The sequence below is a fragment of the Burkholderia sp. MR1-5-21 genome, from assembly GCF_053427715.1.
This window is the reverse complement of sequence record NZ_JBSAXD010000003.1, coordinates 229870-287540: the sequence shown is the minus strand read 5'-3', so window position 1 is coordinate 287540 and position 57671 is coordinate 229870. Positions and strand designations below refer to the sequence as shown.

Genomic DNA, 57671 nt, shown 5'->3' with positions numbered 1-57671 from the left:
GAGGCGATGAAGCCCTACAAGGACGCCTTCGAGAAGGCGAACCCCGACATCGAGATCCGCTGGGTGCGCGACTCGACCGGCTCGGTCACCGCGAAGCTGATCGCCGAGAAGAACAACCCGCGCGCGGACGTCGTGCTCGGCCTCGCCGCGTCGAGCCTCACGCTGCTCGACCTGCAGGGGATGCTGATGCCGTATCAGCCGAAGGGCTTCGACCAGCTCACGCGCAAGTACAGCGACGCGAACACGCCGCCGCACTGGGTCGGCATGGACGTGTGGGGCGCGACGATCTGCTACAACCGCGTCGCCGCGCAGGCGAAGAACATTCCGAAGCCGACGTCGTGGGAGGACCTGACGAAGCCGATCTACAAGGGTGCGATCGTAATGCCGAGCCCCGTGTCGTCCGGCACCGGCTACCTCGACGTGACCGCGTGGCTGCAGACCTTCGGCGACGACCGTGGCTGGAAGTTCATGGACGCGCTCGACAAGAACGTCGCGCAATACGTGCACTCGGGCTCGAAGCCGTGCACGCTCGCCGGCACCGGCGAATTCCCGATCGGCATCTCGTTCGAGTTCCGCGGCCACGAGCTGCAGGCGCAGGGCGCGCCGATCGACCTGATCTTCCCGAAGGAAGGGCTCGGTTGGGACATGGAAGCGACCGGGATCATGAAGACGACGAAGCAGCCCGACGCCGCGAAGAAGCTCGCCGACTTCATGGCGAGCAAGGACGCGAACGCGATCACCGCGCAATGGTGGGCGATCGTCGCGTATCCGGGTGTTGCGAAGAAGCTGTCCGGCATTCCGGACAACTACGCGGACCTGCTCGTGAAGAACGACTTCACGTGGTCCGCGAAAAACCGGCAGTCGATCCTCGATACCTGGCAGAAGCGCTACGGGGCGAAGGCGCAGCAGTAAGGCCACGAACGGCGGCGGGGCGGCCATGGATGCCGCCTCGCGCCACCTTGCAACCGTCGAATCCGGCCCTCGGGCCGCCCGCAGCGTGGAGGCGCGCATGGCACCTTATCTGAGCGTAGAACGCATCGAGAAGCGGTACAACGACACGCAGGTGCTCAGGGACATCAACCTGAGCGTGATGAAGGGCGAAATGATCTGCTTCCTGGGGCCGTCCGGCTGCGGGAAAACCACCTTGCTGCGCATCATCGCCGGGCTCGAATCGCAGAGCGCCGGCCACATCATGCAGGACGGCCGCGACATCTCGCGGCTGCCGCCGCAGCTGCGCGACTACGGGATCGTGTTCCAGTCGTACGCGCTGTTTCCGAACCTCACCGTCTACGACAACGTCGCGTACGGTCTCGTCAACCGCAAGATGAAGCGCGACGCGATCCACGAGCGCGTGCATACGCTGCTCGCGCTGGTCGGGTTGCCCGACAGCCATCGCAAGCATCCGAGCCAGCTGTCCGGCGGCCAGCAGCAGCGCATCGCGCTCGCGCGCGCGCTCGCGACGTCGCCGGGCCTGCTGCTGCTCGACGAGCCGCTGTCCGCGCTCGATGCGCGCGTGCGCGTGCGGCTGCGCCAGGAGATCCGCACGTTGCAGCAGCAGCTCGGCGTGACGACGATCATGGTCACGCACGACCAGGAAGAGGCGCTGTCGATGGCCGACCGCATCGTCGTGATGAACCACGGCGTGATCGAGCAGATCGGCACGCCGCTCGAAATCTACCGGCAGCCGGCGTCGCCGTTCGTCGCGGACTTCATCGGCAAGGTCAACACGATTCCGGCCGAGGTGATGCACGACGGGTCGCTGCGCGCGGGCGGCATCGGGCTCGATTACCGCCGCGGCAACGCGCGTCCTGCGCAGGGTTCGACGGTGTCGGTCTACGTGCGGCCGGAGGACCTCCGCATTCGCGTGCCGGGCGATGCGCCGGACAACCTGTTGAGTGGCCGCGTCGAGAAGCTCGAGTTCCTCGGCGCGTTCTGCCGCGTCAGCTTCCGCATCGACGGGCTCGACGGCCAGGAGGTGGTCGCCGACCTGTCGTTCCATGAAGTCGACCGTACCGGCCTGTGCGAAGGCGCGCGTTTCGATCTCGCGCTCGACCGCGAGCATGTCTGCGTGTTCTCGTCCGCCAAGGAGCGACTGCAATGAGCGCCGTGCTTTCCGAGCGCCGCCGCGGCGCAACCGCCCCTGCCGACGTGCGGCAGATCACTCACTGGCACGACCGCGTCGCGCAGCTCGCGCTGCTGGCGATGGCCGCGCTGCTGTCGCTGTTCCTGCTGCTGCCGCTCGCGCTCGTCGTACAGAAATGCTTCGTCGACGCGGACGGGCATTTCGTCGGCCTGCACAACTTCGTCACGTATCTCGAGGACAGCGGCGTGCTGCGCTCGATGCTCCATTCGCTGACGGTCGGCACGCTCGTCACGTCGATCGTCGTGCCGATGGCGTTCACGTTCGCGTATGCGCTGACGCGCTCGTGCATGCCGCTGAAGAACGCGGCGCGTACGATCGCGCTGTTGCCGCTGCTCGCGCCGACGCTGCTGTCCGCCGTGTCGTTCATCTACTGGTTCGGCAACGCGGGGCTGCTGAAGCCGCTGCTGCACGGCCATTCGATCTACGGGCTGCCGGGCATCGTCGCGAGCATGGTCTACGCATCGTTCCCGCACGTGCTGATGATCCTCGTCACCGCGCTGTCGCTTGCGGACGGCCGGCTCTACGAGGCCGCCGAAGCGATGGGCACGAGCCGCACGCGCAAGTTCTTCACGATCACGCTGCCCGGCGCGAAGTACGGGCTCATCAGCGCGACGATGGTGGCGTTCACGATGTGCATCAACGACTTCGGCGTGCCCGTCGTGATCGGCGGTTCGTACAACGTGCTGTCGACCGACATCTACAAGCTGATCATCGGCCTGCAGGACTTCAACCGCAGCGCGGTCGTGAGTCTGATGCTGCTGTTCCCCGCGCTGATCGCGTTCGGCATCGACTTCTTCATCCGCCGCCGCCAGCAGTCGCAGCTCGGCGCGCGCTCGACGCCGTACCAGCCGAAGCCGTCGCGCGGCTTCGATCTCGCGATGCTCGCGTACTGCGCCGTCGTCTGCGCGTTCTTCGTCGCGGTGGTCGGCATCTCGGTGTTCGCGTCGTTCGTGAAGTTCTGGCCGTACCAGATGAGCCTCGGACTGCAGCACTACCAGATGGGGCTGATCGCGGCCGGCATCTTCGACGCGTACAAGAACAGCCTGCGGATGGCGGCAACGGTCGCGATCGGCGGCACGATCGTCGTGTTCGGCGGCGCCTACCTGATCGAGAAGACCCGCGGCGCGCGCTGGCTGCGCGGCTTCATCAGCCTGTGCGCGATCCTGCCGATGGGCGTGCCCGGGCTCGTGCTCGGCATCAGCTACATCTTCCTGTTCAACGCACCCGGCAATCCGCTGAACGGGCTGTACGGGTCGCTCGCGCTGCTCGCGATCGTCACGGTGGTCCACTACTACTCGTCGAGCCACCTGACCGCGGTCACCGCGCTGCGCCAGATCGACAGCGAGTTCGAGGCCGTGTCGGCATCGCTGAAGGTGCCGTTCTACAAGACCTTCATGCGCGTGACCGTGCCCGTGTGCCTGCCCGCGATCCTGCTGATCGCGCGCTACCTGTTCGTGAACGGGATGACGACCGTGTCGGCGGTCGCGTTCCTGTATTCGCCGGACACGCAGCCCGCGTCGGTCGCGATCCTGAACCTCGACGACGCCGGCCAGATCGGCCCGGCCGCCGCGATGGCGACGCTCGTGCTCGCAACGTCGTCGTGCGCATGCCTGCTGTTCGCGTGCGTGTCGCACGGCCTGCTGCGTCGCACGCAGGCGTGGCGCAACCCGCATCGCCGCTGATCCCCACTGAATTCACGTGACGTCCCGACTTCATCAAGGAGACACCATGACGCTCGCTGCTCAACCCATCCTGCTCACCCCCGGCCCGTTGACGACTTCCGACCGCACGCGCGAAGCGATGCTGCGCGACTGGGGGTCGTGGGACAGCGACTTCAACGCGATCACCGCACGCCTGCGCGAACGCATCCTGCAGATCGTGCACGGCGAAGGCACGCACGAATGCGTGCCGCTGCAAGGCAGCGGCACGTTCTCGGTCGAAGCGGCGATCGGCACGCTCGTACGGCGCGACGGCCACGTGCTCGTGCCGAACAACGGCGCGTACTGCCAGCGCATCGCGAAGATCTGCCGCGTGCTCGGCCGCAAGCTGACGACGATCGACTACACGGAGGAGCAGCGCGTCGATCCGGCCGACGTCGACCGCGCGCTGGCCGCCGATCCCGGCATCACGCATGTCGCGCTCGTGCATTGCGAGACGGGCACCGGCGTGCTGAATCCGCTCGACGACATCGCGAAGGTCGTCGCGAAGCATGGGCGAGGCCTGATCGTCGACGCGATGAGCTCGTTCGGCGCGATCGACATCGACGCGCGCACGACGCCGTTCGACGCGGTGATCGCCGCGTCCGGCAAGTGCCTCGAAGGCGTGCCGGGAATGGGCTTCGTGATCGTGAAGCGCAGCACGCTCGAACGCTGCGAAGGCAACAGCCATTCGCTCAGCATGGACCTGTACGACCAGTGGACGTACATGCAGCGTACGACGCAATGGCGCTTCACGCCGCCGACGCATGTCGTCGCGGCGCTCGATGCTGCGCTCACGCAGTACCTCGACGAAGGCGGGCTCGCCGCGCGCGGCGGCCGCTACGTGCGCAACTATCGCGCGCTGATCGACGGGATGACGGCGCTCGGCTTCCGCCCGTTCCTCGATGCGTCGGTGCAGGCGCCGATCATCGTCACGTTCCACGCGCCGGACGATCCGAACTACGACTTCAAGACGTTTTATCAGGAGGTCAAAAAGCGCGGCTACATTCTGTATCCGGGCAAGCTGACGCAGGTCGAGACGTTCCGCATCGGCTGCATCGGGCATTTCGGCGAGGCGGGCATTCCGGGCGCCGTCGCCGCGATCGCCGACACGCTGCGGGCGATGGGCGTGCGGCGGGTGTCCGCCGAAGCCGCGGCGTGATCCGCCGGGCCGTGCATCACGACCGATGCGCGGCCCTGCCCCCGATTGACTCGGCCGTGCGCGACACGGCCACCTTTCCTTTCATGCGAAACACGTGATGCGTCCCTTCTGGATCGAACAAGCGCTCTTCAACGACGGCGATCTCGCCCCCGCGCTGCAACGCGCGGCGAAAGCCGACGTCTGCATCGTCGGCGGCGGTTTCACGGGGCTCTGGACCGCGATCCAGGCCAAGCAGCAGAACCCCGCGCTCGACATCGTGATACTCGAAGGCGACCTGTGCGGCGCAGGCGCGAGCGGCCGCAACGGCGGCTGCCTGCTCACGTGGTCCGCGAAATTCCTGACGCTGCGGCGCCTGTTCGGCGAGGCCGAGGCGGTGCGGCTCGTCAAGGCGTCCGAAGCGGCGGTGCAGCACATCGCCGACTTCTGCGGCGAACACGGCATCGACGCGGAACTGCGGCTCGACGGCACGCTGTACACGGCGACGTCGCGCGCGCAGGTCGGTACGCTCGCGCCCGTGCTCGACGCGCTCGCCGCGTGCGGCATCCACAGCTACGAACCGCTGCCGCCGGCGGAAGTCGCGCGCCGCTCGGGGTCGGCGCGCAATCTCGATGGCGTGTATTCGCCGATCGCCGCCACCGTCCATCCGGGCAAGCTCGTGCGCGGGCTGCGCCGTGTCGCGCTCGCGATGGGGATCCGCATCCACGAACGCACGCCGATGCTCGACTTCACGCCGGGGCCGCAGGTCGTCGTGCGCACGCCGGCCGGCAGCGTCACCGCGGGCAAGCTCGTGTTCGCGATCAACGCGTGGATGGCGAGCCGGTTCCCGCAGTTCGCGCGCACGATCGCGGTGGTGTCGAGCGACATGATCATCACCGAGAAGTGCCCGGACCTGCTCGCGAAGACGGGGCTCGTCGACGGCGTGTCGGTGCTCGATTCGCGGATCTTCGTGTACTACTACCGCAGCACGCCCGACGGCCGGCTGATGCTCGGCAAGGGCGGCAACACGTTCTCGTGGCGCGGGCGCATCGCGCCGGTGTTCGACCAGCGCTCGCCGTACGAGGCGCAGCTCACGCAGAGCCTGCGCGAATTCTTCCCGTCGCTCGCCGACGTGCCGATCACCGCAAGCTGGAACGGCCCGTCGGACCGCTCGGTGACGGGCTTTCCGTTCTTCGGCCGCCTCGACGGTGCACCGAACGTGTTCTACGGATTCGGCTATTCGGGCAACGGCGTAGGACCGACCTACATGGGCGGGCAGATCCTGTCGTCGCTCGTGCTCGATCTCGACAACGCGTGGACGCGCAGCCCGCTCACGCAGGGGCCGCTCGGCCATTTCCCGCCGGAGCCGCTCCGTTATGTCGGCTCGCATGTCGTGCGCAACGCGATCCGCCGCAAGGAGCGCGCGGAGGACGCGAACCGGCAGCCGTCGATCGTCGATACGTGGCTGTCGAAGCTCGCGAGCGCGGCAGGGAAAGCGGACAAGGCGTAAGCGCACGGGCCGCGCATGTGACACGGCGTTGCGCCGGGTCGCGTCGATGAAAGCGGGCCGGTGCGGCGATCGCGTACTCACCCTGCCCCCTGCCGCACCGCGCTGAACGCAAAAAAGGGCGCTTTGCAGCGCCCTTTCTCATGTTCCCGGCATGCGTGCAGCAGCCGGAAGAACCGCATCCTTCACGCGCGATTCACACCCGCTCCGCCTTCTGCTTCGCGGCCTTGCCGGCCGCCGGCAAGCCCTGCTCGTGCGTGCGGCGCATCCGCGCGAGACCGTGCGCGACGTGCTCGCGCACGAGCGCGACCGCCTTCTCGTCGTCGCCGCTCGCGAGCGCCTGAACGATCTTCTCATGCTCGGACGCCGACACCGACAGCGCATCCTGCTCGGCCTCGATCGCGGCCTGCCGCAGCAACCCGAGCTGCCGCACGAGGCGGCGATACGTATCGGTCAGGTGCGTGTTGCCGACGCCGACGACCATCGCGTCGTGGAACTGCACGTTGAGCTCGGTGTAGCGCGTGACATCGTGCGTCTTCGCAGCTTCCTTCATCGACTGGATGATGCCCTTCAGCACCTTCAGCGTGTCGGGCGAGATGCGCTTCGCGAGCGCGCGTGCGACCGACTCGTCGAGCATCGCGCGCACTTCGTAGATTTCCTCGGCTTCGCGCAGCGGCACGACGCGCACCGTCACGCCGCGGTTCTTCTCGTTGCGCAACAGGCCCGCCTGCTCGAGCGCACGGAACGCCTCGCGCACCGGGCCGCGCGACACGTTCAGCTTCGTCGCGATATCGACTTCGTTGAGCTTCTCGCCGGGCGCATATTCGCCGGACACGATCGCGCGTTCGAGCATGTCCTGGACGATCATCGCAAGTGACTGGCTCTGCAGGAGTTCGATGGCGTTGAGCGCGTTCGGGGCAGTCATGGTCGGGCAGGCAGCTGGGCTGCGGTGGAAAACGAGGGCGCCATATCGGCGAATGATCCTTGTATACCCTCGGCCCGACACATTGTCAACAGTTTTCAGTTTCCAAACACCAATCCAACGAGGCGATGCCGGCATGATCCTGCCACCGGCATCGCGGTGCCCGCCCGTCCGGCTATCAGCCCTTCAACGGCCCCGGGTCGCTCTGGCTCGGCCGGCCCGTCTCGACGTGCCCGGCGAAGCGGCGCACGACCTTGTCGCTCGCGCCGCCCGTCGTCGTCGCGACGATGGTCAGGTCGTACCAGCCGTGGCTCGAGCTGAGCTCGAAGTGATCCTCGACGCGCTCGCCCGGCGCGAGCGTGTAGCTCCGCGCGTGCGCATGGCTGTACGCATTGTCGACGACCACACGGCACGCCGCGCTGCCGCTGTTGCGCAGCTGCAGGTACACGTGGCGGTTGCGCACGTCGTAGCCGACCTTCGCTTCCGGGTTCGCGTGATGGCCGTCCATCGCGAGCGTCGTGTTGCCCTGGAACTCGCACAGATAGCCGTTCGGGCCGTACACCGCGAGGTGATAGTCGCCCTGCGCGACCGACGTGGTCCAGCAGTCGGCGATCTTGTCGCCGGCGGACACCGCATAGCGGCGCGGCTGGCTCGACGGATTGCGGCGGTCGTACACGTAGAACGCCGCGCCCGCGTCGCCCGTGTTCGCGAAATCGAGCCACACGTTGCCGTCATGGCTGTTCACGCGGCCGTGCACGAACACTTCGTACGGCAACGCGCGCGCCGGCCGCGTGCCGGCCTCCTGCGCCGGCATCGCCTGCTGCGCAGGCACCTGGTACGCCTGCCCGGCCGTCGTGATGTGCTGCGGCACCGTGAAGCTCACCGTGCGCGTGTCGGGCTTGCCGGAGAAATCGAACGCGGACGTCAGGTCGCCGCAGATCGAGCGGCGCCATGCGCTGATGTTCGGCTCCTTCACGCCGAAGCGCGCTTCGAGGAAGCGCAGCACCGACGTGTGGTCGAACGTCTCCGAGCACACCCAGCCGCCCTTCGTCCACGGCGAGATGATGATCAGCGGCACGCGCGGCCCGAGGCCGATCGGCTGGATCCCGCCCGGGTCCGCGCGCGGCACCAGCGGGCTCATCTCGTGCGGATACTTGTTCAGGTCGAGCAGTTCGTCGCCGAGATTCGACAGCAGGTTCGACGACACGACGCCCTGGCCGTTCACGCCGCTCGTGACGGGCGGCACCGGCGGCACGACGTGGTCGAACAGCCCGTCGTTCTCGTCGTAGTTCAGGATGAACACGGTCTTCGCCCACACGTCCGGGTTCGACGTCAGCGCCTCGAGCACCATGTTGATGTAGAACGCGCCGTCGGTCGGCGATGCCTGCGGGTGCTCGCTGTACTTGTACGGCGCGACGACCCACGACACCTGCGGCAGCCGGTTCGCCTGCACGTCGGCCTTCAGCTCCGCGAGCGTGTGGTCCGACGCGCCCTTGTCGACGAGCGGGCCGCTCGCGCCTTCCTTCACCTGGAAGCGCTTGAAGAACATCAGCGAGTTGTCGGTGTAGTTGTCGGTCGGGTCGCCCGGGATGCCCGTGCCGCCCTGGTACACCTTCCAGCTGATGTTCGCGTTCTCGAGGCGCTCCGCATAGGTCGTCCACGTGTAGCCGTTGACGTCGTCGCGCTCGCCGATGCCGGGGCCGTTCGGCGGCGTCCCGTAGATGTTGCGCGGGTCGATCGTGCCGGTCCACAGGTAGATGCGGTTCGGCGCGGTGTCCGCATGCGCGGAGCAGAAGTACGCGTCGCAGATCGTGAACGCGTCGGCGAGCGCGTAGTGATACGTGAGGTCCTGGCGCTTCAGGTAGCCCATCGTCAGCACGTCCTGCTTCTGGTTCACCCACTGGTTCCACTGGCCGTTGTTCCACGCGAGGTGGCCGCTGCTCCAGCCGTGGTTGGTGCCCGGCTGGAATTCGGTCGTCTGCTTCGGGTCGAGGTAGAACGGCAGCACGTACGGCGCGGACGGGTCGAGGCCGCGCGAATGATAGTTCTTCGTGAACACCGACGCGGGCGGCTGCTGCCACACCGGCGCGCCGTTCGGCAGCAGGTGCGGGCGCGGGTCGTTGAAGCCGCGCACGCCGCGCAGCCCGCCGAAGTAATGGTCGAACGAGCGGTTTTCCTGCATGAAGATCACGACGTGCTCGACGTCCTGGATCGTGCCGGTGCGCGACGCGGCCGGCATCGCCAGCGCCTTGCGGATCGCGGGCGGGAAGCCCGCGTAGGCGGCCATCGCGCCCGCCGACTGGGCGGCGAGGCGCAGGAAATCGCGTCTGTTGGTCGAAGACATGGGGAGGAGATCCTTGTTGTGTCGGTATTGAAACAGGAAGCCGGCGGAGCGGGCCGGCGGCTCGGTGCGTTGCCGTTATTAGTCCGCACCGGCGTGTCCCGGACGTGACCGGTTCCAGCAGGTTTCTTGCGGTCATCCCCAGCTTTTTTTCGAAGCGGCGCACGACGCGCGTTTCATCGGGCCGACACAGGCACGCGCTACGCTGACGCGCATGAAGAGGAAAGCAGCGACGGAAGAGGCGGAGCCGTGTTCGATCAGCTGAAGGCGTTCCACGCGACCGTCCGGCAGGGCAGCATCACGCGCGCGGCGCGGCATCTGGGCGTGAGCCAGCCGACCATCGCCGCGCAAATCAAGCAGGTCGAGCAGGTGTACGGTGTCGAGCTGTTCTATCGCAGCGGCCGCCGGCTCGAAGTCACCGAGACCGGCATCGAGCTGCTGCCGCTGATCGAGAAGATGATCGCACTCGAAGCGCAGGCCGACATCATGCTGCGCAACGTCGGCGGCCTGTTCGAAGGCCAGCTGCGCATTGGCGCGACGGGGCCGTACTACATCATGGACGCCGTCGGGCGCTTCTCGAACGCGCATCCGTCGATCGCGCTCACGTGCCGGATCGGCAATTCCGAGGAAATGCTGCAGGCGCTGCACGAATTCCGCATCGATCTCGCGGTCTCGTCGCAGCGCAACGACGCGGACGGGATCGAGCGGCAGGTGATCTCGACCGATCCGCTCGTGCTCGTCGTGCATCGCAGCCATCCGCTCGCGCGCTTCGACGCGGTCGATGCGCGGCAGCTCGCCGACGTGCGGCTGCTGATTCGCGAGGAAGGCTCGGTCACGCGCCGCTGCACCGAGGAGATCCTCGCGGCGGCCGGCGTCGCGCCGGTATCCGTCGCGGAGATCGGCAGCCGTGAAGCGATCCGCGAGGCGATCCTGCACGGCGTGGGCGGCAGCCTGTTTCCGCGCGGCGAGGCCGAACGTCATCCGGACCTGCGGATCGTCGCGCTGCGCGGCGTCGACACGACGATCGACGAATACGTGTACTACCTGAAGGCGCGCCGCCACAGCCCCGCGATCGCCGCGTTTCTCGCGTGCATCGTGCCGGTGCGCGGCGAGGCCCTCGTCGAACGGAACACGCGCCGCGCGACTGCGCGCTGAATGCGGGTGGCAGTCAACCGTATGGCGCGGCGAGGACTGCGACTGCTCGCTGAGCGCGGGTGACGGTCAACCGCACGGCGTAACAAGGACGCACGCCCTCGCACGCTCTCCCAGATTCACTTCGGCAGCGCCGGAATCATCCACGTGAACACGTGCTGCTGCAGGAACACGAGCACGCCGAGCAGCAGCGTGAGGATCACGCTGTGCCAGAACGTGCGCGCGAACACGACACCCTCCTGCCCCTTCAGGTCGGTCGTCGACACGCCGGTCGCGATGTTCTGCGGCGAGATCATCTTGCCCATCACGCCGCCCGACGAGTTGGTCGCGGCCATCAGCACCGGATCGAGGCCGAGCTGCCGCGCGGCAACCACCTGCAGGTTGCCGAACAGCGCGTTGCCCGACGTGTCGCTGCCGGACAGGAACACGGCGACCCAGCCGAGCGACGCCGACACGAGCGGGAACAGCGCGCCCGTCGACGCGACGCCCGTGCCGAGCGTGTAGCTGATTCCCGAGTAGTTCAGCAGGTAGCCGAGGCCGACGATCATCATCACCGTCACGATCGCGATGCGCGTCTGCCGCCACGTCTTTGCGACGCAGCCGAAAAAGTCGCCGGGCCCGGTGCGCGTCCATGCGGCGGTGATGATCGCCGACAGCAGGATCGCGGTGCCCGTGCCGAGCGGCTGGAAGTCCCAGATCGCCGCATACGGCTTGTGGTACAGCGTGACGAACACCGCGTTGTGCAGGCCCGGCCACGGGATCTTCACGTCGCCGATCGCCGCGATGTTCGCGCGCACCCAGACGATCACGATCACCGACACGACGAGCCACGGCAGCCAGCCGCCGTAGCCGATGCGAGCGCCGCCATTGTTCGCAGGCGTTGCGCGCGCAACCGCGAACTGCGGATCGGGCTGCGGCTTCCACACGTGCAGGAAGCCGATCGTGACGATCAGCGAGGTCAGCGACGACAGCACGTCGGTGAGCTGATAGCCGAGGAAGTTCGACGTGACGAACTGCGCGAGCGCGAAGCTGCCGCCCGACACGAGCAGCGCGGGCCACAGGCGCGCGATCGATCGCACGCCGCCGTATGCGCCGACTACGTAGAACGGCAGCAGCAGCGCGAAGAACGGCAACTGGCGGCCGACCATCGCGCCGAGCGTCGCGGGCGGCAGCGACGTGACCGCGCCGAGCACGGTGATCGGCACGCCGAGCGCGCCGAACGCGACCGGCGCGGTGTTGAACAGCAGCGTGTACGTGAGCGCCTCGATCGCCGGGAACCCGAGCGCGATCAGCAGTGCGCTCGTGATCGCGACCGGCGTGCCGAATCCGGAGATCCCCTCGAGCAGACAGCCGAACGAGAACGCGACGACGAGCAGCACGAGGCGACGGTCGTCAGGCAGATGGTCGAGCATCCATTGCCGGAAGTCTTCGAAGCGGCCCGACTTCACCGCGATGTTGTACAGCAGCAAGGCGTTGAAGACGATCCACATCACGGGGATCAGCGCGAGCGCCATGCCGGCGGCGACCGCGTCGAGCGCGAGACCGACCGGCATCCCCCACGCGCCGACCGCGACCGCGATCCCGGCGATCAGCCCCGCGAGCGATGCCTGCCACGCGGGGCGGCGCAGCACGCCGAGCGCGATCAGCGCGACCGCGATCGGGATCGCCGCGACGAGGAACGACAGCAACAGTGAATGGCCGACCGGCGTCAGCGGCTGCGAGAAGACGATGCCGGCGGGTAGAGCGGCGGTGGGATTCATCGTGTCTCCTGAGTGTGCCGGGCGCTTGCGCACGCAACGACGTCGCCGCACCAATGGATCGGTCACTTAAAAAGGTTAGGAGGCGCGTGGCGCTTCTACAAGGAGGGACAAGCCCGAGGCGCGCGGCCCCGCACCAGCGCGCATCGCGCTGCCGCATCCGGCCATGCACCGCTGCAATCTTGCACGGCGGACAAAGGTGCCTCTCCGGCAGCGGGATGTTTCGTTCGGCGACCGAAGCCTAGACTGGCCGCATTGGTTCCGTTCGCGCCGACGACGGCGCGACACCGGAACGCCTACGGAGAGTACGAAATGAAGACGATGATTCGTGCGGCCTGGGCCTGTGTCCTGATCGGCACGGCCGTCGCAGCCCATGCGCAACCGGCGTCACAACCGCTGACGCGCGCCGAAGTCCGCCAGGAACTGGCCGACATGCAGGCCGCCGGCTACCGGCCGAGCATGGTCAGCAGCCCAGACTATCCGCAGAACATGCAGGCGATGGTGAAGCAGGTCGCGCAGGCGCGCGCCGATGCCGCCGGTTACGGCAGCGACGGCAACGCCGTCGTCGAGTCCGGGAAGCCGGGCCACGTGCCGGCGATCGATCGCGATAGTCGCAATGGTCTCAACAGCCGCAATACGTACGCGCATCACTGACGCGGGCATGCGATGAACCACATCGGCAACATGACGGCCGCGGTGCCGCCGGGCGATGCCGTCGGCTTCCACGCGCGCCGGCCGCCGCACACGCAGCGCCTGTTGCGCGCCGCCTGCAGCCGCCGTCCGCATCGGACATCGACGGTCCGCACGCCGATGCGTGCGGCCGCCTGTTCCGTCGTCAGACGCTGAAGCGGTTCAACGTGTAAGCGCGATAGGCCGCGACGAACGCGTCGAACGAGCCGGCCTCCTTCGCTTCCAGTTCGGCCTGCTCGGCGAGCGAGCGCTCGGCGAGCGCCGCCGCCGCGCGCGTGTCGGCTTCGCCGAGCGGCCGCGCGCGGAAATGCGCGGCATGCGCGTCGCTTTGCGCGCGCGCGAACGCGAGGAACGACTGCTGGTTGTCGCGCATCGTGCGCAGTACGCGCGCGGATGGCGTGCGTTCCGGATCGGCGAGCTTCTCGCGCTGCGCGGCGATCGCGCGCGCATGCTCGTCGCCGCCGCGAATCTCGTCGAGGCGGCGGCCGACGGCTTCGATCTTCGCCATCAGCTCGTCCGCCCACGCGTGCATCGCGACCGGGCTGCCGTCGCGCGACAGCATCAGGCCCGGCTTGCGCCCTTCCATCGTCACGCTGCCGAAGTTCGCGTTCGCTTCCCGGTACCCGTCGCCATCGAGCGGCGCGCTCGCATCGAGCGCGCACACGAGCAGATACGCGTCGATAAAACGCGCGGTCTCGAGCGCGATGCCGGTCGGCGCGAACGGATCGATGTCGAGGCAGCGCACTTCGATGTACTGCACGCCGCGCGACGCGAGCGCATGCAGCGGCCGCTCGCCCGAATACGTGACGCGCTTCGGCCGGATCGTCGAGTAGAACTCGTTCTCGATCTGCAGCACGTTCGTGTTGATCTGGATCCACTCGCCGTCGCGATGCGTGCCGATCGCCTCGTACGGCGGGTACGGCTCGCTCACGGCCTTCGACAGCGCGTCGAGATAGCCCTGCAGCGTGTTGTAGTCGGCCTGGAGCGCCGCCTGCGCGGTCGTGTTCGAGTAGCCGAGATCGCTCATCCGCAGGCTCGTCGCATACGGCCGGTACAGCGTGTCGGCATCGAACGTGTCGAGCCCGTGCGGCCGGCCGCGCAGGAATTTCGTGTCGAGCGCGGGCGATGCGCCGAACAGGTACATCAGCAGCCAGCTCGTGCGGCGGAAGTTGCGGATCTGCGCGAGATAGCGCTCGGACTGGTAGTCGACGAGCGTCGCGGTCGAGCCCTCTTCCGCGTGCAGGCGCCGCCACACCTCTTCGTGCAGCGAGTAGTTGTAGTGGATGCCGGCGATGCACTGCATCGTGCGGCCGTAGCGATACGCGAGGCCGCGCCGGTATACCGTCTTCAGCCGGCCGATGTTCGACGTGCCGTAGTCGGCGATCGGAATCTGGTCGTCGGCGGGCAACAGGCCCGGCATCGATTCGTTCCACAGCATCTCGTCGCCGAGCGATGCATACACGTAGCGATGCAGCTCGTCGAGGCGTTCGAGCGTGAGCGCGGCGTCGGGTTCGGCCGGCGTGATCAGTTCGAGCAGCGCTTCCGAATAGTCCGTCGTCATCGACGGATGCGTGAGCGCCGAACCGAGCGCACGCGGATGCGGCGTGAACGCGATCATCCCGTCGCGTGTCACGCGCAGGCTTTCCCTTTCGATGCCGCGCAGGCCGTCGGGCAGATGCTGCCGCGTCGGGCCGGTGCTCAGCGCGTCGAGGCGATCCAGCAACAAATCGGTCTGGCGGATGGTCATGGTGTTCGACATGGATGCGCAAGTGCGGGCACGGCGCGCGCGGAACGCCACGCGCGGCCGGCTGGATTGTTGGTCGCTTCGTTGGTAGCGGGCACTTTAACATCTCGCCGGAACACGCGCTTGAGGTGGCTTCGGGCGGGGGCGCGCGCGCCGCGGCGCCCCGGGCGGGCCCGGTGAAGGCACGGCTGCCGCTGCTGCGGAACGTCCGCGGCAACGTCGCGCGGGGGCCGCGCAGACGCCATGGAACGGGCTAAAACGAGGAATTCAAACGGAGATTCGAAGGGCAATTCGTCTGCTGGATGACGAATCACGCCGGCCGGCGAACGGTGCAACCCGATCCATGCGACGGGCCGCACGATCGGCGCAACACCACCGCACCACCACCCCAGCACCACTGCACCACCACCGCACTGCCACGGCCCTACCCGCCGCGCGCGGCGCCCGCGCGATCGGCCACCTCGTTCCACAGATGAAGCGCCGCATACGCGCGCCACGGACGCCAGCCGTCGGTGCGGCGCTTCTGGCTCGCGAGCCGGTCGAGCGACGGATCGCGCGCGGCGATCGACTGCATCAGCACGAGATCGGACGCGGGCCACGCGTCCGGATCGCGCCACGCGCGCATCGCGATGTATTCGACTGTCCACGGACCGATCCCGGGCAGGTCGAGCCACGCCTGCCGCAGCGTCGCAAGGTCGGCATCCGCGGGATCGACCGGCACGTCGCCCGCCGCGACCGCGCGCGCCACCCCCGTCAGCGCCGCGGCCCGCTTGCCGGGCATCCCGATCCGCGCAAGGTCGCACGCGGCGAGCGCGTCGGGCGTCGGGAATCGCCACGCGGGCGCGCCGTCATCGTCGCCGTCGCCATGCACGACGCGCTCGCCCGCGCGCTCGACGAGCCGCCCGACGATCGTCGTCGCCGCCTTCACGCTGACCTGCTGGCCGACGATCGCGCGCACCGCGAGCTCGAAGCCCGACCACGCGCCCGGCACGCGCAGCCCCGGCGCGGCCGCGACGAGCGGCGCGAACCACGGGTCGCGCGCGAGCCCGCCGCCGATCGCGGCCGGATCCGCGCGCAGGTCGAACATCGACGCGAGCCGCATCGCGAACGCGTCGTCGACGTGGCGCGCCGCCGGGCCGTCGACGGTTGCGACGAGGCAATGCCTGCGCGGATGGCGCTCGACGGTGAGCCGGCCCGCCGCACCATGCAGGTCGACGATCCGGCGATACACGCCGTCCGCGACCTGTTCGACACCGGGAATCGCGCGCCCGCTGAAGAAGCGCAGCACGCGCGCCCAGTCGTAGGGCGCCTTGAAGCGCAGCTCGAGCTGCGCGGTCGTCGGCGCGGCGTTGCCGGCCGACGTTGTCGTTGTGATCGTGACGCTCAAGCTGCGTTGTCCTCCGCAATGGCGACGGCGGTTTCATCGTCGTGCGCATGGTGCGCCTCGGCCGCGAGCAGCGTCGCCTTGCGGCGCACGCCCCAGCGGTAGCCGGCGAGCGCGCCGCCCTTCTGCACGACACGGTGGCACGGGATCGCGAGCGCAACCGGATTCGACGCGCAGGCAGACGCGACCGCCCGCACCGCGCGCGGCGAACCGAGCGCTTCGGCGATGTCGGAATAGCTGCGCGTCTCGCCGTACGGAATGTGGGTCAACGCTTCCCACACGCGCTGCTGGAACGCCGTCGGCGCAATGTCGAGCGGCAGCTCGAACGTGCGACGCGTGCCGTCCAGATACGCGCCGATCTGCTGGACGAACGGCGCGAGCCGTGCCGGCGATTCGACCAGCTCGGCGCGCCCGAACGCGTCCGTCAGCGCGGCGACGAGCGACGCAGGCTCGTCGCCGAACGCGATCCGGCAGATCCCCTGCGCGGTCGCGGCGACGAGCACCGTGCCGAGCGACGTCGGCGCGGTCGCGTAGTCGATCCGCAGCCCGGCGCCCTGGCGGCGGAACGCGGACGGCGCCATCCCCAGTTCGCGCGGCACCGACGCATAGAGCCGTGACGGCGAATTGAAGCCCGCATCGACGGCCGCCTGCGTGACCGGCTGCCCGCTTTGCAGCGCCTCCCGCAGCGCGGCGCCGCGCTGCGCGGCCTGGTACTGGCGCGGCGACACGCCCACCACGCGCTTGAAGAGCCGCTGCAGGTGGAACGGGCTCACATGAACCGCGTCGCTCAACTGCTGCAGCGTGAGCCGCTCGGCGTGCGCGTCGAGCACCGCACACGCGCGATTGACGATGTCGAGTTCGCGCGGCAGCCCCTCGGGCTGGCAGCGCTTGCAGGGCCGGAACCCGGCTGCGCGCGCGGCAGCCGGATCGTCGAAGAACGCGACGTGTTCGCGCCGCGGCAGGCGCGACGCGCAGCTCGGGCGGCAGAACACGCCGGTCGTGCGCACCGCATAGAAGAACGCGCCGTCCGCCTGCGGATCGCGGGCGGTCACGGCATCCCAGCGGACGTCGTCGGTCGGATAGGCGGTTTTCATCGGAACCTCGCACTGTCAGTGTAGATGGTGCCTACTCTAGCGAGCGGCACACACCGTCGCGCCCTGAATCTTGCTCTGTGATTCGCGCCGCCAGGCAGGGACACATCAAAAACCCGTCCGAACGGCCGGGCGATGGCCCGACAGTCATCGTACCGCCACGTTTATGTTGCAGTGCGGGTGCGACAAATCGCCGTCCTGACGATTTTTTACACAAATAATATTGCGTCGCACCATAGCCGTGTGTATAGTTGGAACTGTCTCCTCCATGTCTCCTCCTGATATGGATTAAGCCCGTTCCGCGTGAACGGGCTTTTTTTTCGCCCGTCGATTGTGCCGCGTTTGCGCGGCCGCCGTGGTCTACACTCGATGAACCCTGCCTGCGAAGGAGCGTTCGTCCATGAAACCCACCATCCGCGCGATCGATCACGTCGTGCTGCGCGTGACCGACATGGCCGCGATGACGCGCTTTTACTGCGACGCCGTCGGCTGCCACGTGGAAAAGGAACAACCCGATCTCGGCCTCGTGCAGTTGCGCGCCGGCGATGCGCTGATCGACCTGCTCGCCGTCGGCGGCAAGATCGACCGGCCCGACAGCGGCCCGCCCGGCGCGGGGCGCAATCTCGATCACCTGTGCCTGCGCGTCGAGCCGTTCGATCCGCACGCGCTCGCCGCGCACCTGAGCGCGCACGGCGCACGGCCGGGCGGCGTCGAGGAGCGCTACGGCGCCGACGGCTACGGCCCGTCGATCTACCTGTTCGATCCCGAAGGAAACATGCTGGAATTCAAGGGGCCGCCGGCCGCGGTCGGATGAGCGCGGCCAGTGCGCGCGTCACGCGTCCGCGCGCGCCTTGAGGACGGTCCATTCGACGGCGACCGGATCGTGATCGGCGCTCGAGATCCACGCGGCGCCGTCCTGCACCGTGCACTGCAGGCGCATCGTGCGTTCGGCGAGGCGCCCGAGCGCCGCCGCGACGCCGTCGGCGAGCGACAGCACCTGCACGTTGCGCAGCCGCTCGACCTTGCTGCGCACCCCTTGCCACCAGATATCCGAGGTCCTGCCGCCATACGCGATCACCGTCACCTGCGCGGCGCGGCCCGCCGCCTTCGAGATGCGCCGCTCGTCGGGCTGGCCGACCTCGATCCACACGTCGATCGCGTCGGTCAGGTCCTTCTGCCAGAGATCGGGCTCGTCGGTGTCCGACAGCCCCTTGCAGAACTCGAGCCGCTCGTGCGCGAACAGCGCGAACGCGGCGATCCGCACCATCATCCGCTCGTCGGTTTCCGACGGATGGCGCGCGACCGTCAGCGCGTGGTCGGCGTAGTAATGCCGATCCATGTCGGCGATTTGCAGTTCAGCTTTGTAGATCGTGGATTTGAGCGCCATGCGGAAAGTGCCCGGGCGGGCATCGGTTCAGGTCGGGCCGTGATGATACCGAAAGCCTGGCGTGAACCGCGTGACGCGCACAGCGGAACGGCCCGGCAGGCGGCCGGGCCGTGTTCGGTTCGCGCCGCCGGCTCATGCCGGCACGCGCATGCGCCCGTCCTGCGACGGCGCGTTACTGCTTGACGAAGCGGGAATCGGTCCAGAGGCCTTGCTGGTCGCTGTTGTCGGCGCTGACGAACTGCACGTCGCCCTGCTCGACCGACACCACGCGGAACCGCTGGCCTTCCGGCACCGACAGGCAACGGAAGTCGTCGAAGTACTGCTGCTTCGCCTGCGACTGACCGTCACGCTCGTGATTCAGTACGGAATCCAGATTATCTTTCGACAGACAGCCCCATGCGTTCTTCGTCATCTGGATTTCCTGCTTCGGCTGCACAGCCGAATCGCCGCCGGCCTGGGCGATGGACACCACGGCAAAGGCGCCGACGAGCGCAAGACAAACACCGGTTCGCTTCATCATATTCTGTCTCCATGCTCGCGGGCACCAGGCTGGGGTTAGCTATGTGCTTAAAGGTGATCGTGAACCCGCGTTTTTCAATCTAGGAGACCGACAAGCGATATCAAGCACATTTGTTGTGCGATCGCAATAGCGGCGAATTGTCGCACCCTGCGCACCGCATCTTTCAGCACCCTGTCGCACCTGCTGAAAAAACCCGCGCGTGGCACATCGGCGTGACGCGGCCGTCGCAAAGCCTTGTCCGGCAAGGCTTACACCGAAATGTCACGGTATCGGCTGAACGGTTTGGATAATCCATTTCTTGAGCCGGGTTGTTTTGATGCATCGCACATAAAGTCACCCGTAACGACATCGCATTTACTGCAATGCGGCACGGCATTAAGCGCATACAAGAAAAATGCCAGGTGCCCGAATACCCGGCATTTACCCGTATTTTCCGACGAGTGCCCGACCCCGCCGAATGGCGCGCCGCAACCTGTCAGGCCGAGCGCTGCCGCTCGAAATAATCGCGCTGGAACAGGCACATCCGGTACGCGTTGTGATACGTGCCGTTGCCGAAGAATTCCTCGATCAATTCCGCTTCGTGCTGGAACCCGCATTTTTCATAAATGTGGATCGCCGCCGCATTCGACGTATCGACGATCAGGTACAGCTTGCGCATGTTCAGCACCTTGAACGCGTATTCGACCGCGAGGCGCGTCGCCTGCCCCGCATAGCCGCGGCCCTGGCACTGCGGCGCGATGATGATCTGGAATTCGCCGCGGCGGTGGATGTAGTCGAGCTCGATCAGCTCGACGAGGCCGACCAGCTCGCCTTGCGAATCGGCCGCGACGAAGCGGCGCTCGCGCTGGTCGTGCACGTGACGGTCATACAGCTGCGACAACTCGGCAAAGGTTTCGTAAGGCTCCTCGAACCAGTAGCGCATGATCTTCGCATTGTTGTTCAGCTCGTGGACGAAACGCAGGTCCTGGCGCTCGAGCGGCCGCAGTGCGAGCGTGTTCATATCGTTTTGTAGTTGCATCGTAAGGGTCCTCGCGTCGGGCGCGGCGGGGCGCGGGACGACCCGGTCGGGCGGCGTCCCGATTGCACCCCGCACGCGCAGCAAGAAAATGAACGTGGGCGAAGTTGAGAGCCTAGAATGGGAAGAGGGTTCCTGCCACCGTCATGGAGGCAATCGTGATCGAGCAAGTCATACTCGGTGTGTTTCTGGTGCTGCCGCTCGTGATCGTGGCCGTGCTGTTTTCCGATGAACTTTGGCAGGAACACCGGCGTCAGCATCCGCGCGACGAGAATGCACCGCACATCGACTGGAAGCATCCGTGGCGCCGCGTACGGCGGGAGCATTGAAGCGCTTGCGGCGACGGGATGCGGGATTGCGCACCGGCCGCGGCGCGCAATGACGGCCGGTGCGCGCCACCGTCCACGGCCTTGCCGGGCACGCTCGCCCGACGATGACGCGCGGCCCGTTTCGATCCGCTTCGATCCGATTGAGAGGCGCTGACGTGAACGACACCCATTCCCCCCGGAAGCCGGACATCCCGCACGAAACGATCGACCTGCAGATCGCGGACGTGCTCGCTGCCGTCCGCTATCCCGCGAACAAGGATACGATCGTCGATGCTGCGCGCGATGCGGGTGCAAGCAACGAAGTGCTGACGATGCTCGACGGGCTGCCCGAACAGGACTACGCGGACATCGACGCGGTCACGCGCTGGGTCGCCGGCAACTACGGGCCCGGGCTCGGGATTTGAGCGCGCATCCATAACGCGATAGGATCGGGCCGCACCGGTCGCGCGGCGATCGGGATACGCGTCGCCCGGCATCCCGACCGGGCGCTTTCGGACGAGCGCCTCGGAGACCTCATGGAAGGCATCCTGATCCAGCACACCACACGTCGTCAGCTCTGGTTTGGCGCACTGGCGGCGCTCGTGATCCTGCTGGCGCTCGGCATCGCCGCACCGCAAGCGAATGTTGCACTGCCCGCGGTCGAACCGTTCATGCCGATGTGCGCGCTGACCGTGTTCAGCACCGCCAGCATCGCGGCGTTCTTCCTCGGCGCGCAATTCACCGTCACGCGCCAGCCGGTGCTCGGTGCGCTCGGCGGCGCCTATGCGTTCACCGCGCTCGCCGTCGCGTTGCAGCTGCTGACGTTTCCCGGCGTCTTCGCGCCGCATGGCCTGTTCGGCGCGCTGCCGCAGAGCGCCGCGTGGATGTGGATCTTCTGGCATGGGGGCTTCCCGTGCTTCGTGATGCTCGCCCTCTTTGCGCGCAAGTGCATGGTCGGCTCGCCGATCACGGCGCAGCGCACGCACTGGTGGACGATCGCGTTCGTCGGCGGCCCCGCTGCCGCCGCCGCGCTGCTGTGCGTGCTCGTGCTGAACGTGCACCTGCCGCCTGCGTTCGGTTCGCCCGGCGCGGCGGCGGTGATCCCGGTCAACCCGATCGTGCTCGTCGTCTGGACGCTCAACGCGATCGCGCTTGTTGCCGTTCTCGTCACCGGGCGGCTGCGCACGACGCTCGACCTGTGGCTCGCGATCGCCGTGCTCGCGTGCCTCACCGACACGACGCTGAACCTGCTGAGCACGAACCGCTTCACGGTCGGCTGGTATCTCGCGCGCGTGTTCAGCATGTTCACGCCCGGCGTGCTCGTCTGCGTGCTCGCGTGGGAAGTGACGATGCTGTATCAGCGCCTGTCCGAAGCGCACGCGACGCTGATCCGCTCGTCCGCCCGCGACGGCCTGACGGGCGTCTACAACCGCAGCCACTTCAACGATCACTTCCACCTGCTGTTCCTGCAGGCACGGCGGCAAGGCGAGCCGCTGTCGCTGCTGATGGTCGACGTCGACCACTTCAAGGCGTACAACGACGCGTTCGGCCACGTGAAGGGCGATGCGTGCCTGATCGCGGTCGCGAGCGCGCTGACGGCCGTCGTGCGCAGGCCCGCGGATCTCGTCGCGCGCTACGGCGGCGAGGAGTTCGCGATCGTGCTGCCGAATACGGGCGCGCGCGGCGCGCGGCTCGTCGCGGAAGAAGCGCGCGAGGCGGTGCTGCGGCTCAATCTGCCGACGCATGCGCCGGCCGGGCGCGTGTCCGTCAGCGTCGGCTGTGCAACCGTGTCGCCCGACGAATTGTCGATGCCGGATGCGCTGATCGAAGCGGCCGATGCCGCGCTGTATCGTGCGAAGGATGCGGGACGCAACCGCATCGTGACGGTGTGAAGCGCACGGTCGATCGGGCGTTTTGACCGGAATAATGCGCCGTTACGCAATGCGGTGTAGAGAAACGATTACTTACAGCCGCCGCATGGGGCACTCGATATGCTGGGCTCACCTTGAAAACCTGGGCAGGTGAGCGCCATGAAAACCCTGTTGTTGATTGCCGGTGTGGCCGCGTTGTTGAGCGGCTGTGTCATCGCGCCGTATGACGGCTACTACGGTGGCGGCGGGTATTACCACCATCATCATCACGATTGGGATTGAGCGTGGTGGACACGCTTGGGAATGCCTCAATCAAACACGCTCGATGGCGAGGGCAGTAGACGGGCAGATACAAGAGCCGCTCGCGCGCCGCGGGCGCTCGTCCATCTTTCTTTGGACTTGCCCGATGTCGACAGCACTACAGCTTGATTTGCTCAAACTGTCCGCCTCCATATCGCCAAGGGATGCGAAACGCCGCACCACCTTTGATGCGCCGGCTTTGCTCCATTACGGAGGGCCACCACTTGATCAGATTTTGTGCTTTGTCCCAGTGACGCCGCTCGGACCACTGACGATGCAGCACAAATACGATCAATCCTGACTCACGGAGCGCCTTCCGCTCAAGGTCATTCTTTCGCAGTCCGTCCTGAGAAAGCACAACCCAATGCCCTTCGGATGCAAGAGCGCTAATCCAGTCGTGATCCTTCGCGTTAGCCGCAAACTTGTCGCGGAGATGGATGACCGCATCGACAGAATCTTCGACCTTACACAGCTCCCCGACGGCGTGAGCGAGGTGTAACGAGAGATTGTTGTCGAAGAAATACTTCATGCAACCAGCCGCTCATAGCGGATGGCCGCATCAACAGCAGACATCGGAATGCCGTACAGTGAGGCAGCCATCTTCTTGCTTTTCTCAACCCTGTACGTCTCGACAACGAGATCGGTTCTCACACCATATTCGGCAAGCACCGGCTTCCCGAACGAAATCTCCGGATCCAGAACGACGGCACTGCTTCGTTTCAGAGGGAACCAGCGCTTTGCCTGCCCATCGGCAGTAAACTCGATGCCGGCATAGAGTTCAGGCCGCACGATATGCTCGAACACGAGCTGACGTCTGACGAGATCGGTAAGCTCAGTTTCGCCGTGTTGTTGCAACGCCTCGTAGAAGATGGTCTGCCCATCAGTGAGGAACCGATTCGCGGTGAAAGGATAGGCAGTCCCGAAGATCGCCTTCGCGTTCTCGATTGCGGCACGGATGACCCGGAGCGACACGTTGTGGTTGCGGAAGGCTTTTACAACCCTCAACTCCAGCAGATCGCGAAACCCAATGACCTTCTCATCAAGCTCGGCGAGCTGCGTCGTCCAGAGAGGTGGACTACTTCCATCCTTGAACGTATAGCCGAACAGCCATCGGCTCACTTCACGCGCTTCAGCGCCAGTGAGCCGTTCCGCTTCCTTGAGCGTATAGAGGCCGATTCCGGTAAGGTCCATGTGTCTCATTCTAACGTTGTTGCCAGTCCACGCGTGGCGGTACTCGTGATCACTCTGCGGTGTTGAAACGCCACTTGGCAGCCGCGATCAAGCCTTTGACCTCGATGCACGACTCCCGCAATTGTCAGCGAGCGTGAACATCCTGCTGACCACTTACTTCCCGATACAGAACCTGCTGAAAATCACCCCCAGCAGATCGTCCGACGTGAATTCCCCGGTAATCGAATTGAGCTGCTCCTGCGCGAGCCGCAGCTCTTCCGCGAACAGATCGAGCGACTGCGCGCGCTGTTCCGCGTGATCGGCCGCTTGCGCCAGATGTTCCTGCGCCGCACGCAATGCGATCAGATGCCGCTCGCGCGCCAGATACACGCCTTCCGCACCAGCCTGCCAACCCGCGATCCGCAACAGTTCGCCACGCAGCAGGTCGATCCCATCCCCGCGCTTCGCGGACAGATGAACCTCGGTGAGATCCCCCTCCACCGCCGGATGCTCGACCGATGCCGGCACGCCGGTCAGGTCCGTCTTGTTCAGTACGCGCACGACCGGCACGCCCGCCGGGAACCGCGCGGCGATCGACTCATCGTCAGCCGTCATCCCGCCGCGCGAATCGAGCAGATGCAGCACGACGTCCGCGCGCTCGATCTCGCTCCACGTGCGCGCGATGCCGATCCGCTCGACCTCGTCCTCGGTTTCACGCAAGCCCGCCGTATCGATGATGTGCAGCGGAATCCCTTCGACCTGGATCGTCTGCGCGACCTTGTCGCGCGTCGTGCCGGCGATCGGCGTGACGATCGCGAGCTCCGCGCCCGCGAGCGCGTTCAGCAGCGACGACTTGCCGACGTTCGGCTGCCCCGCGAGCACCACCGACAACCCTTCACGCAGCAGCGCGCCCTGCCGCGCATCGCCGAGCACGTGCGCGAGCTGCTCGCGAATCCGCGCGAGCTTGCCGCGCGCATCCGCCGCCTCGAGAAAGTCGATTTCCTCTTCCGGAAAATCCAGCGTCGCCTCGACCAGCATCCGCAGCGTGATCACGTCGTCGACGAGCACGTGGATCTGCCGCGAAAACGCGCCGTCGAGCGAACGCCCGGCCGAGCGCGCGGCCGCCTCGGTGCTTGCCTCGATCAGGTCGGCCACCGCCTCGGCCTGCGCGAGATCGAGCTTGTCGTTCAGGAACGCGCGCCGCGTGAACTCGCCCGGCTCCGCGAGCCGCAGCCCGAAGCCGCGCCCCGCGTCGAGGCAGCGCTGCAGCAGAAGCTGCATCACGATCGGCCCGCCGTGGCCCTGCAGTTCGAGCACGTGCTCGCCCGTGTACGAATGCGGCGCCGGGAAATACAGCGCGATGCCGCGGTCGAGCGGCGCGCCGTGTTCGTCGAGAAACGGCACGTAACTCGCGTGTCGCGGCGCGAGCCGCTGCCCGCATAGCGCGTCGATCAGCGGCAGCGCCGCCGCCTCGCCGCTGCGCCCGAACGATACGCGGACGACACCGATCCCGCCCCGGCCGGCAGCGGTGGCAATGGCGATGATCGGATCGGAATCGGTAGCAAGCATGGCAATCGGAAGAAATCGGAAGATTCAGGCAGTTGATCGGCAAACACGCGGCAAACACGCGGCAGACCCGCGGCAGACCCGCGGCAGACCGGCCGCGCCCCGCGCAACCACGCGGGCATCGGGACGCCGGCATTGTAGCGTGACGGCGCGCCCGCCACCGCGTGTGCGCCCGGATTCGGACTTGCCCGAATTTATCCCACTCACGATAAGATCAATCCTATATCGGCCCGGGCGCTCGGTATCCGCTTCGGACGAGTATGTCCGTCCGGGCCGACCGACGCGCTGTCCTATCGCTTCGTGATAAACCTGACAATAGCTTGGGATCAATCCAATCGAGATACGTTTATCTCGATTGGTTGTCTGGGACGTGTCGGCTGAACTGCACAATCTCCCCCATGCCGACACCCGAAGAAAAAGCGGCGTTCACCGAACGTCTGAAATTCGCCTTGTTGCGCAGCCCCGAGAAAATCACGGGCGCGACGGAGCTTGCGTTGCATTTCAATCTCCGCCACCGCGGCGAGCATCCGGTGTCGCCTCAGACCGCGCACAAGTGGCTGACGGGGCGCACGATTCCGACGCAGGACAAGCTGCGCACGCTCGCGGACTGGCTTCGCGTCGACCTCCACTGGCTGCACTACGGCCCGCCGCCGAATGCCGCGGCGCGTTCGACGCCGCAACCGCTGCCGCGCGACGAGCGCTATCCGCCGACACCCGAGACGATCGAACTCGCGTCGAAGATCGAGGCGCTGTCGCCGCATCACCGCTACCTCGTTCAGGAACTGATCGAGCAGTTCTACGGCGATTCGTCGAAAAACTGAGCTGCGCATCGCGCCGCGCAGCGGTCAGGACAACCGCGCGCCACTATCCCGCTTCAACAGTAAAAAAGCCGCAGGGCCCGAAGGCCATGCGGCTTTTTTTCATCGTCGCGAAGACCGGCGCCGCGGGCGGACAGCGTCCGCCCCGGCACCGGCCATCGGTCAGGCGGGTTTCTTTTTGGCCCCGCCCAGCTTGCGCGTGATGTAGTACTGCTGCGCGATCGACAGCACGTTGTTCACGACGTAGTACAGCACGAGGCCGGCCGGGAAGAAGAAGAACATCACCGAGAACGCGATCGGCATGAACATCATCATCTTCGCCTGGACCGGATCCGGCGGCGTCGGGTTCAGCTTGGTCTGAACGAACATCGAGACGGCCATCAGCACCGGCAGGATGAAGAACGGATCGCGCTGCGACAGGTCGGTAATCCACAGAATCCACGGCGCGCCGCGCATTTCGACCGACGCGAGCAGCACCCAGTACAGCGAGATGAACACCGGGATCTGGATCACGACCGGCAGGCAGCCGCCGAACGGATTGACCTTCTCGGTCTTGTACAGCTCCATCAGCGCGGCGTTCATCTTCTGCGGATCGCTCTTGAAGCGTTCGCGCAGCGCCTGCATGCGCGGCGTGATCTCCTTCATGCGCGCCATCGACTTGTAGCTCGCAGCCGACAGCGGGAAGAACACGGCCTTGATCAGCAGCGTCAGCAGCACGATCGCCCAGCCCCAGTTGCCGACGACGCCGTGGATCTTCTCGAGCAGCCAGAACAGCGGCTTCGCGATGATCGTCACCCAGCCGTAGTCCTTCACGAGCTCGAGGCCCGGCGCGATGCCTTCCAGCATCCGCTCTTCTTCCGGACCGGCGAACAGGCGCGCCGACACGTCGGCCGACTGGCCCGGCGCGATCGCGCCGACCGGCTGCTGCACGCCCACGCGGTACAGCCCCGGCGCAACCTGCTCTGCGTAGTTCTTGCGCGCGACGCCCTGCTTCGGAATCCACGCCGACGCGAAGTAGTGCTGGACCATCGCGACCCAGCCGTTATCCGCGGATTCGACGAAATCGGCCTTCTTCTTGTCGATGTCGCTGAAGTTGATCTTCTGGAAATGCTTCGCGTCGCTGAACACCGCCGGGCCAAGGAACGTATGCGAGAACATCGGCGTCTCGACCGGCGTGCTGTCGCGCACGAGTTCCATGTAGGCGGTCGGCGACACCGGCGCCGTGCCGACGTTGTCGATCTTCGTATCGACGCCGATCACATAGCTGCCGCGCGTGAACGTGTAGGTCTTCACGACCTTCACGCCGCCCTTGACCGGCGATTCGAACGATAGCTTCAGCGTGTTCTGGTCACCCGTGAGCGACGTCGGGCCCGCGACCTGCGTGAACACGTCGTTATGGTTCGGGTAATCGCCGCCGAACAGGCCGGTGCGCGCCACGTACGTGTGCGAAGCCGACTGGTCGAACAGCGTGACCGCTGCCTCGTTGGCGTTCTTGCCGTCGCCGGCCTTCTTCAGCACGAGCTTCGCGAGCGTGCCGCCGCGCGTGTCGATCTCGCCGTCGTACACATCGGTCGAGAACTTCACGAGCTGCGCTTGCGCGGCCGGGGCCGTCGTCGCGGGCGCCGTGCCGGCTGCGGCGGCGGGCACGCCGCCGGCCGTCGTCGTTCCGGCGCCGGTCGCGCCGGTGCCGGATGCGCCGCCAGCTGCCACGGGAGCCGTCTGCGTGGTGTTCGGGAAGAACATCGACGGGCGTCCGTGGGAGCGCTGCCAGTTGTCATACAGCATGACAGCTGACATGAAGAAGATCACCCATAGGACGGTGCGTTTGATATCCATGCGTTGTCTCAGAGTCGATGGGACTGCGCTTCGGCGTCGCCGCGGGCGCGTGTTTCGGAGTTGGGCGGCGGGACGAGGTCGATGCCGCCCGCGGAAAACGGGTGGCACCGGCACAGACGCCTGGCGGCGAGATACGTGCCGCGCGCGGCGCCATGATACTGGATTGCTTCGCGCGCGTAATCCGAACAGGAAGGATAAAAACGGCAACGGCTGCCGAGCAGCGGGCTCACGGCAACCTTGTAGAAACGCAGCAACGCGATCAATACCGTTTGCATACCAGGGGCGGCGTCAGTTCAGCGCCGCTTCAAAGCCGGCCGCGCAGGCGCGAACGCCGCCGCGGCGGGCGGGTGCGTCACTCGGACGCGGGCTTCGACGCACGACGAACGATCTCCCGCGCTGCCCGGTCGAGCAGCTCGCGGATCTCGGTCGCGCACAACGCCGCGAGCGGGGCCGAAGCCGCGCTCGGCAGCGCCTTCTTGTCGAAGCGCGTGTGCTGGCGCAGCAACAGGTCGTAACCGGCGAATTCGGCCCGGCGCAGGCGAAATGCATCACGTGCGAGCCGCTTCACGAGGTTGCGCGTCACTGCGCGCGGCGCGTACTTCTTGCCGACGACGAGCCCCAGCCGTGCGGGCTGGCCCGTCGGCTTGCCGTAAATCACGAAGTGCGCGGAACGCCGCCACGGGCGCAAACGAAAAACGGATGAAAATTCATCCGTTTTCAGAAGTCGCGCAGCTTTTGGAAAGGCGGCTTTCGTCTGCAACGGATTCGCACCCGGCTCGACGGCACCTTCCGCAGCGCTGCGGACGGCGGACACAGCGCGCAACCCGCGTTAGATCGCGAGGCGCTTGCGGCCCTTCGCGCGGCGAGCGTTGATGACCTTGCGGCCACCTGCCGTCTTCATGCGGACACGGAAGCCATGGGTGCGCTTGCGGCGCGTCACGGACGGTTGGTAAGTACGTTTCATGATGCTCTCACTTGTTCGAGAATGTCGAAATTCAGGGGACCGCGTGCCCTTACCAGGACGCCTTCGGGCGAACGCAATCGCCGGAAATACAGGATTGGTTTTCGCGGAACCCGCTATTTAATCCGTTTTTCTGTGAGTGGTCAATACTTTAGGCGCCTTCCAGCCGCGCCGCGCCCCTGTGATCAGGCCCCGCGACCCACAACACAGCCCTGTGGATAACTCCCGCTGTGGCCGTTTTTGCGGGTAGAATCTCGCCTTATCTCCAAGAATCCCGCACGCCGCTTCGGCTCACGCCCGCCTCCCGACACTGTGACGCAGGCGCCCGAAGCACGCTCGTACGACCGCTTCGGGCCTTGTTGCGCGACCGCGACAAGGGCGACGGCGAGCCGTAGTGCACGCAAAAAACGACAGTTACTTGATGAACGATTTCTGGCAACACTGTTCCGCACTGCTGGAGCGCGAGCTGACGCCCCAGCAGTACGTGACGTGGATCAAGCCCTTGGCCCCGGTGGCCTTCGATGCGGCCGCGAACACGCTGTCCATCGCCGCGCCGAACCGCTTCAAGCTGGATTGGGTCAAGAGCCAGTTCTCGGGACGGATCTCCGATATGGCCCGCGATTTCTGGAACGCGCCGATCGAAGTCCTGTTCGTCCTCGATTCGAAAGCCGGCATGCGCAGCGCGGCCCATCCGGGCCACTCGGCGCCGGCGGCCCCGCGCGCGCCGCTGGCCCCGGCCAGCGGTCCGGCTGCCGCTGTGGCCGCGATTGCGGCGAATGTCGCCGCGAACATCGCCGCGTCCGCTCCGGCCGACATGCCGATCAGCGCGCCGATGAGCGCGCAGGCGGCCGCCCACCTGCACGCCGACGACGCCGACATCGACCTGCCGAGCCTGCCCGCGCATGAAGCCGCGGCCGGCCGCCGCACGTGGCGGCCCGGCAACGGCGCCGCGCCGGCCGCTGCCGGCGAGGCCGATTCGATGTACGAGCGTTCGAAGCTGAACCCGGTGCTCACGTTCGACAACTTCGTGACCGGCAAGGCGAACCAGCTCGCGCGCGCCGCCGCGATCCAGGTCGCGGACAACCCCGGCATCTCGTACAACCCGCTGTTCCTGTACGGCGGCGTCGGCCTCGGCAAGACCCACCTGATCCACGCGATCGGCAACCAGCTGCTGCTCGACAAGCCGGGCGCGCGGATCCGCTACATCCACGCCGAACAATACGTGTCGGATGTCGTGAAGGCCTACCAGCGCAAGGCGTTCGACGATTTCAAGCGCTACTACCACTCGCTCGACCTGCTGCTGATCGACGATATCCAGTTCTTCTCCGGCAAGTCGCGCACGCAAGAGGAATTCTTCTACGCGTTCGAGGCGCTCGTCGCGAACAAGGCGCAGGTGATCATCACCAGCGATACGTACCCGAAGGAGATTTCGGGGATCGACGATCGCCTGATCTCGCGCTTCGATTCGGGCCTGACCGTCGCGATCGAGCCGCCCGAGCTGGAAATGCGGGTCGCGATCCTGATGCGCAAGGCGCAGTCGGAAGGCGTGAATTTGTCCGAGGACGTCGCGTTCTTCGTCGCGAAGCACCTGCGCTCGAACGTGCGCGAACTGGAAGGCGCGCTGCGCAAGATCCTCGCATACTCGAAGTTCCACGGCCGCGAGATCTCGATCGAGCTGACCAAGGAAGCGCTGAAGGACCTGCTGACCGTGCAGAACCGGCAGATTTCGGTCGAGAACATCCAGAAGACCGTCGCCGACTTCTACAACATCAAGGTCGCCGACATGTATTCGAAGAAGCGTCCGGCGAACATCGCGCGGCCGCGGCAGATCGCGATGTACCTCGCCAAGGAGCTGACGCAGAAGAGCCTGCCGGAAATCGGCGAGCTGTTCGGCGGGCGCGACCACACGACCGTGCTGCACGCGGTGCGCAAGATCGCCGACGAGCGCAGCAAGGATGCGCAGCTCAACCACGAGCTGCACGTGCTGGAACAGACGCTGAAGGGCTGATCCGGCGCGGCTGCGCTTGAGAATTCGGCGTCCGCCCCAAATTAAGGGGGGCGATTCGGTTTTGAGGCACAATATAGGTTTGACCGCTCCGGCGGGGGCGGGCCATGCGCCCGGCCGGCGGGGCGTTGCGAGGCTGCTGCAGGCCGTTATCTCAACGAAGGAACTCTATGCAACTGGTCAAGACCGAACGAGACACCCTCCTCAGGCCGCTGCAAACGGTCAGCGGCATCGTCGAACGCCGCCACACGTTGCCGATCCTCGCCAACCTGCTGATCACCAAGACCGGCGGGGACGTTTCGTTCCTGTCGACCGACCTGGAACTGCAGATCACGACGCGTGCCGATTTCGGTGTCGGCAACGACCACGTCGCGACCACGGTTGCCGCCCGCAAGCTGCTCGACATCCTGCGCGCGATGCCTGACGGCCAGGTGACGCTGTCGCTCGCCGACAAGCGCCTGACGGTGCAGTCGGGCAAGAGCCGCTTCGCACTGCAGACGCTCGCGGCCGACGAGTTCCCGACCGTCGCGCAGGCGAAGGATTTCGGCGCGAGCCTCACCGTCCCGCAGAAGTCGTTCCGCCAGCTGCTCGGCATGGTGCACTTCGCGATGGCGCAGCAGGACATCCGCTACTACCTGAACGGCATGCTGCTCGTCGTCGACGGCGACCAGCTGATGGCCGTGGCCACCGACGGCCACCGCCTCGCGTTCTCGTCGATGAAGATCGAAGGCGGTACGTTCGGCCGCCAGGAAGTGATCGTTCCGCGCAAGACCATCCTCGAACTGCAGCGCCTGCTCGAGGACATCGACGACACCGTCACGATCGACATCGCGCAGACCCAGGCGAAGTTCACGTTCGGCCAGGTCGAGCTCGTGTCGAAGCTGGTCGAGGGCAAGTTCCCCGACTTCCAGCGCGTGATCCCGAAGGCGCACAAGAACTCGTTCGAGATCGGCCGTGAAGAACTGCAGCGTTCGCTGCAGCGCGCGGCGATTTTGACGTCGGACAAGTTCAAGGGCGTGCGCTGCATCATCGCGCCGGGCCAGCTGAAGATCATGTCGACCAACGCCGACCAGGAAGAGGCGCAGGAAGAACTGGAAATCGCCTACCAGGGCGACACCGTCGACATCGGCTTCAACGTCACGTACCTGCTCGACGTGCTCGCGAACCTGAAGGTCGACACCGTGCAGGTGAGCCTCGGCGACGCCAGCTCGAGCGCACTGATCACGGTGCCCGAGAACGACGAGTTCAAGTATGTCGTGATGCCGATGCGCATCTGACGCGCGCGACATCACGACACACACCAGGGGGCGGCAAGCCCCTTTGGCGTTTTTATGGCGAATCGAAACCCATCCTTTTGGTGCCGGGCCGGCGCCCCGGATGGGTCAGGAAAACTGGAGCGGCCCGGCGTTTTCTAGCAGAAACGCACCACGCCGCCGCTTGAGTGGCCTCGCAGAACCGGAAGATATCCATGAGTGAACAGCACAATACGCAGCCCGATAACAGCAGCTACGGCGCATCGTCGATCCAGATCCTCGAAGGGCTGGAAGCGGTGCGCAAGCGCCCCGGGATGTACATCGGCGACACGTCGGACGGCACCGGTCTGCATCACCTCGTTTTTGAGGTGCTCGACAACTCGATCGACGAAGCGTTGGCGGGGTATTGCAACGATATCCACGTGACGATTCACGCGGATAACTCGATCTCCGTGACCGACAACGGGCGCGGGATTCCGACCGACGTCAAGCTCAACGACAAGCATGAGCCGAAGCGCAGTGCGGCCGAGATCGTGATGACCGAGCTGCATGCCGGTGGCAAGTTCGACCAGAACAGCTACAAGGTGTCCGGTGGTCTGCATGGCGTGGGTGTGTCGTGCGTGAACGCGCTGTCGAGCTGGTTGCGGCTCACCGTGCGGCGCAACGGCAAGAAGCACTTCATGGAGTTTCATCGCGGCGTCGCGCAGAACCGTGTGATCGAGGTTGTCGATGGCGAGGAAGTGTCGCCGATGCTGGTGACCGGCGATACCGAGAACCGCGGCACCGAAGTCCACTTCATGGCCGATCCGACGATCTTCGGGACCGTCGAGTATCACTACGACATTCTTGCCAAGCGCATGCGTGAGCTGTCGTTCCTCAATAACGGCGTGCGGATTCGGCTCACCGATCTGCGTACCGGCAAGGAAGACGATTTCGCATTCGGTGGCGGCGTGAAGGGCTTCGTCGAGTACATCAACAAGACGAAGAGCGTGCTGCATCCGACCATCTTCCACATCATCGGCGAGAAGGACGGCGTCGGCGTGGAAGTCTCGATGCAGTGGAACGACAGCTACAACGAAAACGTGCTGTGCTTCACGAACAATATTCCGCAAAGGGATGGTGGGACGCACCTTACGGGGCTGCGCGCCGCGATGACGCGCGTCATCAACAAGTACATCGCCGATAACGAAATCGCGAAGAAGGCCAAGGTCGAGACTTCGGGCGATGACATGCGTGAAGGGTTGTCGTGCGTGCTGTCCGTGAAGGTGCCGGAGCCGAAGTTCAGCTCGCAGACGAAGGACAAGCTGGTTTCTTCTGAAGTCCGTGCGCCGGTTGAGGAAGTTGTGGCGAAGGCGCTGGAAGAGTTCCTGCTGGAAACGCCGAACGACGCGAAGATCATCTGCGGGAAGATCGTAGAAGCTGCGCGTGCGCGGGATGCTGCGCGGAAAGCGCGGGAAATGACGCGGCGTAAGGGCGTGCTCGATGGCGTTGGGCTGCCGGGCAAGCTCGCGGACTGCCAGGAGAAGGATCCGGCGAAGTCGGAAATCTACATCGTCGAGGGTGACTCGGCAGGTGGCTCGGCCAAGCAAGGCCGCGATCGGAAGTTCCAGGCGATTCTGCCGCTGCGCGGCAAGGTGCTGAACGTCGAGAAGGCACGGTACGACAAGCTTCTGTCGTCCGAGCAGATCGTTACGCTCGTGACCGCGCTCGGCTGCGGCATCGGCAAGGACGATTACAACCTCGAGAAGCTCCGGTATCACCGGATCATCATCATGACCGACGCAGACGTCGACGGTGCACACATCCGGACGCTGCTGCTCACGTTCTTCTATCGGCAAATGCCGGACATGATCGAGCGCGGGTTTGTGTATATCGCGCAGCCGCCTCTCTACAAGGTCAAGGCCGGGAAGGACGAGCGGTATCTGAAGGATGATGTCGAGTTGAACGCGCATATGCTGCGGTTGGCGCTGCAAGGGTCGGAGCTTGTGCCTGGGGAGAACGCGACGCCGATTTCGGGAGATGCGCTTGGGGAGCTCGCGCGGTCGTATCTGATGTCGCAGAGCGTGATCGAACGGTTGAGCCGGTTGTATGACCCGGCGGCGCTCGAAGCGATTCTGGATGGGGTTGTGATCGATCTCACCAGTGAAGAAGCCACCGAGGCTTCGGCCAAGGCACTGCATGCCGCGCTTCATGATGATCAGGTCAAGAATGGTGTGCGGGTTTTGGCGTCTTATGACCCGGTGCGGGAGCTGCGGTCGCTGCGGGTTGAGCGCACGCATCACGGCAATGTGCGGGTTTCGGTCATCGATGAAGAGTTCCAGCACACGGCGGATTATCAGCAGCTTGTGACTACCGCGAATACGTTCAAGGGGCTCATTCAGGTTGGGGCGGTCATCAAGCGCGGGGAGCGCAGCATGGCGGTGACGGACTTCAAGGGAGCCATGCGGTGGCTTATCGCGGATGCTGAGCGGAATGTTTCCAAGCAGCGGTATAAGGGCCTCGGCGAGATGAACCCCGAGCAGCTGTGGGAGACGACGATGGATCCGGCGGTGCGGCGTCTGCTGCGCGTACAGATCGAAGATGCGATTGCGGCGGATGGGATCTTTACTACCCTCATGGGGGATGAGGTCGAGCCGCGGAGAGCGTTTATCGAGTCGAATGCGTTGAGGGCGGGGAATATTGATGTTTGATCAACCTAAACTGTCGAATGTCGCTATTAGTGAAAATTCCTAGAAGACGTTTGGTCTGCGCTACCCCCTTTCCTAGTGTGATCATTTTGGGGGGGTGCGCAGTGCATTTATTTCTGATCTCGGGTTTGCGATGAGAAGTTCGTGAGTTTGATCGTCTCCCGATCCACCATCAGACATTCCAGACACTTCTCCAGTATTTTGCAAACCCCGCGTCCCACAACGCTTGCGGGGTTTTTTGTTTCCATTCGCGGATCTTTGGTTCCGTTGACAGCCGGGGGCATTTCGGCGCTCGGAGGAGGCATCAGGCCAAAGCTCGTCTTTGGCGGAATTTCGTGCCCTCACGGTCCGGAAGTGCCCCATGTCCCTTACGGATCTGGTTGTTCGCCGCGCGGCAGCCATAGAACATATAGGATTTCAGATCGCCACGGGATGTAACTGGAAGTTTGCCCGTCCGGTGGGAAATACTAGCGCCTCAAGTACCAGCACCACGACCGGGAGAAGCGACTCGCACCGGGAGCCTATCAGTACATCGCGCCTGCGCAGGCTCGTGCGATGTTCGCCAATGGCATCGATTCCGGCTATACGAAGAAGGACAAGGTGAGCTTGGCACGACTCAAGCAGCCAACACGTTCGAAGTTGCAGCGCCGGAGAGGTTCGAATCGCCACCGCTCACGCGTAGCGCTGCCTGCCGGGCGGTCAACCGATATCATCTGGCATACTGTAATTTTATACAGTATGCTGCAACTCTGTGCGGCTCAGTTTCGCGGAAACGCGTTGTCGACAGCGATGTTTGCGTACGACCGGTTTGCGATAACTACCAGCAAAATGAAGGCCTTGCAGCACAAGCTTGACATGCTTTGTGAACATCGCGCAGCCTATATGGCATAATCGCGCGACAGCGGAAGCGTATCAAGCCAGTGCGCCAAAAACCATGTAGCTCCATGCATTGATTGCTGGCTAAAATGAAGAAAAACTCCTTTCGTTTCATAGACTTATTCGCAGGCCTGGGGGGCTTCCATCTGGCGCTCGATCGTCTGGGCGGGACATGTGTCTTCGCAGCGGAGTGGAAGGAGCACCTGCGCGATCTCTATGAGACTAACTTTGCTCTTCGCCCAGCTGGAGACATCACGAAGGTGGTACCGGAATCGGTGCCAGACCATGACGTCCTAACTGCAGGTTTTCCTTGCCAACCCTTCTCCAAGGCAGGCGATCAACTCGGCTTCGAATGCACCAAACAGGGCGGTCTATTCTTTGACGTTGAGAAGATTCTCCGTCAAAAAAGGCCAAGCTTTTTTATTCTGGAGAACGTTCCCAATTTGCTCAAGCATGATGACGGGGAAACATGGAAAAAGATCCAGAAACTTTTAGGCCCGGGTGGCTTAGGCTATCACATAGATGCAGCGAGACTGTCTCCCCATAATTTCGGAATTCCTCAGATACGGGAGCGCGTCTATATTGTCGGCTCGCTGGAACCTCTCACCAGCTTCGAATGGCCGGCAACGACTGATGAGCCAACGTCGATCGATAGTGTATTGGATGACTGCCCGCCTGATGCAAAACCGCTGTCAAAGCAAGTAACTGAATGTCTCGAGGTATGGGATCGTTTTCTCAAGGCTTGTCCGAAGGACGTTACGTTACCCTCCTTTCCGCTGTGGTCAATGGAATGGGGTGCGACTTATCCCTACGAAGACGAAACACCCTACGCACGTTGGAAGCGCTTCGGGTTAGATGGTTTAAAAGGGTTCAAGGGAAGCCACGGTGTGAAGTTGGGACACTTGCGTTCACTGGATGAGCGATGGGCCGCACTGCCAAGCCATGCACGGAAAGAGGAAAAAGCATTTCCGAAGTGGAAGCAGGATTTTATTCGACAAAATCGTCAATTCTATGCGGACAATAAATCCTGGATCGATCCATGGCTTCCCAGCATTCTCAAATTTCCGTCAAGCCTACAGAAGCTCGAATGGAACGTACAGGGTGGCGAGCATGATATCTGGAAATACGTCCTGCAGTTTCGCGCTTCAGGGGTTCGCATCAAGCGTCGTACGACCGCGCCTAGCCTAATCGCGATGACAGATACGCAAGTGCCAATTATTGCCTGGCAGAAGCGCTATATGACGCCGCATGAATGCGCGCGATTGCAAAGCATGGACGATTTGAAGGCACTTCCGAGTAGTCCGTCTCACGCCTTTCAGGCCTTGGGAAACGCGGTTAACTCTAAAGTTGTTGAACGCGTAGCGCGAGCGCTCCTTTCAGGTACCAGCCCTGCCGCCAAGAAAGCGACGGAGATGCAAGTGAGCGGGAGGAATGCTCGCGAATTGGAATTGATTACATGAAGAACGTGCCGATCGAGCATCAGCTTGGTCCAATAGAGATCCGTCCAGAGGTTACGGTGTTGTCGGTGCTTCGGCATTTGAACTACAAGGCTTGGTTCGCCATTGCGGAGTTCATCGACAATGCGCTTCAAAGTTACATCGCTAACGAAGCACGACTGAAACAGCTTCACGGTCCCGAGTACCAACTTAAGGTTGAAATCCGGCTGGACACAACGCTTCCCGGTCAGATCATCATTACAGACAACGCGGCCGGAATCCCAATTCACGAGTTTGCTCGCGCATTTAAACCAGCACAGGTTCCGACAGATAGGAATGGCCTTTCCGAGTTTGGGATGGGCATGAAAAGTGCGGCATGCTGGTTCGCCGAAACATGGAGTGTGCGCACCAAGGCTTTAGGCGAATCTGTTGAGCGTACTATTCGCTTCGACGTCGAAAATATCGTAGAAAATAAGATCGAACGCCTGAACACCGAAGTTCGCCCCGGAGATCCCACTAGCCATTACACTGTTGTTTCGCTGCGCTGCCTTCATCATCTTCCGCAAGGCCGCACAATCGGAAAAATCAAAGCGCATTTGGCCAGTATTTACCGCGTTTTCCTCCGAGATGGACGATTGGTTTTGAAGTTCAACGACGAACTATTGAATTACCAATCGCCAAAGGTGCTAACGGCTGTGCCATACATTGCACCTGGCGTAATGGCTCAGGGTGACGAAATTGTCCCCGTCGAATGGGAAAAGAATATCAATCTGGATTTCGGAGACGGTCAACGCGTCTTCGGATTCGCTGCCTTACGTGAGGTGGGTTCGACTCCACTTGCAGGCTTCGCACTTTTTCGACGGGACAGATTGATTATCGGCAGTCACGACGAGACGTATCGCCCCAGTTACATATTTAGGCAGACAAACAGTTATCCTTACCAAAGACTATTCGGCGAACTTCACGTCGAAGGGTTTGAAGTAAGTCATACTAAAGATGGTTTTCGATGGGAAGAGTACGAAGACATATTCTTGGAGTGCCTAAGGGACGCGATCGAAGCCAAACCGCTAAATCTGCTCGCCCAGGCCGAAAACTATCGAGTTTTGTCTTCGCGAAAGACCATTGAGGTTCAAGCAGCTATGGCCACCGATACCGTGGCCGCACACATCAAAAACGAAATAGCGCCGCTCTTGGTTGAGGCAAAACAGATCCCACCAAGTCCTCCTGAGATTCCTGAGCGGATGGCGGAAAGCCAGTTACAAGCGTCAGAGCGTACAGTGACACTGGACGATGGCGATTACCAGTGGGTGATCACGCTCAGTACGTCAATCGATCCGTCCAGGGACGAGTGGGTATCCGTCTCCAAAATGGAACAAGAGGCCGATGATGCGGGGCGTGTTCGTCGGCTTGGTATCGATCTCTCTCTTGCTCATCCATTCTCGACGGAATTCCTCGGTGCCAACAATGAAAATGTTGAGCTATTTCTACGCATTGCAACAGCTGTCTGCATCTCCCTCGTGCTGTCGGAGGATCTCACGGGGGAGTCTCCTCAAAGCGTTCTATACCATTTCAACCACTTGCTGAGAGGTGCGCTTACGCGCACGACATTTGACGATGAAAGCGTCCGTGACTGTGCTGGGCACAATTAAACCTCCACTCCGATGGGAGCCGAAGAGTCTTGATTTCACGCAGGACTTTCTCCATAGCAAGTCAGGCGATCCAAACGGGCCGAGCTATGAGGACCTGGCAATTGGCGAAAACTCCGTGCTTCAAGAGGCTCAGCGAATTCTGGGGCGCTGCCTCCCTCCCACCGAGCCTGCCGGACGGGAAACCGGCCTCGTGGTCGGGTATGTGCAGAGCGGCAAGACAATGTCCTTTGAGACGGTGATCTCGCTTGCGCGTGATAACGGCTACGGAATGGTAATCGTCTTTGCTGGTACAAAGAAAAATCTACGGGAGCAATCGGAGGACCGGCTAAAAAAAGACCTCGGAATCGATGAGGGTGATAATTGGTATCATTTTTCGAATCCGGCCAAAGGAGTAACAGGTCAGATCGACGATAAGCTTGAGGCTTGGAAGAAACGCCCGACTAAGAAAAAAGCTGTCTTAATTACAGTACTAAAACAGATCGACCATCTTGATAATTTGGCGGCCGTTCTCGAAAAGCTACCACTTGATGAAGTTCCTGTTCTCATTATTGACGATGAGAGCGACCAGGCAAGTTTGAACACTAACGCTGCGAGAATACGAGCCATGAAGGCTGCGGCGAATGCGAGAAGCTCGACGTACGATCGCATTTGTGCTGTTCGTGACATCCTGCCCCATCATTCATATTTGCAGTACACCGCGACGCCCCAAGCCAATCTGTTACTAGCACAAACCGATCTTCTGAACCCGTCGTTCGCAGAACTGGTTACACCAGGCGATGCGTATACCGGAGGCAAAGCGTTCTTCAAAGAGAATCCAGATCTGGTCATCGAGATACCTTTCAAGGAAGTTCCGGGACCAAACAATGTTGTGAATGCGGCACCCAAAACGTTGCTGAAAGCGCTGCGATACTTTCTTCTGGTAGCTGCCCATCATGCGATAACACGCGAAAAGCGCAAAGACCGTAACCGGTCCATGATGGTCCATCCTGCGATGCAGACGAGCTCTCATAAAGAGTACAAACATTGGGTGGATAAATCTCTGAAGACGCTTACTTCCTACGTTGAACGTCAGTATCAAAAGAGGCCCGATGAGGTCGAATCCCGCTTTCGAGAGGAATACGATTCATTAAAGGCGACCGCGCCCGACATCAAGCCCTTGCCAGAACTCATCGAATCAATGGTGAATGACGTATTCGGCGAAATGAACTGTGTGGAAGTCAATGGAACGCCGGACGCCGAGAAAAAGGTCGACTGGAAGCAGACACCTTACTGGATTCTAGTGGGCGGCGCAAAGTTGGATCGCGGCTATACCGTGGAAGGATTGGCAATTACATACATGCCTCGGCCACTCGGGAATTCGGCTGCAGCAGATACGCTGCAACAGCGAGCTCGGTTCTTTGGATATAAGAGAGCCTATCTCGGGCTTTGTCGCGTTTTTGTTCAAGCGAGCGTTCGAGACGCTTTCGCCGACTATGTGGACCATGAAGAGTTCGTGCGTTCGGCGCTAGTTGGGAATAGAGGCAAGCCATTAAGTGATTGGCGGCGTGATTTTATCCTTGGGGCGTTGCTAAGACCAACCAGGCCTAACGTTGTTGGGCTCGACACGCGAAGAATCAGCGTTGATGGGTGGATGGTGCCCGGCGCCCTTCAAAGGGATCCGATGGCTGCTGATTTCAACAGAACACTATTGACGGACGTTGAGAGTAAGTGGCGTAAGAAGTACGGGCCAGTAAAAAACGCCGCACAGTTGCCGCAGTTCCAAAGCGGAAAAGGTAAATCGCCAAACCTAGTGATCGAAAACGTTCCGTTACGCGCAGTCCTGGAAGATTTTCTATTGCGTGTACAGGTGCGAGATCCGAAGGATGCGGAGGAACACAGCGCCATTTTGATCAGCATGGCCGATCTACTTCGTGAACATGGCGATCTCGAGACCGACGTGTTTTTGATAAACGAACTGAAGGCACAGTATCGGACACGAGATGCCGGTCGTGGGTTCCCTGCTGGACACGTTAACGCACCTATCAATCAGTATTTCAGTCAAAGTGCTGACTCGATTAACGACAGAAGCTTTTTCTCTTCAACTCGGATCACCCTACAACTGAGAAGGTTCAATCTTGGAACGCGACCACGCGATCCCGACAGCACAGACTTGTATAACATCACTTGGTTCGCTCTCAACGTACCGAATAATTTGCGTCGCGATCTTCATGTGGAGGAACGAGGTTAGTGGCAACTGATCTTTTCCAGGCATTCCGGGATCTTCCCGGCGCCCAAACCGCAACAGAATTTCGCGCTATATCTGTGAGCGCGACGAGGAAGGATTTCCTCGCAAAAAGTGATACCGGCGCACCGGTGTTCTTGTTGCATGACGTCGGCGTTGCTAAATACAATCCTGCAATTACGTTCCGTTATCTAACGGCACAGTTTCAGGTCACCTGTTTTGTCTCGGCCGAGTCTACGAGATTGACAGATCAGTTCTGCCTTGTCTCATGCGATTCTGCGGCACCGGAACTGTACGAGTTGTTTGTCCGATGCGTCGGTGCAGCGATCCAGGACCTCCCGGTGGACAGCGATACCAGAAAAATTGAATCTTGTATCTCGCGTCTACGGAACCTATTTCGCGCGTTCGCGTCTCCTAGTAGCCGAGAGATCTCCGGTTTATGGGCCGAACTCTTTGTTATTTCAACGTGCCTTGACGTTCCGAGGGCGCTCACGCTTTGGCATGGGGATCAGTTCGATCGATTCGACTTCTCAAGTGATGGCATGCGACTTGAAGTCAAATCTTCGACGCGCGGCATTCGCGTACATGACTTTGCTCTCGAACAATTAGAAGCCCCGGCAACGGGGCGCGGCGCGGTAGCGTCTTTGTTACTCCAACCACTGAGTGGTGGGGCAGGAATCCTGGATCTCGCTCGTGATGTAGAAACGTCAGTCAGCGGAGTCCCCAGCCTTAAGCAAAAACTTTGGGAGAATGTTGCGACTTCTCTGGGTAGCGATTTTTCGGAAAAATTGGACAAGCGGTTTGATCCAGTCTTCGCAGCGAAAAATCTAGTCTTGTACGACATGCGAGATATCCCTGCGCCCGCGCGCCCAGTTGACCTGCGCATATCTAACGTCCGGTTTTGCTCGGATTTGACTACGGTACCATCCTCGATTGATGGGGAGCCTTCTGCTGCCTTAGCACGGATCTTTAGCGACAGTCGAAGTTCCACACATCAGTAGACTGCATGTCGGGGGCCTTCTAGGCCCCTGAAAATTGCACCTCATCCACGAGTTCGGTTGACGTGTTCTGGAATTTTTAACCAACTGAAGCTTGAGAGAATGGTTTGTTTAAGCGGCAGATATTGGACCATTGGCGAATTGCTCAAACAGTACAGCCGGCTTGGCTTTTGGTTCGCGAAGCATACTCACTCTTTGGCGACATGGTGTTCCTTAAACATGAAATTTCTGACAGGCCCGTTTTAAATGTGTTCCGTCGTGCCTACCGTGCATTTTAGACAATTTTTAGATCATCCAAGGTAACGATGAATCGTCGCTTGCTATGAGTTCTCGTCAAAGACATTTTTTCATGCGAGACGTCGACGTAATTTCCGCAACACGATAGACGGCACTCGCATTTCGTGCTCCCACAAATGTAAAACCTGCCAGCCGGCCGCTTTAAGAGCCACGTCAGTGCGACGGTCACGGACAACATTGGCATTAATTTTCCACACCCAATAATCTTCATTGCTTTTCGGCGCCTTATAGTGAATCGGACATTTGTGCCAGAAGCAGCCGTCAAGAAAGACCGCGAGCTTGGCCGCACGAAACACGAAATCAGGTCGAACAGTTGCGGCTTGTCGCTTGCTCGGATGGATACCCTTCGGTTGCGGCGCGTGCCCGTCTTGGCGGGGCGTTAGCGAAATCTTTAGGTGCCGGCGCCAGCCGACGATAGCCGCTGCGCGAAGGATTTCGACAAAGGCAACCTCAGTCGTCTTGTTCCCGCGTCCGCGAATCGATGCCATTGTTCTCGAGCGCGCCTGGGGGCTACATCTGTCGATCACGGTTGCCCCCATCTGCATAAGCAGTGTTATCGCCTCAGATAGGCTGACGTATACGCAAGCGCTGCTCGTGTCTGAATTACTTTTGTATGTCATCCTTCCACTGCAGAAGGGTGACATGCACACATCAGAATGCTAGATAGAAAACCAGAGCAACGCAAAATAAATTGGTTTCGGAGTGAATTTTGGAGCGCCTCATCAACCTGCCATTGAAGACGCCACGTGAAGAAAAGTGTGTTGCCGGCAGTTTGATATGCCTTTATCTCATCTGACGATCGGTTTTACTAGTTGCCGTGCCCTGCTCCAAGAATTCGTCCCGTTTGGCAAAATAGTTTCCAACATGATGAAAGCGACCGAACCGCAGAAGTTCAAGCCGCGGCACAGGCGCTGCGCCCGATTTACACCGCGCGGCGAAGAAGGGCCAAACAGGCGCTACAACCCTTCGCTGATATTTCTTGGGGTGCAATCATGGCAGCTGCACCTGCGCGCACTCTAACCAACACGGGAGAAACCGTTTAGGTAGAAAAAACCATCTTCCCATTGCGTCACCATCGCGACCCCAAGAATTTCGTAACTGGTACCTGGCTTTGATTTGACTTGGCGAGCGACCCCGATTGGCACTCCATGTTCCATACAAGCGAGTAACCCAACATTTGTGAAATATCGCTTTACATCACCGGGTTCGTTACCTTCCTGGTGATAGACATAAGTCCAAGTGCCGTCATCGCGGCGAATCGGCTCCCGGTCTGGATATTCTCCCGCGAGTGTTTGCCGTACACTAAGCGCATATAGTGAGCCCGCTGGTTTATATATTCCCTTCGGAGTTGAGAATAATCGTGTACCGTCGCTAAGAACTGGCTGCCACGGAACCACGCAGCCGGCTTGTGTCGCGAACCATTTGAGCGCGGAACGATGAGGTGCCGGCGCGTCGTCTAAGTCTTTCGCAGATATCGTTACCATTTGGATCCTCTAGTCACCTGCCGCAGTCGATCACTTGCGAAGGCCAGAATTTAAATCTAGGCCGAGATATCCTCTCATACTCACTATGAGCGTTCGAGTCACTATTCGGTGACTTCGCCAACAGCGTTCCCGCCTCCCGAATACGTGACGAAACCAAGTTCGAGACCGCGGACACCCTCTATACCGTTCGGCTAATCCGCACGCATAGGCCTCATCAAGCGCCCGTCTTCCCTTAAACTCAAACAGCAGCACCGCAAAAAGCGCGGGCCGCATGGGCTGCCACCCATACGACCCGCTGACCACCACCAACTCAACAGAGGAGTTGACCATGGCTGACGCCAATCATAAGTCACGCCCAAAGAAGCGCAAACAGCGGAACCCGAACACCGTGCTTGCGATGATTCTCCGCAGCTGGCCAGATCCCAAGAGAGGCTGGCCGTACCTACCATGGATGAGCGTCATCGATGCGCACTTCAAGCTGTTCGGATTCGAACCGGGTGACCGCGTCTTTCTCGACATCAACCACGTCACTCGGAAGATAACCATCACGCCTGACTACAGCCAGCTTAATCAGCGAGAGCAGCCCTACCATCAGCATCCCGAGCCGGAACAGTCGGCGTAACGAGCAAGGGCCGCTCTATGCGGCCCTTGCTGTTTTGGAGGTTGGCTCAACACGAAGCGCATCGCTCAGCGAGTCTCAATACGCCATTCCGCGACCGGGATCTCGCGGCGACTGTCCAATAACCACCTTTAACAACCGTCACAACAGAAAGTAGCCTTCCGCGATCACCTCCCCACCATCGCCCGCACCACCCCATCTCTCCGAATCAACCCGTGATAAAGCGCGGCAGCGAAGTGCGCGAGGAACGTCGCAAAGAACAGATAAGCGACCCACCGATGCGCGATCCTCAGCCAGGCAAACAGCACCGGATCAGCCCCCACAATCGCCGGCAATTGCACCCCACCTCCGAGCGTCACCGGATACCCGCCAGCGGAAAGCATCGCCCACCCGATCAACGGCATTGCGATCATCAGCGCATACAGCACGAGATGTGACGCATGCGCGCCGACCTTCTGCCACCAAGGCAAATCCTCCGGCAACGCCGGCGCCCGCGAACTAAACCGCACAACAACCCGCAAACAAACCAGCACCAACACGGCAACGCCTAAAGGCTTATGAATCGCCACCAGCACCGCGTGCCGCTCCGAAACCGAAGCCACCATCCCCACCCCGATAAACAGCATCGCGACGATCATCGCGGCCATGCCCCAATGCAGCACCCTCGCCGGCAGACTAAAAGTCGTCTTCATCACCGTCCCTCCGATTTCACACGCCCAGCCCCAGGCACCCCGGCCTCTTCACTCGTCCTTCGCAGATACGAATCCGCATAAGCCGCCGACCTGGCCGCCAGCAACGGATCCCCCGAAGCCTGAATCCCGTCAGGCAACACCGTCGGGTCGTAATTCACATCCCTGCACGGCCCGCTGTCCTGCGCCGCCACGTGATCGAGCACGAGCGTCCCCGCATCGATCGTCGTCCGTTGCGCGGGCCAGACCTTCGTCGCGTCGTCCACCGGATCCCCCGACTCCGCGAGTGTGAGCAACAACTTCCACCGCTGCGCACCGTCGCCGATCCGCCGCGTCAGGTCTTCCTGCAACACATTCGGATCCCCGGCCGTCGCGACGTCCGCCGCGCCGGCCATCTGCTCCGGCACCACCCGCCACCTCACCGCCTGTTTCTTTCCCGCCGCATCCACGAGATAAAACGCATTCAACGCGTAATAGGCCTCGGTGACATAACTCGCACTCGGCTTCGCCCCTTTCACCCATTCCCGAAACGCCGCCGTCTCCGGATGCGCCCCGAAAAACGCCTTGAGCTTCGCCGGATCCGGCTTCCCGGTCTTCGGATCGGGCGTGCCCGCCAGCGTCAGCGCATAAAACGCGTCCGGCGTCGCCACCGGAAACACGGGCATCGCGTTCATCCCGGTCCGCCATTGCTCCCCATCCGGCGCGGTGAGCCGCAACGCCAGGCTGCGGATCGGCACGCTGCTGTCCGGCGCATACGGATTCCCGCCCGGCAACGCGAACCGCCCCACCACCGGCGTCCTGACCGCCTTGAAAAAGGGCGCGGTCGAATACGCAGCCGCCGCGCCATTCCCTTCGAAGTAACCGCTCACACAGACGCCTTTCGCGTGATTCCTTCGATACCCCGGATGCAGGCCGCCATTCGCCTGCAGCGCATTGACGAGCCGGTGCGGCGTCAACCGCCCCGGCGCGAGCCACCCGCCGACATACCCGAACGCCGCCGCCACGCCCACCACGGCCCCGCCGATGGCCGCCCAGCGCCATAACCCTCGCCCCGGCTCGCGTTGTGAAGAAGAAGATCGCTCCATGAAATTCACTCCCGACCACACGGTCTTGTGTCGAACCGCCGTAGGACGCCGCTCGGCCCGCCTTATTCCATCGAAATATTTTTCATAAGCTGATGGAATAACCCCGCGCGACCGGCGTCCTACGCGATGAACCCACGCCGCCTCGGCATCTGACCCGCCATGCGCCCGACCGACCTAGACGACCAATTGCGCGAACTGCTCCCGCGGCTGCGCCGCTTCGCGCTCTGGCTGACCCGCGACGTCCACGCGGCCGACGATCTCGTCCAGTCGGCGCTCGAGCGCGCGCTGTCGCGCTGGTCGAGCCGCCGCGACGACACGTCGCTGCGCAGCTGGCTCTTCACGATCCTGTACCGGCGCTTCCTCGACACCAAACGCAGCGCGAAACGCTACGCATGGCTGCTCGGCCGCCTGCAGGAACCCGACGAGCCGCACTGGCCGTCCGCCGAACGCGAGTTCGCCGCGCGCGCGACGCTCGAAGCGTTCGGCCGCCTGTCCGACGAGCAGCGCAGCCTGCTGCTGCTCGTCGCGGTCGAGGGCTTCAGCTACCAGGAAGTCGCCGATCTGCTCGACGTGCCGATCGGCACCGTGATGTCGCGGCTCTCCCGCGCGCGCCAGGCGCTGCGCCAGCTGAGCGACGGCGAAATCCCCGCCCCTTCACTTCGGCTGATGAAATGAACATCCCACCCGACGAACACGACCTCCACGCCTACGTCGACGGCCAGCTCGACGACGACGCGCGCGCCACGGTCGAGCTTTATCTCGCAATGCATCCCGAACGCGCCGAACAGGTGCGGCGCTGGCAACAGGACGCGCAGCGGCTGCGCGCCGCGCTCGCGAGCGTCCCGCCGCCTTACGACAACCCTGCGCTCGATCCGGCGGCCATCCGCGCGCGCCGCAACGAACGCACACGGGTGCGGTTCGCGATGGCCGCGTCCTTCGTGCTCTGCGTCAGCCTCGGCACGTTCGGCGGCTGGCAGGCGCGTGGATGGAACGCGCCGGCGGCCGCCGCACCGATGAGCGATGCGGTCGAGGCGTACAAGCTGATGGTGGTCGATCGCAGCGCGCGGGTGGATGTCACGCCGACGAGTGCGGGCGAGTTGCAGACGTGGCTCACCAAGGGCGTCGGTCCGGGTGCGAAGCTGCCGGATCTGAGCACGGCGGGCTTCCGGCCGGTTGGCGGGCGCCTGTTCGCGACGGAGCGTGGCGCGGCGGCGATGGTGCTGTATGAAGACGATGCGGGACGCACGCTGAGCTTCTACGTGCGGCCGCCTGAATCCGCGCATCGGCTGCTCGCGGCCGGCAAGCGTGTCGACGGTGAGCTGCTCGCGCGGTATGGGTCGCTGCACGGGCTTAATTATGCGGTGGTGGGTAAGGCGGATAGCCTCGGCGAGAAGGCCGTCGCGCGGGCGCTCGACGAGCAGACTTGAGCGGCGCGCCGCGTTTGCCGCCTGCGGCCCGACGCGACCGCTTAATCGCCGGAGAAGGCCGTGGGCTGGGCCGGAGCGGCGATCGCTCACCTTTCGATTGCACAGTGTTTCGAGTCGCTTGAGGGGCGGATATCCACAAGCAAAACGATGGTGCGATGCCCTCAATCAAGGCCGTCAGTCTCACCTTTGAAGTGCACAGGTTTTTGAGTCCGTTTGGAATCAGATATCCACAACGGCAGCGACGATCCAGCATCCTCAACCGAGGCGCGTACCCTCACCATCAAAAAGCACAGCGTTTCGAGTTGTTTTGGATATCGGATATCCACAATGGACGCAGTGACTCGATGCATTCAAACAAAGTCACTCACCCTCACCTTCGAGATACACAGCAATTCGAGTGGTTTCGAGAACGGGATATCCACAACATACTCAACACCCTGACCAAGCGATTGGTTTCAGTCGAAACGCCCTGCCCATCTGCGCGAAACGCCCGTGTGACGGGCGATTGACGCGATGCGTTCACCCGCAATCATCGACCCTCACCATTCCGATTCACAGCGTTTCGAGTTAGTTTGTCGACCGGTTATCCACAATTAAACCAACAACTCAGTCGGCCGCCCGCGCTTGAATTTGCGAGGCTTCCACGAGAATAAATCCGGCATCGCCAGCCACGCAGACACCTGCTCCCGCTCGATCGCACCGTAGAATGCGCGTCGCTTGCCGGATGCGCGCGGCCGCGCACGATACCACACACAGCGTTTCCGACTGCTTTCGAGGTCGATTGTCCACACGTCGATCGCTGCGCCGAGCGCTGACGGCGTCCCATCCAAACCCGCCAGCACCGTCAACCGGATACGGTATCCTCTGACGCAACAAAAACACGCACCCTGAGAGACTCCGCACCGATGTCGAAGCCGAAAACCCTCCTGTTGGCCTTTCTCTGGTTCGTTACGCTGGCCGCGCTCGCCTGGCTCCTGATGATCATGCGCGGCGCGAACGGCTGGGGCGGCACGTCGCTGCCGGACAAGCCGCTGAGCACGAACACGATCGAAGGCCGCTTCCCCGACTTCTGCGCACCGATGGTGCGCACACCGCTCGCGACCTGGCTGCTGACCTACCAGGACGACGATCACGCAGTCCCAACGTGGAAAGCCGGCGCATCGGCGCTCTCGCTCGAAACGCTGCTGCCGCCCGTGAAGCAGAACGTGAGCGCGTCTGACGATTCGTCGTTTGCCGCCTACCTGCCGAAGGACACGCACTGGTCGACGCTGGTATCGAAGCTCGACGCGTCGGGCACGATCCGGCCGGTCGCCGTCGTGCAGGACATCGCGTGCCTCCACGCGACGCCGGATGGCTCAACCGCGTACCTGCTGACGAACGCCGACAACCCCGTCAAGCCGGCACGCGACGATGCGAACGCGCGCACGCCGCAGACGGTCGTGTTCCGCACCGACGACCAGGGCGCTCACTGGACGTGGATGAAGAACGGCTTCTTCGTTGACGCCGCATGGCAGGCAAGCGAGTTGCAGCCGTCCTTCTACAAGGGCCGCGAAGCATGGGCATGGAGCAATGTCGGCAAGCTGTCGCTGCTGCCCGCCGCGGTCAAGGCCGGCGGCGACGCGCTGCAGGGTGCGATGCAGCTCTACTATTCGCCCGACGGCGGTGAAACCGTGCAGACGATCAAGCCGAGCGGGCCGCTGATACTGAGCCGCGACGAAGCATCGTCGCACTTCCCGTCCGATGCGCAATTCGACGTCGGCGGCGACCTCGACGAAGCAAAAGGCTTCGTCGTCCAGGTCAGCGACGATCGCGCGATCGCGTGGGTCTCGCAGTCGTTCTACTACGGCGTGCCCAACAGCCACTACGGGACCCTGTACGCGATCCTCACGCAGGTCGAACTGCGGCGCGAAGGGACGAACTGGGTGATGGGTCCGGTGAAGCGCACGGACGGCGCGAATCTCGATCACGTGGTCCACACGCCGGACGGCCAGATCTACGCGGTGATGGAACGCTCGCGCGACACCGACGTCGTCGCGCGCTTCGATATGTCGTCTCTAAGCTGGCAGACGCTCGCGGCGCCGGCCAATCCGTTCTGGCCATTTCCATCGCGCACCGATATCCGCGACTTGTGGGCCAGCAACGGGCATCTCGTCGTCTCGACCCGGTCGTCGTACACGGTACCGCGCTGGGTCTACCCGTTCGGCTATGACAACATGCATGTGGAAGGCGACGTCTACTACGCATCGGACGACCGCGGCCAGCACTGGACGCATGTGAAGGATGTCGGGCTACCGCTCGCGATCGATGCGGCCACCGAATCGCTGCTGTCGGCATCGACGGACGACTGGACCGAACCGTCGACGATTCGCGCGCACGCGCTGGGCAAGTGACTATGAGGTGCCGGTATCCTGAATGCGGGATGCCGGCAACAGCGGCCGGACGCGTGCTCACACAGTCTTTCGGTTCGTTTTGCGGCTGGTTGTCCACAACGCGATTCGCGAACGGCGAATCGCCTGACGCCGACATCCGTTCGCGCGTTATCCGGCACAGCGCTTTGATTGATTTGGTGGCGGGTTTTCCACAAGCCGAATCATGACGCGAGCCGCTTCATGAACGTCGGCACGAACCGCTGTTCAGAAAGCGGCCATCGTTGGTCCCGATCCACGACGGCCGCAGAATCTCAAGCTGTCCGACCACGAGTTAGCGCAGGTGGGTCACCCGCCACTAAACAATGCGCCAATAACGTAGCCAGCGATGCGTGGATTTTCCTTGATCCGCCGAGTGCTGTACCCGTACCAATCGTGACCGTATGGAACATACACGCGCACCTGAAACCCCATTGAACGCAAGCGCTCTCGCAACGGCTCACACACACCGAGCAGCATCTGAAACTCGAAACGGTTCGGCTCGATCTGCTCGCGCAGAATCAAAGCAATCAACAAGTCGATCAACGCTTCGTCGTGTGTTGCAATGCCGACGAACGATCCAGCCTGCAACGTGCTCAACACATGTCGCACGAAATGCTTGTTGATCGCGCTGCGATCTGTCGATGCGCCGTCGACAAGATGTACGTCCGCCTCGGCATAGATGCCTTTGCAGATTCGTACCCGGCTCCCCCGATGCTGAAGCGATACGACATCGTCGTAAGTGCGCGTCAGATACGCCTGTAGGGCAATACCAACGTCCGCACCCGAGGTTTCCACTTCCGCGAATAGATCAAGCGTCCTTTGCGTGCAGGTTACGTCCTCCATGTCGATGCAAGCCGTCACGCCCCGCATGGCCGCCGCATTGAGGATTCGCAGGACGTTTTGCTTGCATTCGGCTTCGTCGAAGAGCAAACCGAGCGCGGAAGGCTTGATCGACAGCTCCCCACGTACACCGTTGGCCCACATTGCTTCGATCAGGGCCAGATACTCGCACTTTATTGCTTCGACTTCTGCCGGCAAGGACGCTGTTTCACCGAGCACGTCGAGCGTCGTGCAGTAGCCCGCTGCATGCAGCGAGCGCACGCAATCGAGCGCTTCGGTGAGAGTCGCGCCCGCGATATAGCGGCGCGAGATTTTACGGATCAACGAACGGGGAACGAGCGGAATGGCGTGCGCTGCCATCGTATTGAGAATACGCATGTTGGTCTCACGAAAAAACCGCCGTGCGAGCCTCGACGAGTTACGTCGGGTCGAACGACATCGCCGGATCGTTTAAGGCGAGTCCGGAACGAAGAGTCGCGCCAGTGCATTGGAATGCAGTGACGAAATTCAGAGCGGTTTCGAAGGAGGCCAGGCAGCTGCGTACATTGCAGATCGAGCGTGAGCTTCGGATGGTCAAGAGCCGCGAGATGGGGCACCTGCTCGCAGGAGCGCGCCACGCGGTGGCCGATCTTAGCACGGGCATCACCTATGCACTTTCATGAAATCGACGGCTCCCGTCGTCTTCGCCGCGCGCATGCCAGACCAGCTTCGCGTCCACGGACGTTTCGGCGACGAGCCTGAAGCCGAGCCGCTCATAGAGGCGACGTGCCGGATTACCGTGAAGGACACTCAGCGAAACCGACGCATCTTCACGCCCTGCTTCCGCCAGTACGGTGTTCAGAACGACGTTGCCAATGCCTCGGCCCTGATAAGCAGGCATGACCTGGATCTGATGCAGATGCCACTCGCTGCCCGTCCGACTCAATTTGAGCAGCCCGATGCTTTCGGTCCCGTCGCAGATGACCTTCGCGTCCTCGAAGTGCGACCCGATGCGCTGCCAATGCGTGTCGTCGTCGGTCGGCAACGCGACCCGCTGCAGATGCTCGGTCATCGTGAGCTTGCGAAGTTTCAGCAGAAACGGCGCGTCTGCGGGCGATGCGGCGCGCAAGGTGATTTTCTGACTCATCGTTGATTCACGTTCCGTTTTGCGCGTCCGACCGCTTTGATCCACTGTCAGATAGCCCGTCCATCGCGTCTAGCGGTAAGCCAACTGACGATGGCAGCCATGTCGTCATCGTTCAGTGCGCCGATTCTGTCGACGAACACCCCGTAGTCGAGATCAAATTTCACGTTAAACCGCTCGCCTTTGTAGCGGCAGCACAAGACATCGGCTTCGGGTATCGAGACGCGCTGTTCGAGGACGATGTCACCGGGATGCTGCTGCATGCGCCGCATCACCGCGTCGATATCAAGAGAATCCAGTTGCTTCGTCAGGCTCGTCATCGCGGTCATCACCTGCCGCTTCGGCCGCCAGCGACCACTTGCAAAGCGGCACACGTCTTCCGATCATTTCGTCCCGTACACCCCGAGAATCTCCCCGCTTTCCGGAGAGATGACGTAGTTGATCGATTTCCCGAGACGGTTCGCGTTGCCGAGCCCTCGCTTTCCGGGAATCAGCTTTGCCAGGAACGTCACGCCAATGACATCCTTCCCGTCGACACCCTCGCCATTCGATGCCTTTCTCTCGTATATCGTGATCTCGAAGTTGTTGATGTCCTGTCCGGTCTTTTCGAAATCCTCATAAGCCGAGCGCAGGCCGACGATCGTGGCCGTGTTGAGCCTGACGCGGTTGTTGTCCATCGTGCCGAAAGATGACTCGTTCATGGCAAGTAGTGGAAACAGTTATTGAAACCCGGCTTCCATAAATTCAGACCGCGCCGGGGCGAGTCGCTCACAGCGTTCTGACACCTTTCCGTGCAGGATATCCACAACCGTCATCCCGTCGAATAGAGGACGGAATGACGTTGCACCGAACCGCGAACAAGCTCATCGACCACACCGAACGACCTTCGATCAACCCGAGTCTCAGCTCGTCCGCCCCAAACGATTGTCGATTTTGCATACGAGCTGATGACCGCGCGTGCTTCCGGAAGCTTCGGCAGCAGCGGCTCATTTTCGAGCCTGGTCCAGTTCTGGGGGTTCCGCATCCATCAGCGCGACCGCGAGATCGCACTGCGCTCGCTCAGAGCCACGACGGGCGGCGGTCAGGCGCCAGTGATCGGCTTCGGCTTGATCATATTCACCGAACGAGTAGTGAATATACAGCCGCTCGGCAGCAGCCATATCGCCGGACTCAGCCGCAATCGTCGCTTCGTCGAGACGCTCGGGAGACAGCGTGTACGGTTCGCGCCCAGTTATTGGGGATCCACCGATCGATCGGATTTTCGTCATTTCCCGAGTACTGCCATCACACGGTCATTTGGTCCCGTATATTCCGAGAATCTCCCCGCTTTCCGGAGAGATGACGTAATTGATCGATTTCCCCAGCCGGTTCGCGTTGCCCAATCCACGCTTTCCCGGAATCAATTTCGCCATGAACGTTACGGAGATGACATTGTCTTCGCCTTCTCCATCTTCTTTAGATGCCTTCATATCGCGTATGTGGATCTCAAAATTTCCAAGATCTTGCCCGGTCTTTGCAAAATCTTCATACGCCGCCTTCAAACCGATAACCGCTGCGGTATTGAGACTGACGCTATGTCTATCGACCGTACCGAAATTCAACTCGCTCATGGCAACCATAGGGAACGTTAACGTGAGAATCATCAAAAAGAATTTCATAGGCGATAATCTGTATCTGTCGCCGCTTGGTAGCCCTTATGTCCATCACTGGGGGTCCCAAGATAACCGCGACAATCATGATATTCATCCAACCCCATTTTGGCGACGTCGCGATCCTGATCCGAGAATTCGTTACTGGAGTAACTATCTCGCGCCTTGGTTGTTCTATTCCCGCGTCGATCCGTATGGTCCCCATGCGTGTGCCAGTAACCCACCTCTTGCGCACACTTCGGCGGTTTCGGGGCACGCGGATCCCAAGGATTCACGACATCACCTTCACCTCTGATGGCCTTCGTATAGTCGTAACGCCCATCCGGCGTCCTGTAAATCAGCCCGCCATACTCGAGGTTGTCCCGAATCGACTTGTCGTTATACCGAAGCAACGCAGCCTTGGCCGCGCCATCCGGCGTCGCGAACCGGCCTGACTTGAAGTTCTTGCAGGTCGTCCCGAGCGGATCGATCCAGCCGGTCGGATTGGGTCCGTACCGATAGACGTTGATCCCGCCGGCCAGCCCGATCGGGTCCTTGCTAACGAACCGGCCGCTGCACGGATCGTAATACCGTTGCCGGTTATAGTGCAGCCCCGTCGCGAAGACAGGGGCCGCGCCCGCGGCCCCGCAAACAAACGATCAGCACAAGTCTAGGAAATCGTCGTACTTAGAGTAGTGGTTCAAGCATCGAACAACCTCTTCAGTCGAAGCCGTTGGCTTCTGCTTGTATGCCAAATCGATAACATCTTGCAAGTGCTCCCGCACATAGCCTTGCTCAAGCCCCAACGCAATTACAGACTCAGGAAATACCTCGTTGTCGTCATCATCGAAGTCCGGTACGTCACCTACATATACGTCCATGCCGATTCGCAAATCGTCGGTATCCTTCGGTACATAGACCATGTAAACAGCGTCCCGGTCCTTCTTTTCTCTGACAAGGCTGATCAAATCGTCAATCTTGTAAAACGCATTTATAACGAAGCTGTTCATAATGGGCATCCTGTAGCAGAGTCCAACTTCCCTTTTCGACCAAGCTGTCCACCACCCCATTTATCACGCCCACCAGTGCCGTCTGGATGGTAGATACCGTGGTTATCGCCGTGGTCGCTTCGATCCACCAAATTTAATTTCCCGACTTCATCGTTATGATGCCACGTCATCCCAGGTGGGCTACTTCCAAGATCCTTCTGCTTTTTCGACCAATCAAGTAGCGCCGGGTTGCGCGACAGAATGTCTCGACGGAAAGCTTCATCGGTGTTCATTCTCTCAATCAAGGCTTTGTTAGCCAGCCGGAATTGCACGCCATCGCTGGCAAACAGCTTGTCTTGCGGCAAGTCGAAGTCGTGGAATGAGTGGAACTTCCCGGGGCATCCAGCGCGCTTCCGGAGGCCCAGCGGATCGACCCATGCAATCGGGTTCGGTGCGTATTGGTACGTATTGAGGCCGCCCTGCAAGCCGACCGGGTCCTTCGAAATGAACCGTCCGCTCTGCGGAGCGTAGTACCGGTGCCGGTTGTAGGCAAGGCCGGTCTCGTCGTCCAGCTGCTGCCCCTGGAACCGGATCGGATTGCGTACCGCCGCCCCCGTCGCGCGCGACACGCGCTCGATCACCTCCCGCGCTTCGCCCCACGCCTTGTAGCGGGCCTCCCACACCACGTCCCCCAGCTCATCGGTCAGCATCTGCGGCGTACCGATCTGGTCGCAGTGGTAGTAGTACAGCCGCGCCTGCGCCGCCGGCTTCGGAATACGCTGCAGTGGATCATCCTCGGGCGTATAGCGCGCCGTGGCGTCATGCCGCGGCGTCTCCACGCCGCCGACAGGCGCGCTCACATACTGGGCGAGCGGGACGAACGAACCGGCTTCGTACAGGTAGTGCGTGCTGCGCTCGCCGTCGGTCTCATAGGCCAACGCGTTGCCTTCCCAGCCGAACGTCGTCACGACGCCGTCGACTTCCTTCGCAATCCGCCGCCCGAACGCATCGTAGAAATAGCGCGCATCGGTCTGGCGCGTCGCCGCCTCGGTGCGGGCGCACGCCAGCCGGTTGAACGCATCCCATTCGAACCGCTGCAAACCGCCTGCCGAGCGCGTCTCGACAAGATTGCCCTGCGCGTCGTAGTCGAAGTGCGTCCCCGCGTACGACTTGAGCAGGTTGCCGAGCACCTTCGATACCTGCGGTGGCAATGAGCTTTCCGGGCGAACCGGGCTCGACGACGTGCGCGTGCGCGCATGCTCGTCCCTCCGCGCCTCGATCACGTTGCCAGCCGGATCGAATGCAAACCGTTCCGTCCCGCCGGGGCCGATCGATTCGAGCAATCTTCCGACGGGATCGTATCGGTAGTCGGTCAACCCATTCCGGCTATCTTCGATATGCGTGAGCTGGCCCGCCGCGTCATATCGGTAGTGCCGTCCGCTCAACGGCGCCGGCGCATGCTCGTGCTGAACGCTCTGTTTCCGCACCAGCCCTGACGGATCGTAGGCCGTGCTCTGGACGAGCTTGCTCGGCAGCATGCGCCGCACTTCGCGGTGCAAGTCGTCCCGTTCGAACTGGACGCGTTCTTCACCATCGAGCAACATCCCGTGAACATGTCCGGAACCGTAGGTCAGCCAGTCGATCGCGTGGCCGTCCGGGCGGATCGTTCGGTTCCGGTTGCCCAGTTCGTCGTACGTGTGGTGCCACACGTAGCTGCGCTGCACCCCGAACAGATCGTACGCGTGATGCTCGCGAACCAGGTTCCCGGCCTGATCGAAAAAGTGCTGCACGCGGCTGGTTGCGTTCTGTCCGTCGATCAGCCGGCCAAGCGCGTCGTAGGCAAAGCGCTCCTCGGCCTCCCCGCGTGCGCGGCGCGTCAGTCGCCCGGCGTTGTCGTACTCGACGTGCGTGAGCTTTCCCGCATCGTCGATCGTGGACAGGCGATTCGTCTCGTCGTCGTACGCGTAGCGCGTGACCGTCCCGTCGAATCCGACCGTTTCGAGCAGCCGGCCGACGGGATCGTAGTGGAACTGGTAGCTGGCCTGATTCGGATCCGTCAGCCTGACGAGCCGCCCCAGGCGATCGTATCCGTAACTCAACGTCTGGCCGAGCGCGTCGCTGCGCGTATGAATCCTGCCGGCCGCGTCGTAACCGTATCGCGTCGACCGATTGGCCGGATCGGTGTAATTCAGCAGACGTCCTTCCGCATCATGCTGGAAACGCTCGACACCGGCTGGCGTGCGCACCTCGCTCAGCCAGCCGTTCGCGCCGTAAGCGAATGCGCTCGCCCCGCCCATCGCATCCGTTGCTTCGACCAGCCGGCCTTGCGCATCGTATGCCCACTGCGTCGTTTTGCCCGAACAATCCGTATGGCCAATGAGTCGCCCGGCCGGATCGTATGACATGACCTTCGTGCCGCCCTTCGCGTCGGTCACTTCCGTTGGCAGGCCCTGCGCGTTATAGCCGTACTTCGTCTTGTGGCCGAGCGGATCGGTCTCCGCGACGACATTGCCCGCGTCGTCATATTCACGTGTCCATGCGTGCCCCTGCGGATCGACGATCCGGATCATCTGATCCTTGTCGTCGTACTCCATCTCGATCACGCTACCGTCGACGCGCTGATGCCGCACCATGTTGTC

53 protein-coding genes and 1 pseudogene (2 of these 54 only partly in view) are annotated in these 57671 nt (G+C 62.7%); 26 read left to right on the top strand and 28 right to left on the bottom strand.

The features are described from left to right. From ACV229_RS05885 to ACV229_RS05865, 5 genes are all read left to right on the top strand, one after another. A protein-coding gene (locus ACV229_RS05885; RefSeq protein ID WP_448082176.1) for a putative 2-aminoethylphosphonate ABC transporter substrate-binding protein crosses the window boundary here: on the top strand, positions 1–912 show its 3' portion. Its footprint begins 153 nt before the window's first position; only the last 912 of its 1065 coding nucleotides appear in the window; its start codon lies off the left edge, out of view; it ends in the stop codon at positions 910–912. Between the two features lie 97 nt (positions 913–1009). Further along, entirely contained in the window at positions 1010–2101 is a 1092-nt protein-coding gene (locus ACV229_RS05880) for a putative 2-aminoethylphosphonate ABC transporter ATP-binding protein (RefSeq protein ID WP_448082175.1), read from the top strand. Then, positions 2098–3825 (top strand): putative 2-aminoethylphosphonate ABC transporter permease subunit, encoded by a 1728-nt coding sequence (locus ACV229_RS05875; RefSeq protein ID WP_448082174.1) that lies wholly within the window; start codon positions 2098–2100, stop codon positions 3823–3825. Before ACV229_RS05880 ends, ACV229_RS05875 begins: the two co-directional genes overlap by 4 nt. Before the next feature lie 46 nt (positions 3826–3871). Further along, positions 3872–5002, top strand: a complete 1131-nt coding sequence (locus tag ACV229_RS05870; RefSeq protein ID WP_448082173.1) for a 2-aminoethylphosphonate--pyruvate transaminase — start codon at positions 3872–3874, stop codon at positions 5000–5002. A 97-nt stretch (positions 5003–5099) separates the two neighbouring features. Beyond that, on the top strand, positions 5100–6488 hold the full coding sequence (locus ACV229_RS05865; protein WP_448082172.1) for an FAD-dependent oxidoreductase: 1389 nt from the start codon (positions 5100–5102) through the stop codon (positions 6486–6488). Positions 6489–6681: 193 nt separating this feature from the next. On the opposite strand, the gene ACV229_RS05860 is transcribed toward ACV229_RS05865, so the two are convergent. Together ACV229_RS05860 and ACV229_RS05855 are read right to left on the bottom strand one after the other, a co-directional pair. Continuing rightward, positions 6682–7410: a phosphonate utilization associated transcriptional regulator gene (locus tag ACV229_RS05860; protein WP_448082171.1), complete on the bottom strand. Its 729-nt coding sequence runs from the start codon at positions 7408–7410 to the stop codon at positions 6682–6684. Between the two features lie 175 nt (positions 7411–7585). Continuing rightward, positions 7586–9751: a phosphocholine-specific phospholipase C gene (locus ACV229_RS05855; RefSeq protein ID WP_448082170.1), complete on the bottom strand. Its 2166-nt coding sequence runs from the start codon at positions 9749–9751 to the stop codon at positions 7586–7588. Between the two features lie 246 nt (positions 9752–9997). Here ACV229_RS05855 and ACV229_RS05850 point away from each other — a divergent pair, with 246 nt between their 5' ends. Continuing rightward, the gene (locus ACV229_RS05850; protein ID WP_448082169.1) at positions 9998–10903 is read left to right on the top strand and encodes a LysR family transcriptional regulator; all 906 of its coding nucleotides are present in this window, start codon (positions 9998–10000) and stop codon (positions 10901–10903) included. Positions 10904–11019: 116 nt separating this feature from the next. Here the strand turns inward: ACV229_RS05850 and ACV229_RS05845 are convergent, their stop codons facing one another. Beyond that, entirely contained in the window at positions 11020–12660 is a 1641-nt protein-coding gene (locus ACV229_RS05845; protein WP_448082168.1) for an L-lactate permease, read from the bottom strand. 309 nt (positions 12661–12969) lie between these two features. Here ACV229_RS05845 and ACV229_RS05840 point away from each other — a divergent pair, with 309 nt between their 5' ends. Together ACV229_RS05840 and ACV229_RS05835 are read left to right on the top strand one after the other, a co-directional pair. Further along, positions 12970–13311 (top strand): DUF4148 domain-containing protein, encoded by a 342-nt coding sequence (locus ACV229_RS05840; protein ID WP_448082167.1) that lies wholly within the window; start codon positions 12970–12972, stop codon positions 13309–13311. A 12-nt stretch (positions 13312–13323) separates the two neighbouring features. Then, complete coding sequence (locus tag ACV229_RS05835; RefSeq protein ID WP_448082166.1) at positions 13324–13503, top strand: hypothetical protein; 180 nt, start codon at positions 13324–13326, stop codon at positions 13501–13503. Here the strand turns inward: ACV229_RS05835 and gshA are convergent. The 3 genes from gshA to ada form a co-directional block, all read right to left on the bottom strand. Next, positions 13493–15106, bottom strand: coding sequence for a glutamate--cysteine ligase (gene gshA / locus ACV229_RS05830; protein WP_448082165.1), 1614 nt, complete (start codon positions 15104–15106; stop codon positions 13493–13495). The genes ACV229_RS05835 and gshA overlap by 11 nt on opposite strands. A gap of 409 nt (positions 15107–15515) precedes the next feature. Beyond that, positions 15516–16478 carry a DNA-3-methyladenine glycosylase family protein gene (locus ACV229_RS05825; protein WP_448082164.1) on the bottom strand — a complete coding sequence of 321 codons (963 nt, stop codon included), beginning with the start codon at positions 16476–16478 and terminating at the stop codon, positions 15516–15518. After that, positions 16475–17569, bottom strand: a complete 1095-nt coding sequence (ada, locus tag ACV229_RS05820; RefSeq protein ID WP_448082163.1) for a bifunctional DNA-binding transcriptional regulator/O6-methylguanine-DNA methyltransferase Ada — start codon at positions 17567–17569, stop codon at positions 16475–16477. Before ada ends, ACV229_RS05825 begins: the two co-directional genes overlap by 4 nt. 397 nt (positions 17570–17966) lie before the next feature. Between ada and ACV229_RS05815 the strand changes: the two genes are divergently transcribed. After that, entirely contained in the window at positions 17967–18380 is a 414-nt protein-coding gene (locus ACV229_RS05815; protein WP_448082162.1) for a VOC family protein, read from the top strand. Between the two features lie 18 nt (positions 18381–18398). Here the strand turns inward: ACV229_RS05815 and ACV229_RS05810 are convergent, their stop codons facing one another. The 3 genes from ACV229_RS05810 to speG form a co-directional block, all read right to left on the bottom strand. After that, entirely contained in the window at positions 18399–18953 is a 555-nt protein-coding gene (locus tag ACV229_RS05810) for a YaeQ family protein (RefSeq protein ID WP_448082161.1), read from the bottom strand. Between the two features lie 172 nt (positions 18954–19125). Continuing rightward, a complete protein-coding gene (sap1, locus tag ACV229_RS05805; protein ID WP_448082160.1) occupies positions 19126–19473 on the bottom strand; it encodes a surface attachment protein Sap1 in 348 nt (115 codons plus the stop codon). Positions 19474–19948: 475 nt separating this feature from the next. Then, positions 19949–20491 carry a spermidine N1-acetyltransferase gene (speG, locus tag ACV229_RS05800; protein ID WP_448082159.1) on the bottom strand — a complete coding sequence of 181 codons (543 nt, stop codon included), beginning with the start codon at positions 20489–20491 and terminating at the stop codon, positions 19949–19951. Between the two features lie 155 nt (positions 20492–20646). Between speG and ACV229_RS05795 the strand changes: the two genes are divergently transcribed. The 4 genes from ACV229_RS05795 (at position 20647) to ACV229_RS05780 (ending at position 22949) form a co-directional block, all read left to right on the top strand. Beyond that, positions 20647–20817, top strand: a complete 171-nt coding sequence (locus tag ACV229_RS05795; protein WP_448082158.1) for a hypothetical protein — start codon at positions 20647–20649, stop codon at positions 20815–20817. Between the two features lie 155 nt (positions 20818–20972). Next, positions 20973–21221, top strand: a complete 249-nt coding sequence (locus tag ACV229_RS05790; RefSeq protein WP_448082157.1) for a DUF2795 domain-containing protein — start codon at positions 20973–20975, stop codon at positions 21219–21221. 111 nt (positions 21222–21332) lie between these two features. Next, on the top strand, positions 21333–22688 hold the full coding sequence (locus tag ACV229_RS05785) for a sensor domain-containing diguanylate cyclase (RefSeq protein WP_448082156.1): 1356 nt from the start codon (positions 21333–21335) through the stop codon (positions 22686–22688). Between the two features lie 138 nt (positions 22689–22826). Next, the gene (locus ACV229_RS05780; RefSeq protein ID WP_448082318.1) at positions 22827–22949 is read left to right on the top strand and encodes a hypothetical protein; all 123 of its coding nucleotides are present in this window, start codon (positions 22827–22829) and stop codon (positions 22947–22949) included. A gap of 136 nt (positions 22950–23085) precedes the next feature. Here ACV229_RS05780 and ACV229_RS05775 read toward each other — a convergent pair whose 3' ends face one another. The 3 genes from ACV229_RS05775 to mnmE all read right to left on the bottom strand — a co-directional run bounded on the left by ACV229_RS05775 (position 23086) and on the right by mnmE (position 25706). Continuing rightward, a complete protein-coding gene (locus ACV229_RS05775; protein WP_448082155.1) occupies positions 23086–23496 on the bottom strand; it encodes a PIN-like domain-containing protein in 411 nt (136 codons plus the stop codon). Next, positions 23493–24158 (bottom strand): DUF433 domain-containing protein, encoded by a 666-nt coding sequence (locus ACV229_RS05770; RefSeq protein ID WP_448082154.1) that lies wholly within the window; start codon positions 24156–24158, stop codon positions 23493–23495. The genes ACV229_RS05775 and ACV229_RS05770 overlap by 4 nt, the downstream gene beginning before the upstream one ends. Positions 24159–24311: 153 nt before the next feature. Further along, complete coding sequence (gene mnmE / locus ACV229_RS05765) at positions 24312–25706, bottom strand: tRNA uridine-5-carboxymethylaminomethyl(34) synthesis GTPase MnmE (protein WP_448082153.1); 1395 nt, start codon at positions 25704–25706, stop codon at positions 24312–24314. A 395-nt stretch (positions 25707–26101) separates the two neighbouring features. Here mnmE and ACV229_RS05760 point away from each other — a divergent pair, with 395 nt between their 5' ends. Next, complete coding sequence (locus ACV229_RS05760) at positions 26102–26524, top strand: transcriptional regulator (protein ID WP_448082152.1); 423 nt, start codon at positions 26102–26104, stop codon at positions 26522–26524. A gap of 159 nt (positions 26525–26683) precedes the next feature. Here the strand turns inward: ACV229_RS05760 and yidC are convergent, their stop codons facing one another. The 4 genes from yidC to rpmH all read right to left on the bottom strand — a co-directional run bounded on the left by yidC (position 26684) and on the right by rpmH (position 29321). Next, positions 26684–28357: a membrane protein insertase YidC gene (gene yidC, locus ACV229_RS05755; RefSeq protein WP_448082151.1), complete on the bottom strand. Its 1674-nt coding sequence runs from the start codon at positions 28355–28357 to the stop codon at positions 26684–26686. Positions 28358–28365: 8 nt separating this feature from the next. Next, entirely contained in the window at positions 28366–28632 is a 267-nt protein-coding gene (gene yidD / locus ACV229_RS05750; protein WP_448082150.1) for a membrane protein insertion efficiency factor YidD, read from the bottom strand. A 77-nt stretch (positions 28633–28709) separates the two neighbouring features. Then, positions 28710–29171 carry a ribonuclease P protein component gene (gene rnpA, locus ACV229_RS05745; RefSeq protein ID WP_448082149.1) on the bottom strand — a complete coding sequence of 154 codons (462 nt, stop codon included), beginning with the start codon at positions 29169–29171 and terminating at the stop codon, positions 28710–28712. A gap of 15 nt (positions 29172–29186) precedes the next feature. Next, entirely contained in the window at positions 29187–29321 is a 135-nt protein-coding gene (rpmH, locus tag ACV229_RS05740) for a 50S ribosomal protein L34 (RefSeq protein WP_004198824.1), read from the bottom strand. A gap of 418 nt (positions 29322–29739) precedes the next feature. Here rpmH and dnaA point away from each other — a divergent pair, with 418 nt between their 5' ends. The 8 genes from dnaA to ACV229_RS05700 all read left to right on the top strand — a co-directional run bounded on the left by dnaA (position 29740) and on the right by ACV229_RS05700 (position 42446). Continuing rightward, positions 29740–31326 (top strand): chromosomal replication initiator protein DnaA, encoded by a 1587-nt coding sequence (dnaA, locus tag ACV229_RS05735; RefSeq protein ID WP_448082148.1) that lies wholly within the window; start codon positions 29740–29742, stop codon positions 31324–31326. A gap of 167 nt (positions 31327–31493) precedes the next feature. Then, positions 31494–32600 (top strand): DNA polymerase III subunit beta, encoded by a 1107-nt coding sequence (gene dnaN / locus ACV229_RS05730; RefSeq protein WP_448082147.1) that lies wholly within the window; start codon positions 31494–31496, stop codon positions 32598–32600. 191 nt (positions 32601–32791) lie between these two features. Next, positions 32792–35266: a DNA topoisomerase (ATP-hydrolyzing) subunit B gene (gyrB, locus tag ACV229_RS05725; RefSeq protein WP_448082146.1), complete on the top strand. Its 2475-nt coding sequence runs from the start codon at positions 32792–32794 to the stop codon at positions 35264–35266. Between the two features lie 552 nt (positions 35267–35818). Continuing rightward, positions 35819–36154 (top strand): hypothetical protein, encoded by a 336-nt coding sequence (locus tag ACV229_RS05720; protein WP_448082145.1) that lies wholly within the window; start codon positions 35819–35821, stop codon positions 36152–36154. Positions 36155–36228: 74 nt separating this feature from the next. After that, positions 36229–37599, top strand: a complete 1371-nt coding sequence (dcm, locus tag ACV229_RS05715) for a DNA (cytosine-5-)-methyltransferase (RefSeq protein WP_448082144.1) — start codon at positions 36229–36231, stop codon at positions 37597–37599. Continuing rightward, positions 37596–39224, top strand: a complete 1629-nt coding sequence (locus tag ACV229_RS05710; RefSeq protein ID WP_448082143.1) for an ATP-binding protein — start codon at positions 37596–37598, stop codon at positions 39222–39224. Before dcm ends, ACV229_RS05710 begins: the two co-directional genes overlap by 4 nt. Continuing rightward, complete coding sequence (locus ACV229_RS05705; RefSeq protein WP_448082142.1) at positions 39190–41451, top strand: Z1 domain-containing protein; 2262 nt, start codon at positions 39190–39192, stop codon at positions 41449–41451. Before ACV229_RS05710 ends, ACV229_RS05705 begins: the two co-directional genes overlap by 35 nt. Next, complete coding sequence (locus tag ACV229_RS05700) at positions 41451–42446, top strand: PD-(D/E)XK motif protein (protein WP_448082141.1); 996 nt, start codon at positions 41451–41453, stop codon at positions 42444–42446. The genes ACV229_RS05705 and ACV229_RS05700 overlap by 1 nt, the downstream gene beginning before the upstream one ends. A gap of 344 nt (positions 42447–42790) precedes the next feature. Here the strand turns inward: ACV229_RS05700 and ACV229_RS05695 are convergent, their stop codons facing one another. Continuing rightward, positions 42791–43228, bottom strand: coding sequence for a hypothetical protein (locus ACV229_RS05695; RefSeq protein WP_448082140.1), 438 nt, complete (start codon positions 43226–43228; stop codon positions 42791–42793). Between the two features lie 1324 nt (positions 43229–44552). On the opposite strand from ACV229_RS05695, the gene ACV229_RS05690 reads away from it, so the two are divergent. After that, the gene (locus ACV229_RS05690; protein WP_448082139.1) at positions 44553–44846 is read left to right on the top strand and encodes a hypothetical protein; all 294 of its coding nucleotides are present in this window, start codon (positions 44553–44555) and stop codon (positions 44844–44846) included. A gap of 164 nt (positions 44847–45010) precedes the next feature. Here ACV229_RS05690 and ACV229_RS05685 read toward each other — a convergent pair whose 3' ends face one another. Both ACV229_RS05685 and ACV229_RS05680 read right to left on the bottom strand, forming a co-directional pair. After that, positions 45011–45535, bottom strand: coding sequence for a cytochrome b (locus ACV229_RS05685; protein WP_448082138.1), 525 nt, complete (start codon positions 45533–45535; stop codon positions 45011–45013). After that, positions 45535–46617 (bottom strand): catalase family peroxidase, encoded by a 1083-nt coding sequence (locus ACV229_RS05680; protein ID WP_448082137.1) that lies wholly within the window; start codon positions 46615–46617, stop codon positions 45535–45537. The genes ACV229_RS05685 and ACV229_RS05680 overlap by 1 nt, the downstream gene beginning before the upstream one ends. Before the next feature lie 159 nt (positions 46618–46776). On the opposite strand from ACV229_RS05680, the gene ACV229_RS05675 reads away from it, so the two are divergent. The 3 genes from ACV229_RS05675 to ACV229_RS05665 all read left to right on the top strand — a co-directional run bounded on the left by ACV229_RS05675 (position 46777) and on the right by ACV229_RS05665 (position 50434). Continuing rightward, positions 46777–47292 (top strand): sigma-70 family RNA polymerase sigma factor, encoded by a 516-nt coding sequence (locus ACV229_RS05675; RefSeq protein WP_448082136.1) that lies wholly within the window; start codon positions 46777–46779, stop codon positions 47290–47292. Further along, complete coding sequence (locus tag ACV229_RS05670) at positions 47289–48044, top strand: anti-sigma factor family protein (protein ID WP_448082135.1); 756 nt, start codon at positions 47289–47291, stop codon at positions 48042–48044. The genes ACV229_RS05675 and ACV229_RS05670 overlap by 4 nt, the downstream gene beginning before the upstream one ends. Positions 48045–48949: 905 nt before the next feature. Further along, a complete protein-coding gene (locus ACV229_RS05665) occupies positions 48950–50434 on the top strand; it encodes a hypothetical protein (protein ID WP_448082134.1) in 1485 nt (494 codons plus the stop codon). 324 nt (positions 50435–50758) lie between these two features. Here ACV229_RS05665 and ACV229_RS05660 read toward each other — a convergent pair whose 3' ends face one another. From ACV229_RS05660 to ACV229_RS05620, 9 genes and pseudogenes are all read right to left on the bottom strand, one after another. Then, entirely contained in the window at positions 50759–51670 is a 912-nt protein-coding gene (locus tag ACV229_RS05660; protein WP_448082133.1) for a proline dehydrogenase family protein, read from the bottom strand. Positions 51671–51938: 268 nt separating this feature from the next. After that, entirely contained in the window at positions 51939–52418 is a 480-nt protein-coding gene (locus ACV229_RS05655; protein WP_448082132.1) for a GNAT family N-acetyltransferase, read from the bottom strand. Between the two features lie 47 nt (positions 52419–52465). Beyond that, entirely contained in the window at positions 52466–52735 is a 270-nt protein-coding gene (locus ACV229_RS05650) for a hypothetical protein (protein WP_448082131.1), read from the bottom strand. A 63-nt stretch (positions 52736–52798) separates the two neighbouring features. Next, positions 52799–53092 carry a hypothetical protein gene (locus ACV229_RS05645; protein ID WP_448082130.1) on the bottom strand — a complete coding sequence of 98 codons (294 nt, stop codon included), beginning with the start codon at positions 53090–53092 and terminating at the stop codon, positions 52799–52801. A 309-nt stretch (positions 53093–53401) separates the two neighbouring features. After that, a complete protein-coding gene (locus ACV229_RS05640; protein ID WP_448082129.1) occupies positions 53402–53683 on the bottom strand; it encodes a hypothetical protein in 282 nt (93 codons plus the stop codon). Positions 53684–53707: 24 nt separating this feature from the next. Next, the gene (locus ACV229_RS05635; protein WP_448082128.1) at positions 53708–54073 is read right to left on the bottom strand and encodes a hypothetical protein; all 366 of its coding nucleotides are present in this window, start codon (positions 54071–54073) and stop codon (positions 53708–53710) included. Further along, positions 54070–54660: pseudogene (locus ACV229_RS05630) on the bottom strand (DUF4329 domain-containing protein); the annotation flags it as partial. The pseudogene ACV229_RS05630 and the gene ACV229_RS05635, both read right to left, overlap by 4 nt. A gap of 42 nt (positions 54661–54702) precedes the next feature. Next, positions 54703–55053, bottom strand: coding sequence for a DUF7716 domain-containing protein (locus ACV229_RS05625; protein WP_448082127.1), 351 nt, complete (start codon positions 55051–55053; stop codon positions 54703–54705). Further along, on the bottom strand, positions 55050–57671 hold the 3' portion of the coding sequence (locus tag ACV229_RS05620) for an RHS repeat-associated core domain-containing protein (protein WP_448082126.1). Its footprint extends 2076 nt past the window's final position; only the last 2622 of its 4698 coding nucleotides appear in the window; its start codon lies off the right edge, out of view; its stop codon occupies positions 55050–55052. The genes ACV229_RS05625 and ACV229_RS05620 overlap by 4 nt, the downstream gene beginning before the upstream one ends.

Coding starts and splice junctions, on each gene's coding strand:
- ACV229_RS05880 (WP_448082175.1), top strand. CDS start 1,010: ATGGCACCTTATCTGAGCGTAGAACGCATCGAGAAGCGGTACAACGAC.
- ACV229_RS05875 (WP_448082174.1), top strand. CDS start 2,098: ATGAGCGCCGTGCTTTCCGAGCGCCGCCGCGGCGCAACCGCCCCTGCC.
- ACV229_RS05870 (WP_448082173.1), top strand. CDS start 3,872: ATGACGCTCGCTGCTCAACCCATCCTGCTCACCCCCGGCCCGTTGACG.
- ACV229_RS05865 (WP_448082172.1), top strand. CDS start 5,100: ATGCGTCCCTTCTGGATCGAACAAGCGCTCTTCAACGACGGCGATCTC.
- ACV229_RS05860 (WP_448082171.1), bottom strand. CDS start 7,410: ATGACTGCCCCGAACGCGCTCAACGCCATCGAACTCCTGCAGAGCCAG.
- ACV229_RS05855 (WP_448082170.1), bottom strand. CDS start 9,751: ATGTCTTCGACCAACAGACGCGATTTCCTGCGCCTCGCCGCCCAGTCG.
- ACV229_RS05845 (WP_448082168.1), bottom strand. CDS start 12,660: ATGAATCCCACCGCCGCTCTACCCGCCGGCATCGTCTTCTCGCAGCCG.
- ACV229_RS05840 (WP_448082167.1), top strand. CDS start 12,970: ATGAAGACGATGATTCGTGCGGCCTGGGCCTGTGTCCTGATCGGCACG.
- ACV229_RS05835 (WP_448082166.1), top strand. CDS start 13,324: ATGAACCACATCGGCAACATGACGGCCGCGGTGCCGCCGGGCGATGCC.
- gshA (WP_448082165.1), bottom strand. CDS start 15,106: ATGTCGAACACCATGACCATCCGCCAGACCGATTTGTTGCTGGATCGC.
- ada (WP_448082163.1), bottom strand. CDS start 17,569: ATGAAAACCGCCTATCCGACCGACGACGTCCGCTGGGATGCCGTGACC.
- ACV229_RS05815 (WP_448082162.1), top strand. CDS start 17,967: ATGAAACCCACCATCCGCGCGATCGATCACGTCGTGCTGCGCGTGACC.
- ACV229_RS05810 (WP_448082161.1), bottom strand. CDS start 18,953: ATGGCGCTCAAATCCACGATCTACAAAGCTGAACTGCAAATCGCCGAC.
- sap1 (WP_448082160.1), bottom strand. CDS start 19,473: ATGATGAAGCGAACCGGTGTTTGTCTTGCGCTCGTCGGCGCCTTTGCC.
- speG (WP_448082159.1), bottom strand. CDS start 20,491: ATGCAACTACAAAACGATATGAACACGCTCGCACTGCGGCCGCTCGAG.
- ACV229_RS05785 (WP_448082156.1), top strand. CDS start 21,333: ATGGAAGGCATCCTGATCCAGCACACCACACGTCGTCAGCTCTGGTTT.
- ACV229_RS05780 (WP_448082318.1), top strand. CDS start 22,827: ATGAAAACCCTGTTGTTGATTGCCGGTGTGGCCGCGTTGTTGAGCGGC.
- ACV229_RS05775 (WP_448082155.1), bottom strand. CDS start 23,496: ATGAAGTATTTCTTCGACAACAATCTCTCGTTACACCTCGCTCACGCC.
- ACV229_RS05770 (WP_448082154.1), bottom strand. CDS start 24,158: ATGGACCTTACCGGAATCGGCCTCTATACGCTCAAGGAAGCGGAACGG.
- mnmE (WP_448082153.1), bottom strand. CDS start 25,706: ATGCTTGCTACCGATTCCGATCCGATCATCGCCATTGCCACCGCTGCC.
- ACV229_RS05760 (WP_448082152.1), top strand. CDS start 26,102: ATGCCGACACCCGAAGAAAAAGCGGCGTTCACCGAACGTCTGAAATTC.
- yidC (WP_448082151.1), bottom strand. CDS start 28,357: ATGGATATCAAACGCACCGTCCTATGGGTGATCTTCTTCATGTCAGCT.
- yidD (WP_448082150.1), bottom strand. CDS start 28,632: ATGCAAACGGTATTGATCGCGTTGCTGCGTTTCTACAAGGTTGCCGTG.
- rpmH (WP_004198824.1), bottom strand. CDS start 29,321: ATGAAACGTACTTACCAACCGTCCGTGACGCGCCGCAAGCGCACCCAT.
- dnaA (WP_448082148.1), top strand. CDS start 29,740: ATGAACGATTTCTGGCAACACTGTTCCGCACTGCTGGAGCGCGAGCTG.
- dnaN (WP_448082147.1), top strand. CDS start 31,494: ATGCAACTGGTCAAGACCGAACGAGACACCCTCCTCAGGCCGCTGCAA.
- gyrB (WP_448082146.1), top strand. CDS start 32,792: ATGAGTGAACAGCACAATACGCAGCCCGATAACAGCAGCTACGGCGCA.
- ACV229_RS05720 (WP_448082145.1), top strand. CDS start 35,819: ATGTTCGCCAATGGCATCGATTCCGGCTATACGAAGAAGGACAAGGTG.
- dcm (WP_448082144.1), top strand. CDS start 36,229: ATGAAGAAAAACTCCTTTCGTTTCATAGACTTATTCGCAGGCCTGGGG.
- ACV229_RS05710 (WP_448082143.1), top strand. CDS start 37,596: ATGAAGAACGTGCCGATCGAGCATCAGCTTGGTCCAATAGAGATCCGT.
- ACV229_RS05705 (WP_448082142.1), top strand. CDS start 39,190: ATGAAAGCGTCCGTGACTGTGCTGGGCACAATTAAACCTCCACTCCGA.
- ACV229_RS05695 (WP_448082140.1), bottom strand. CDS start 43,228: ATGGCATCGATTCGCGGACGCGGGAACAAGACGACTGAGGTTGCCTTT.
- ACV229_RS05690 (WP_448082139.1), top strand. CDS start 44,553: ATGGCTGACGCCAATCATAAGTCACGCCCAAAGAAGCGCAAACAGCGG.
- ACV229_RS05685 (WP_448082138.1), bottom strand. CDS start 45,535: ATGAAGACGACTTTTAGTCTGCCGGCGAGGGTGCTGCATTGGGGCATG.
- ACV229_RS05680 (WP_448082137.1), bottom strand. CDS start 46,617: ATGGAGCGATCTTCTTCTTCACAACGCGAGCCGGGGCGAGGGTTATGG.
- ACV229_RS05675 (WP_448082136.1), top strand. CDS start 46,777: ATGCGCCCGACCGACCTAGACGACCAATTGCGCGAACTGCTCCCGCGG.
- ACV229_RS05670 (WP_448082135.1), top strand. CDS start 47,289: ATGAACATCCCACCCGACGAACACGACCTCCACGCCTACGTCGACGGC.
- ACV229_RS05665 (WP_448082134.1), top strand. CDS start 48,950: ATGTCGAAGCCGAAAACCCTCCTGTTGGCCTTTCTCTGGTTCGTTACG.
- ACV229_RS05660 (WP_448082133.1), bottom strand. CDS start 51,670: ATGCGTATTCTCAATACGATGGCAGCGCACGCCATTCCGCTCGTTCCC.
- ACV229_RS05655 (WP_448082132.1), bottom strand. CDS start 52,418: ATGAGTCAGAAAATCACCTTGCGCGCCGCATCGCCCGCAGACGCGCCG.
- ACV229_RS05650 (WP_448082131.1), bottom strand. CDS start 52,735: ATGACGAGCCTGACGAAGCAACTGGATTCTCTTGATATCGACGCGGTG.
- ACV229_RS05645 (WP_448082130.1), bottom strand. CDS start 53,092: ATGGACAACAACCGCGTCAGGCTCAACACGGCCACGATCGTCGGCCTG.
- ACV229_RS05640 (WP_448082129.1), bottom strand. CDS start 53,683: ATGACGAAAATCCGATCGATCGGTGGATCCCCAATAACTGGGCGCGAA.
- ACV229_RS05635 (WP_448082128.1), bottom strand. CDS start 54,073: ATGAAATTCTTTTTGATGATTCTCACGTTAACGTTCCCTATGGTTGCC.
- ACV229_RS05625 (WP_448082127.1), bottom strand. CDS start 55,053: ATGAACAGCTTCGTTATAAATGCGTTTTACAAGATTGACGATTTGATC.